Source organism: Paenibacillus sp. FSL L8-0340 (assembly GCF_038593145.1).
Classification (GTDB): domain Bacteria; phylum Bacillota; class Bacilli; order Paenibacillales; family Paenibacillaceae; genus Paenibacillus_AQ.
The window spans coordinates 4,835,509-4,893,179 of record NZ_CP151967.1; the positions used below are offsets into that span (position 1 = coordinate 4,835,509).

50 protein-coding genes (1 of these 50 running past the window's edge) are annotated in these 57,671 nt (G+C 50.2%); 10 read left to right on the top strand and 40 right to left on the bottom strand.

Annotation, left to right across the window (positions count from 1 at the left end):
- On the bottom strand, nucleotides 1-285 hold the 5' portion of the coding sequence (locus NST07_RS22045; protein WP_342480177.1) for an ABC transporter permease subunit. 675 nt of this gene lie to the left of the window's left edge; only the first 285 of its 960 coding nucleotides appear in the window; it begins with the start codon at nucleotides 283-285; its stop codon lies off the left edge, out of view.
- Nucleotides 286-582: 297 nt separating this feature from the next.
- Here NST07_RS22045 and NST07_RS22050 point away from each other — a divergent pair, with 297 nt between their 5' ends.
- A complete protein-coding gene (locus NST07_RS22050; RefSeq protein ID WP_342480178.1) occupies nucleotides 583-1,119 on the top strand; it encodes a CDP-alcohol phosphatidyltransferase family protein in 537 nt (178 codons plus the stop codon).
- 40 nt (nucleotides 1,120-1,159) lie between these two features.
- Here the strand turns inward: NST07_RS22050 and NST07_RS22055 are convergent, their stop codons facing one another.
- Nucleotides 1,160-1,840: an SDR family NAD(P)-dependent oxidoreductase gene (locus tag NST07_RS22055; protein ID WP_342480179.1), complete on the bottom strand. Its 681-nt coding sequence runs from the start codon at nucleotides 1,838-1,840 to the stop codon at nucleotides 1,160-1,162.
- A 155-nt stretch (nucleotides 1,841-1,995) separates the two neighbouring features.
- Here NST07_RS22055 and NST07_RS22060 point away from each other — a divergent pair, with 155 nt between their 5' ends.
- Together NST07_RS22060 and NST07_RS22065 are read left to right on the top strand one after the other, a co-directional pair.
- Nucleotides 1,996-2,574, top strand: a complete 579-nt coding sequence (locus NST07_RS22060; RefSeq protein WP_342480180.1) for a TetR/AcrR family transcriptional regulator — start codon at nucleotides 1,996-1,998, stop codon at nucleotides 2,572-2,574.
- A gap of 117 nt (nucleotides 2,575-2,691) precedes the next feature.
- Entirely contained in the window at nucleotides 2,692-4,236 is a 1,545-nt protein-coding gene (locus NST07_RS22065) for a right-handed parallel beta-helix repeat-containing protein (RefSeq protein WP_342480181.1), read from the top strand.
- A gap of 493 nt (nucleotides 4,237-4,729) precedes the next feature.
- Here the strand turns inward: NST07_RS22065 and NST07_RS22070 are convergent, their stop codons facing one another.
- The 11 genes from NST07_RS22070 to NST07_RS22120 all read right to left on the bottom strand — a co-directional run bounded on the left by NST07_RS22070 (nucleotide 4,730) and on the right by NST07_RS22120 (nucleotide 15,614).
- Nucleotides 4,730-5,614 carry an SMP-30/gluconolactonase/LRE family protein gene (locus NST07_RS22070; RefSeq protein WP_342480182.1) on the bottom strand — a complete coding sequence of 295 codons (885 nt, stop codon included), beginning with the start codon at nucleotides 5,612-5,614 and terminating at the stop codon, nucleotides 4,730-4,732.
- A 116-nt stretch (nucleotides 5,615-5,730) separates the two neighbouring features.
- Nucleotides 5,731-6,405, bottom strand: a complete 675-nt coding sequence (locus NST07_RS22075; protein WP_342480183.1) for a hypothetical protein — start codon at nucleotides 6,403-6,405, stop codon at nucleotides 5,731-5,733.
- Nucleotides 6,398-7,087 carry a hypothetical protein gene (locus NST07_RS22080; protein WP_342480184.1) on the bottom strand — a complete coding sequence of 230 codons (690 nt, stop codon included), beginning with the start codon at nucleotides 7,085-7,087 and terminating at the stop codon, nucleotides 6,398-6,400. Before NST07_RS22080 ends, NST07_RS22075 begins: the two co-directional genes overlap by 8 nt.
- Nucleotides 7,088-7,101: 14 nt before the next feature.
- The gene (locus tag NST07_RS22085) at nucleotides 7,102-7,734 is read right to left on the bottom strand and encodes a YhbD family protein (RefSeq protein WP_342480185.1); all 633 of its coding nucleotides are present in this window, start codon (nucleotides 7,732-7,734) and stop codon (nucleotides 7,102-7,104) included.
- A gap of 185 nt (nucleotides 7,735-7,919) precedes the next feature.
- Nucleotides 7,920-8,531 (bottom strand): 50S ribosomal protein L25, encoded by a 612-nt coding sequence (locus NST07_RS22090; RefSeq protein ID WP_341094375.1) that lies wholly within the window; start codon nucleotides 8,529-8,531, stop codon nucleotides 7,920-7,922.
- Between the two features lie 275 nt (nucleotides 8,532-8,806).
- Complete coding sequence (locus NST07_RS22095; protein ID WP_342480186.1) at nucleotides 8,807-9,772, bottom strand: oligopeptide/dipeptide ABC transporter ATP-binding protein; 966 nt, start codon at nucleotides 9,770-9,772, stop codon at nucleotides 8,807-8,809.
- Complete coding sequence (locus NST07_RS22100; protein ID WP_038594270.1) at nucleotides 9,765-10,748, bottom strand: ABC transporter ATP-binding protein; 984 nt, start codon at nucleotides 10,746-10,748, stop codon at nucleotides 9,765-9,767. Before NST07_RS22100 ends, NST07_RS22095 begins: the two co-directional genes overlap by 8 nt.
- Before the next feature lie 14 nt (nucleotides 10,749-10,762).
- Nucleotides 10,763-11,686, bottom strand: coding sequence for an oligopeptide ABC transporter permease (gene opp4C, locus NST07_RS22105; RefSeq protein ID WP_038594273.1), 924 nt, complete (start codon nucleotides 11,684-11,686; stop codon nucleotides 10,763-10,765).
- A gap of 15 nt (nucleotides 11,687-11,701) precedes the next feature.
- Complete coding sequence (locus tag NST07_RS22110; protein ID WP_038594276.1) at nucleotides 11,702-12,655, bottom strand: ABC transporter permease; 954 nt, start codon at nucleotides 12,653-12,655, stop codon at nucleotides 11,702-11,704.
- A 61-nt stretch (nucleotides 12,656-12,716) separates the two neighbouring features.
- Nucleotides 12,717-14,477, bottom strand: a complete 1,761-nt coding sequence (locus NST07_RS22115) for an ABC transporter substrate-binding protein (protein ID WP_342480187.1) — start codon at nucleotides 14,475-14,477, stop codon at nucleotides 12,717-12,719.
- Nucleotides 14,478-14,711: 234 nt separating this feature from the next.
- Nucleotides 14,712-15,614 carry a helix-turn-helix transcriptional regulator gene (locus NST07_RS22120; RefSeq protein WP_342480188.1) on the bottom strand — a complete coding sequence of 301 codons (903 nt, stop codon included), beginning with the start codon at nucleotides 15,612-15,614 and terminating at the stop codon, nucleotides 14,712-14,714.
- Between the two features lie 201 nt (nucleotides 15,615-15,815).
- On the opposite strand from NST07_RS22120, the gene NST07_RS22125 reads away from it, so the two are divergent.
- From NST07_RS22125 to NST07_RS22135, 3 genes are all read left to right on the top strand, one after another.
- Entirely contained in the window at nucleotides 15,816-16,118 is a 303-nt protein-coding gene (locus tag NST07_RS22125; protein ID WP_231578304.1) for a GNAT family N-acetyltransferase, read from the top strand.
- 85 nt (nucleotides 16,119-16,203) lie between these two features.
- Nucleotides 16,204-17,055, top strand: a complete 852-nt coding sequence (locus NST07_RS22130; RefSeq protein WP_341094384.1) for a GNAT family N-acetyltransferase — start codon at nucleotides 16,204-16,206, stop codon at nucleotides 17,053-17,055.
- A gap of 220 nt (nucleotides 17,056-17,275) precedes the next feature.
- Nucleotides 17,276-18,346 (top strand): SDR family oxidoreductase, encoded by a 1,071-nt coding sequence (locus tag NST07_RS22135; RefSeq protein ID WP_342480189.1) that lies wholly within the window; start codon nucleotides 17,276-17,278, stop codon nucleotides 18,344-18,346.
- Nucleotides 18,347-18,402: 56 nt separating this feature from the next.
- Here NST07_RS22135 and NST07_RS22140 read toward each other — a convergent pair whose 3' ends face one another.
- From NST07_RS22140 to NST07_RS22160, 5 genes are all read right to left on the bottom strand, one after another.
- Nucleotides 18,403-18,786, bottom strand: coding sequence for a helix-turn-helix domain-containing protein (locus tag NST07_RS22140; protein WP_342480190.1), 384 nt, complete (start codon nucleotides 18,784-18,786; stop codon nucleotides 18,403-18,405).
- Between the two features lie 99 nt (nucleotides 18,787-18,885).
- Nucleotides 18,886-19,665, bottom strand: a complete 780-nt coding sequence (locus NST07_RS22145; protein WP_342480191.1) for a hypothetical protein — start codon at nucleotides 19,663-19,665, stop codon at nucleotides 18,886-18,888.
- Nucleotides 19,666-19,667: 2 nt separating this feature from the next.
- Entirely contained in the window at nucleotides 19,668-20,120 is a 453-nt protein-coding gene (locus NST07_RS22150; RefSeq protein WP_342480192.1) for a flavodoxin, read from the bottom strand.
- 169 nt (nucleotides 20,121-20,289) lie between these two features.
- Nucleotides 20,290-20,655 (bottom strand): VOC family protein, encoded by a 366-nt coding sequence (locus NST07_RS22155; protein WP_038594299.1) that lies wholly within the window; start codon nucleotides 20,653-20,655, stop codon nucleotides 20,290-20,292.
- Between the two features lie 102 nt (nucleotides 20,656-20,757).
- Entirely contained in the window at nucleotides 20,758-21,621 is an 864-nt protein-coding gene (locus NST07_RS22160; protein WP_342480193.1) for a helix-turn-helix domain-containing protein, read from the bottom strand.
- Between the two features lie 293 nt (nucleotides 21,622-21,914).
- Here NST07_RS22160 and NST07_RS22165 point away from each other — a divergent pair, with 293 nt between their 5' ends.
- Entirely contained in the window at nucleotides 21,915-22,778 is an 864-nt protein-coding gene (locus NST07_RS22165) for a class I SAM-dependent methyltransferase (protein WP_342481967.1), read from the top strand.
- Nucleotides 22,779-22,781: 3 nt separating this feature from the next.
- Nucleotides 22,782-23,528, top strand: a complete 747-nt coding sequence (locus NST07_RS22170) for an RluA family pseudouridine synthase (RefSeq protein ID WP_342480194.1) — start codon at nucleotides 22,782-22,784, stop codon at nucleotides 23,526-23,528.
- Nucleotides 23,529-23,582: 54 nt separating this feature from the next.
- On the opposite strand, the gene NST07_RS22175 is transcribed toward NST07_RS22170, so the two are convergent.
- The 16 genes from NST07_RS22175 to NST07_RS22250 all read right to left on the bottom strand — a co-directional run bounded on the left by NST07_RS22175 (nucleotide 23,583) and on the right by NST07_RS22250 (nucleotide 47,863).
- Entirely contained in the window at nucleotides 23,583-24,014 is a 432-nt protein-coding gene (locus NST07_RS22175) for a MarR family transcriptional regulator (RefSeq protein WP_038594308.1), read from the bottom strand.
- Nucleotides 24,015-24,217: 203 nt separating this feature from the next.
- The gene (gene gyrA / locus NST07_RS22180; protein ID WP_341094395.1) at nucleotides 24,218-26,659 is read right to left on the bottom strand and encodes a DNA gyrase subunit A; all 2,442 of its coding nucleotides are present in this window, start codon (nucleotides 26,657-26,659) and stop codon (nucleotides 24,218-24,220) included.
- A gap of 239 nt (nucleotides 26,660-26,898) precedes the next feature.
- Nucleotides 26,899-28,881, bottom strand: coding sequence for a DNA topoisomerase IV subunit B (gene parE / locus NST07_RS22185; protein ID WP_038594314.1), 1,983 nt, complete (start codon nucleotides 28,879-28,881; stop codon nucleotides 26,899-26,901).
- A 68-nt stretch (nucleotides 28,882-28,949) separates the two neighbouring features.
- On the bottom strand, nucleotides 28,950-29,939 hold the full coding sequence (locus NST07_RS22190; RefSeq protein ID WP_341094398.1) for an ABC transporter permease: 990 nt from the start codon (nucleotides 29,937-29,939) through the stop codon (nucleotides 28,950-28,952).
- A complete protein-coding gene (locus tag NST07_RS22195; RefSeq protein ID WP_342480195.1) occupies nucleotides 29,932-30,912 on the bottom strand; it encodes an ABC transporter ATP-binding protein in 981 nt (326 codons plus the stop codon). The genes NST07_RS22190 and NST07_RS22195 overlap by 8 nt, the downstream gene beginning before the upstream one ends.
- A gap of 52 nt (nucleotides 30,913-30,964) precedes the next feature.
- Entirely contained in the window at nucleotides 30,965-31,906 is a 942-nt protein-coding gene (locus tag NST07_RS22200; RefSeq protein WP_341379119.1) for a GDSL-type esterase/lipase family protein, read from the bottom strand.
- A 317-nt stretch (nucleotides 31,907-32,223) separates the two neighbouring features.
- Nucleotides 32,224-33,114, bottom strand: a complete 891-nt coding sequence (locus tag NST07_RS22205; RefSeq protein WP_341094403.1) for a phosphotransferase — start codon at nucleotides 33,112-33,114, stop codon at nucleotides 32,224-32,226.
- Nucleotides 33,115-33,320: 206 nt separating this feature from the next.
- Nucleotides 33,321-34,085, bottom strand: a complete 765-nt coding sequence (locus NST07_RS22210; protein ID WP_341094405.1) for a CAP domain-containing protein — start codon at nucleotides 34,083-34,085, stop codon at nucleotides 33,321-33,323.
- Between the two features lie 290 nt (nucleotides 34,086-34,375).
- Nucleotides 34,376-36,337, bottom strand: a complete 1,962-nt coding sequence (locus NST07_RS22215) for a WG repeat-containing protein (protein ID WP_341094407.1) — start codon at nucleotides 36,335-36,337, stop codon at nucleotides 34,376-34,378.
- Nucleotides 36,338-36,428: 91 nt separating this feature from the next.
- A complete protein-coding gene (locus NST07_RS22220; protein WP_341379123.1) occupies nucleotides 36,429-37,478 on the bottom strand; it encodes a galactose ABC transporter substrate-binding protein in 1,050 nt (349 codons plus the stop codon).
- Between the two features lie 134 nt (nucleotides 37,479-37,612).
- Complete coding sequence (locus NST07_RS22225; protein WP_341094410.1) at nucleotides 37,613-38,638, bottom strand: substrate-binding domain-containing protein; 1,026 nt, start codon at nucleotides 38,636-38,638, stop codon at nucleotides 37,613-37,615.
- On the bottom strand, nucleotides 38,635-40,464 hold the full coding sequence (locus NST07_RS22230; RefSeq protein WP_341379124.1) for a sensor histidine kinase: 1,830 nt from the start codon (nucleotides 40,462-40,464) through the stop codon (nucleotides 38,635-38,637). The genes NST07_RS22225 and NST07_RS22230 overlap by 4 nt, the downstream gene beginning before the upstream one ends.
- A gap of 2 nt (nucleotides 40,465-40,466) precedes the next feature.
- A complete protein-coding gene (locus NST07_RS22235; protein WP_342480196.1) occupies nucleotides 40,467-42,116 on the bottom strand; it encodes a response regulator in 1,650 nt (549 codons plus the stop codon).
- 274 nt (nucleotides 42,117-42,390) lie between these two features.
- Complete coding sequence (locus NST07_RS22240) at nucleotides 42,391-42,855, bottom strand: GNAT family N-acetyltransferase (RefSeq protein WP_144024272.1); 465 nt, start codon at nucleotides 42,853-42,855, stop codon at nucleotides 42,391-42,393.
- On the bottom strand, nucleotides 42,845-44,035 hold the full coding sequence (gene purT, locus NST07_RS22245; protein WP_342481968.1) for a formate-dependent phosphoribosylglycinamide formyltransferase: 1,191 nt from the start codon (nucleotides 44,033-44,035) through the stop codon (nucleotides 42,845-42,847). Before purT ends, NST07_RS22240 begins: the two co-directional genes overlap by 11 nt.
- A 147-nt stretch (nucleotides 44,036-44,182) precedes the next feature.
- Entirely contained in the window at nucleotides 44,183-47,863 is a 3,681-nt protein-coding gene (locus NST07_RS22250; RefSeq protein WP_342480197.1) for a dynamin family protein, read from the bottom strand.
- Nucleotides 47,864-48,198: 335 nt separating this feature from the next.
- Here NST07_RS22250 and NST07_RS22255 point away from each other — a divergent pair, with 335 nt between their 5' ends.
- Nucleotides 48,199-48,534, top strand: a complete 336-nt coding sequence (locus NST07_RS22255; protein ID WP_341094416.1) for a PadR family transcriptional regulator — start codon at nucleotides 48,199-48,201, stop codon at nucleotides 48,532-48,534.
- Between the two features lie 4 nt (nucleotides 48,535-48,538).
- On the top strand, nucleotides 48,539-49,090 hold the full coding sequence (locus NST07_RS22260; RefSeq protein WP_342480198.1) for a DUF2812 domain-containing protein: 552 nt from the start codon (nucleotides 48,539-48,541) through the stop codon (nucleotides 49,088-49,090).
- 89 nt (nucleotides 49,091-49,179) lie between these two features.
- Here the strand turns inward: NST07_RS22260 and NST07_RS22265 are convergent, their stop codons facing one another.
- From NST07_RS22265 to NST07_RS22290, 6 genes are all read right to left on the bottom strand, one after another.
- Complete coding sequence (locus tag NST07_RS22265) at nucleotides 49,180-49,446, bottom strand: hypothetical protein (protein ID WP_038594340.1); 267 nt, start codon at nucleotides 49,444-49,446, stop codon at nucleotides 49,180-49,182.
- A 2-nt stretch (nucleotides 49,447-49,448) separates the two neighbouring features.
- A complete protein-coding gene (gene nth, locus NST07_RS22270; protein ID WP_341094420.1) occupies nucleotides 49,449-50,159 on the bottom strand; it encodes an endonuclease III in 711 nt (236 codons plus the stop codon).
- A 168-nt stretch (nucleotides 50,160-50,327) separates the two neighbouring features.
- Nucleotides 50,328-53,435 (bottom strand): S-layer homology domain-containing protein, encoded by a 3,108-nt coding sequence (locus NST07_RS22275; RefSeq protein WP_342480199.1) that lies wholly within the window; start codon nucleotides 53,433-53,435, stop codon nucleotides 50,328-50,330.
- An 80-nt stretch (nucleotides 53,436-53,515) separates the two neighbouring features.
- Nucleotides 53,516-54,187, bottom strand: a complete 672-nt coding sequence (locus tag NST07_RS22280; RefSeq protein WP_341379128.1) for a GerMN domain-containing protein — start codon at nucleotides 54,185-54,187, stop codon at nucleotides 53,516-53,518.
- Nucleotides 54,188-54,300: 113 nt separating this feature from the next.
- Nucleotides 54,301-55,737, bottom strand: coding sequence for an N-acetylmuramoyl-L-alanine amidase family protein (locus NST07_RS22285; protein ID WP_341094426.1), 1,437 nt, complete (start codon nucleotides 55,735-55,737; stop codon nucleotides 54,301-54,303).
- 163 nt (nucleotides 55,738-55,900) lie between these two features.
- Nucleotides 55,901-57,475 carry an N-acetylmuramoyl-L-alanine amidase gene (locus NST07_RS22290; protein ID WP_341094428.1) on the bottom strand — a complete coding sequence of 525 codons (1,575 nt, stop codon included), beginning with the start codon at nucleotides 57,473-57,475 and terminating at the stop codon, nucleotides 55,901-55,903.
- Between the last annotated feature and the right edge of the window lie 196 nt (nucleotides 57,476-57,671).

Here is a 57,671-nt window from a genome sequence, read left to right on the forward strand (position 1 = left end):
CACCGTATTCTTCAGCACGCGCAGCACTTCAGCAGTCTGCGTCGGATTCGAAACCATAGTCTGGAACCATTTCAGCCCGACATACGGCGTGTCCGACAGCGGAATGCCGGGGATGAAATCATAGAACGCGTAGATCCATCCGCTGATCGGCAAATAGTAGAAAATAAAGGTCACAACAAGAAACGGAAGCGCCATGAGAAACAGCTTGTGTTTGTTTTGCAGCTTCCTGCGGGATGGACGGACCGGCTCCACTCCGCGAAGCAGCTCTTCGGAAGGTACCCCCATATCGGAATCTCCTATATCCAGATTTTTGTTTACGCTTTCATCCTAACAGACCTAAGCACACCGCCGGGAGAGAGGACAGATCGCCTTTCCGTGAGAGCTGTAGCACGGTTTCGGACCATTTTCGCAGGGGATTGGACCATTTTCACAGGGTGATGCCAAAAGAAACAGACCGCCGGGAACCGGTGGCCTGTTTAGAGTTCTATTGTGAAATTATGAATTGCACATGAAGACGGTAACTGGGATGATTATCGCATCAATCAAATGAAGGGGACGCATTCTTCATAGGAGGTTATGCCGTTGTTAAAAAATACCGCAAATATCCTCTCAATCAGCCGGATCATGCTCTTGCCTGCCTTATTTTTCACTTACGGCAATGCCCTGCTCTTTACGTTAATCTATCTGGCTTGCGGGCTTAGTGATGTCTTGGACGGGTATATAGCCCGTAAGACCAAAAGTGAAAGTACCTTGGGCGCGAAGCTGGACTCCATTGCCGACCTCGGTTTTTTTGCTGTAGTTATGGTGTCGATCATTTTCAAGAATGGGGATGAAATATTAAAATACCTGCCATGGATCGCTGCCACCGTGCTCATTCGCCTAACCAACCTGTTCATTGCGGCGTATAAATATCATTCATTTGCCATCCTGCATACCTGGGGAAACAAACTTGCCGGTTTTTTGCTGTTTGCAACTCCGCTCATCCTTCACCTGGATCAAGCAGCATGGCTTTTGCCGGTATGTTTCATCGCCGTTCTGTCGGCAGCGGAAGAGAGCATTATTCACCTTACCTCCACCGAACTTGATTTGAACAGAAGCAGCCTTTTTTACAAAAAATGAATGAATAATAGCTATAGATCAAATGTTGCCTTTGATACTATTAATTAGGAATTTCCGTCGGATCAAACCCTGGCGGGAATATTTCTTCAAAGCGGTCCTTTTTCTCGTATAGGTCATACCAAGTATCTGCAATGACATCCGGATCTCCTGCTGTACCGGCTTGTATTAAGGTTCCGATGGAAAGATGTCCGACAAATATACCTTTTTCTTTCAACTCATTGTGCAAGTTTGTAGCGTAATTACGAATACCCGACATAACGATTCCACCATTCCCGACAAAAGGTAACGAGAACATAGCAGATATGCCTGTTGTAAATAGAATGGCACCCGAACGGTTATCTATCATATCCGGCAATACCTCATTGACCAAAAGTACGGCAGGCAACAAATAGCTGTTTACTTGTTCTAATACACTCTCTGGCGTTGTTTCCAGCACATTTGTGAATTTATCCCACCCTGCATAAGGGCTAAACTCTAGCACATCGATTGAACCAAAATCCTTTTTAACATCCTGAATGGTTTGTTTTAAAGCAGCCAAGTTCGTGACATCCGCTACATAAGACTGTGCTTCGATATTTAATTCTTTAAGTTCGCTCATGATCATTGATAATTTCTCTGGATTACGTGAAATGGCAGCCACCCTAAATCCGTTCTCTCCGAATTTTTTGGCTAGCGACAAACCTAATCCAGGACCTGCACCCACTATTGCAATAGTTTTCATTTTTCGCAAGCTCCTTTTCTGTGTTATATTAAAGTAACAGGTGTTGCTTTAATCGATAATATACAACCTATGATTTAATGTAACAACCAACAATCGATGCACAAATGTTGCTATAGCGACAATCTTGTTAATATGTCGGGTTAGGGGTGACGCAAATGGCGACAAAAGTAATGAATGTGCGAATGACACAAACGAAGCAGTCTTTGATTAACGCATTTTTTCATTTAGTTTCCAAAAAGGATTTCGAAAAAATAACAATAGCGGATATAACAAAAGGAGCACAAGTCAACCGGGCTACATTCTATACGCACTTTACTGACAAATACGAATTATTGGACTACGTTATGGGAGATTCTGCATCAGCTGCCATTGTAGAACGCACTGCAGGCGTAGTGAAATTCGATCAAGACAGCATCCATCAACTCGTTTTAGCGGTATGCGATTTTTATCAACCACCTAACATCCAATGCCGCAGCAGCTATGTAGGTTTAGTCGTACCGCAATTGAAAGAAAAAATAGTAAATGAGTTGAAGGAATATTTGTCGAAAAGTCTGGAAGATATTTATACAGATGACGAGAAAAATATTTATGTGCCTATTTTTGCACAAGTCATCCATGAAGCTGCCTTTCAATGGGCTACCGGGAACGTAACTGCTCATAAAGAGGAAGTCGCCATGAGAGTTTCATTATTAGTAATAGGTGGATTTCATTCTTCCGAGCTGACGTTACGCTAACGGGGCACTATTGGAGGTCGTTTCTTGTAACTACATTACTAGATAGCGCATAAGAGCCGCTTCCGGAAGGCTGTAGTATAATTACAAGAAACATTCAGGAAAGGCAGATCCAGCACAATGCAAACAAAGCGTAAATTTTTCATACTGGGTTTGGCAGTTGCAACCGTAATGATTATGCTGTTGCAATTGCGTACCACTTCTATTTCAGCAGCTGCTCCTACTTATTTTGTAGACTCCAAAGGCAACGATGATAACGCAGGCACCAAAAAATCCCCCTGGAGAACGCTCCAGCATGCAGCAGACTCCGCAAAACCGGGCAGCACGGTGTATGTAAGAGGGGGCGTCTATAAGCAAAAGCTTAAAATAAGCCGTTCAGGCTCAGCCCGGGAGGGTTCGATCACGTTCGCTAGTTTCCCGCAGGAAAGAGCAATCCTTGATGGCAGCGGACTTTCTGTCACAGAACAACAAGGCCTCATTGAGATTGAAAATGCCAGCTATATTACGATAAAGGGGTTTGAAATCCGTAATTTCAGCACAGCAAAAACAGATCAGCTGCCAATAGGTATATTTGTCCACGGTTCTGGTAGCTATATTAAGATACTGAATAACAAAGTTCATGATATCAAAAATACCGCAACACCCGCCGGCAGTGACCTGCTTGGCCGGGATGCTCACGGTATCGCTGTGTATGGCACTGATGCTCCCGCCTCCATTCATCATGTAACGATAGAAGGTAATGAGCTTTATAAGCTGGTACTGGGTTCAAGCGAGTCCCTTGTTGTCAACGGAAATGTCGATACTTTTGCCGTGACGAACAATCTCATTCATGATAATGACAATATCGGTATCGACCTCATCGGCTTCGAAGGAAAGGCGCCGCATCCGTTCTACGATCAAGTGAGAAATGGAGTAGTCAGTGGCAATAGAGTATATAACATCACCTCCAACTTTAACCCTTCTTACGGTACATCACTTCCTAACCATAGCAACGCGGCTGGCGGTATTTACATCGATGGGGGAAAAGACAGCGTTATTGAACGAAATTACAGTTACAACAACGATATTGGCATTGAAATTGCCAGTGAACATGCAGGGAAATCCACAAGCGAGGTTACCGTGCGGAGCAACATAGTCTACAGTAACCGTTATACGGGAATAGCATTGGGCGGTTACGATACGGAACGAGGTTCAACAGTAAATTGCAAGATCATCAACAATACCCTATATCACAATAATTCGCTAAATGATGGCAGTGGTGAAATTTTGCTACAGTACGATACCAAAAATAATATGATCACCAATAATATCATCTTTGCGAATTCATCGAATGTCTTCATCTATAACGAACAGAAGAAAAACTCGGGAAATGTAGTGGACTACAATCTTTATTACGCTCCCGGAGACGTATCGACAGCAAGTTGGATTTGGAAAAACCAGGAGTATATCGGTTTCTCCACCTATAAGGCCCGCACCGGAAATGATAGCCACTCTGTATTTGCCGATCCTAAATTTGTGGATCAAGACTCACATGATTTTCACCTTAGAGCTGCTTCCGCCGCAATCGATGCGGGTAAATCTTACAGTTTCATCATCAAAACCTTGGACATCGACGGTCAAGCAAGACAACGGGGAGCATCAGTTAACATAGGGGCCGATGAGTAACGGCTCACGTGCGTCCGATAGTCTTTTCTCAACTATTAGGGAAAAAAGTTCAACCTACTGGAGACGGGATAAGTAATTATGTAAATATTCTTAGCTATACGGATTGGTTAGCAACCGGTCGTGATTGCATTGTTAGTTCAAATTGACGGGTATTTTCACAGATCTTACATTTCGGGTGCCAAGTGTACTAAGCAGGAGTTAAAACAAAAATATCTAAAAGTAAAAGTGCAAATTACTGATTTAAGAGATTTACCCGAAGTCTTTTACAAGCTCTACAATTTCGAACAGTTACCTCTTAAAGGAGAGGTAGAGGTGGATTTTGTAATCGATACTGACACGGATAGGATTTATAAACCGAGTTATTGAGATAACGGGACACCTCAGTACTATAGAACAACGGCAGTCTGGAACGATATTTCGTTCAAGACTCCGTTGTTTCTTATATGTGGGTCAGTCTAACAATTTGTTTGCTTTGAACACCAGATAGCCTCTACTACCGCACTTTACCTGCAAAAACATTGGCCAGCACTCCCTGCACCCCGGCTTTAAACTTAAACAGTCCTCCAGCCAGCGGCCAGTGCTGCAAGTCTTCCTCGCTCATCCCGCTTCTCGCAGTAGTAATGTATAGCTCGTCCAGCGCCTCGCCCCCGAAAGTGCAGGAGGTTACATTTTTGGCCGGCACTTCAACCTTGCCGATCTGCTTCCCGGTGTGCGGATTCCAGCGCGAGACACAGCTCCCGCCCCACTGGGCCACCCAGAGCATGCCCTCACGGTCAATCGTCATCCCGTCAGGACCGCCTGCACCTTCCGGCAAAGTAAAAATTGTCCTGCGTCCGCTGACTGTCCCGCTCTGCAGATCATAATCCATTACATCCACGCCCCGGGTCGGCGTATCAATGTAATACATCAAGCTGCGGCTGTCATCCCAGGCCAGTCCATTTGAGATGCCGATGTCCGACAAAACATGGCGCACCTCTCCATGAGGCTCTATAACATACAGATTGCCCGCTCCCGGCGTGGAATCCATACTCATGGTGCCGAACCATAGCCGGCCTGCACTGTCGCATTTGGCATCGTTCAGCCGGTTGCGGGGCAGCTCGGGCTCCACTGCAGCGATAAGCTGCGGCTGCCCGTTCTTCTTGAAGCTGTAGATTCCGTCCTGCAGCGCAAGTATCCAGCCGCCGTCTGCGGCCGGCACTGCCGCACTGACCATGCTATCGAAGGAATAGCTCTCCTCGCCTTGTCCCATAGGTTCATAAATTCTCAGCTGTCTGCCCTCGATATCAACCCAATGAAGTTTACTTTCCTGTCCGTCCCAATGGGCGCCTTCCCCAAGCAGTGCTTTCGCGTCAATTACCAATTCAGCTTGTCCAATCATTGAAGCTCCTCCTAATTCATGCCAGTATATTACACTTCTCTTTATTTTACACACATCCACTTGTCTAATCTACACCGGTCGAAATCGACTGCTTTATACCTTGATGATCCGGCGGCTTACTTCGTAACCTTCACCTGCTGCTTCACGGTGGCGCTTTTGTGAATTTCCAGCTTGCTGCGGTATTCCACGATCCCGATTTCGCAGTCTGCACCAATGATGACGTTTCCCCCCCGCACCACTTCCGCTCGGGTAGTTTGAATGTCCACCTGGTCTCCTTCAATCACCCGTGCAGTGAACAGAATCCCCTTCGACTGAACCTGTTTCAGCAGAGCCCCAGCCTTGCTGCGCTTGATGGTAATACTGCCTCCCCCGACTTCCGACGATCGGCTGGGTCCAAACAGCACAAGCTCCAGAATGTCTGCATTCAGCAGCCTGCCTACCCTGAGCGCACCGGTCATTTGCAGCTTCTCCGCTTCGCAATCCCCGGACACCTCCAGATCGCCGCTCAGCTTGAAACGTTCAGCGCTTAAGCTGCCACACTTTATCTCCCCCTGTCCGTGCAGGGCTCCTGCCGTAAGCCGCTCTTTGACTTCAATTTCACCGGTGAGCTTCAATTTCTCCGTCCGCAGACTGCCAGAGATCCCGCTGTTCCCGGTCAAAGAAAAGCTCAGGCAATCTACATCTCCGGCAAACTTGCCTTCACCGGTCACCTTAACATCGAGAAAGCATCCGCCCATAGACGATGAAGTTCCAAGAATTTTCAGATTATTGCGCTCGGCATCATTACTCACCGTACTTCTCCACCTTTCCCACACTTGAACCAGGATGCACTTTCAGTTCTGAGCGGTATTCCAACCGCCCGATCCTGCAGCCTATTCCGATTATGACCTTGTCGCCCCGCACAATATCCGCTGTCGTATTTTCCAGTTCAAGATAGTCACCTTCAATGACCTTGGCAAGCAGCTCTGTTCTTAACCGGGGGATCAACCCGCCCAGCAGTTTGTTCACAAGATGTGGATCCCTCTGCCGGACAATCAGGCTCTCCACACCGATCTCATCCGCCTTGCTTTGCCCCTCAAGAGTGAAATCTATATACCCTGCACTAAGCAAGCCGATTACTGTAAAACTTCCCTCACCCTCAAAACGCTCCAGCTCGCAGCTTCCTGTTACACGGATCATCCCGTTCAAGATACAGTTCTCGCCGCGTAGGGGACCGTCTATCGTGACCATTCCGTCCAGCTGCATTCTCGCGGACTCCAGGCTGCCGTTGATTTTGAGCTTTCCATTCACGTCCATTTCTTCTGCTGAAAGATTCCCGTTCATCTGAATAACCCCGTTGCCCTTGAAACTGCGCGCCAGAACCGGCCCGTTCACCCGGCTTACTCCGTCCAAATTAACGTTGTTATAGGTCCCGCCTGCGGCGCCGCTCACTCCGGCCATCTGCAAATCCGGCAGTTGTTTATCAGTAAGCATTAACTATTCCTCCCTTAATTCACTTTGCCCTTCAGCTGTTCCAGCAAATCCGTGAAAGCGAGTCTGCTGACAAGCCTTACGCCCTCATCAAAAACCAGATCGGCTGGAGATGCAGCGAGCAGGAACATGCTGACGCCCATTTTGCGGACAAAAAACAGCTCCCAGCTTTTCCCCTCGAACCTCTGCGTATTCACCGTCAGTGTATAGAACAGCCTGTCGGCTTCATCCAGATTCACCTCGCCTTTGCTAAGCAAGAGGTCAACGGCAAATAGATGTACAATCTGCTCAAAGGCATATTCCTGAACTCCGCCTCCGTCCAACCCGCCGAATCTGTCCAAAGTCAAGTTCGAAACAATGTTACGTTCTAACAATTGCTTCGCCGTCAACGACAGCTTGTAGAGGGTTGAAGTATCACCTAACCTGTCTGCCAGCTCATCCAGTGAAAGATCATCCTTCATGTGGATAATATTATGGATCCGACCCAGAATTCTGTCTTTCGGAAAAAAGGTTTCCTGCCCGGTAAACGTAGATTTGCGGATAAACCACTCCTCGGGAATCAGCTGTTTCCGTTTCCAGCGGTACAACTGCCCATAAGAAATGCCGGTCAGCTCCAGCAGATCCTTCTTGGAGATCAAATCTTCTTCCATCTTGATCACTCCTTGAAACGATCGTAACATAACACTGTTACGTTGTAAATTATGAAACAACAAATTTCCCAGCTCCTTAACAAGTCACATCAGCCAAATCATTGTCACGCAAAAAGAGCAGACAGCTCCTTGTCAAGGAAATGTCTGCTCCTATTTAAACTAAATCTTCAAGTCCGCTAAGTAGTTTATTCTTCCGTCTTGCCTTCGGAAGCCACGGCTGCTGCCGGTTCGGCAGTATCCGTATCCGTCGGCTCTTCAGCAGCGACAGGAGGCGAAATTCGTACGATCAGTGTATCCTCTGGTGTCAATACTTCCCAGCCTTCATGCTTCGGCAGATCGGAGACCAGCAATTGATCGCCAATATCAAGGCCGCTGATATCTACTTCAAAGGACGCAGTCAGCTTGTCCGGCAAGGTACGGATATCCAGCTCATAGAGCTCCACCTGCTGACTGCCGCCGCTCTTAACGCCGACAGGATCACCTGTGAAGTGGAAAGCAACCTTGGTGTCCAGCTCAGCCTTCATATCAATCTGATGCAGGTCCACATGCAGCAGCTTGCGTGAAAGCGGCTGACGCTGCACTTCCTGGATCACCACATTCTTGGAGCCGGAATCCGGCAGTTCTACCTTAAGAATCGCCCGCGGGTTCTTGCCGAGAATTTCGTTCAATGTCTTCGCATCCGCTGTAAAGGATTGGCTATCTGAACCTGCACCGTAGACGACAACCGGTACAAAGCCTTTGCTCCGCTGTGAAGAGGTCGAGCCGGATCTTTCAGTCAAACGTACTGTGGTATTCATGATATTTCCTCCTAAAAGTTTTGTCAGCTTGGGCTGCAATGAATTCCTACGAACAAAACTGGCTTCGAAAGCATATGCTTAGTTTTGTCAGCTTGGGCTGCAATGAGTTACTACGAACAACTGACTTAAGTATTAAAAAAACAAGTCCAATTAGATGTATAGGTCTAATCAGTCTATTATTAACCATATTTACCTGCTGTGGAAACAGTATAGCACTGCCAATACATCAAGTCAAAATCGGTAAATATTCAATTATAATACATATTTATAAGTAGTTACGCCAAATGACACGCCACATAATGGCCTCCGCCGGCATCGCGGAACACCGGAATCTGCGACTTGCAGACCTCCACGGCAAACGGACAGCGGGTATGGAATTTGCAGCCGGAAGGCGGGTTTGCCGGGCTCGGAATATCGCCTTGCAGTACGATCCGCTCCCGCTTCAGCTTCGGAATCGGAACAGGAACCGCCGAAAGCAGCGCCTTGGTATACGGATGCAGCGGATGGCGGAACAATTCGTCCCTAGTCGCTGTCTCCACCATGGAGCCCAGATACATCACACCGATCCGGGAGCATAAATGCTCCACTACGCTGAGATCGTGGGAAATAAACAAATAGGCCAGTCCCTTACTCTGCTGCAGCTTGCTGAACAAATTGATGATCTGGGCCTGAATGGACACATCCAGTGCAGAGACCGGCTCATCGGCTATGATGAGGTCAGGATTCAGGATCAGCGCCCGCGCTATTCCAATCCGCTGGCGCTGGCCGCCGGAGAACTCATGCGGGAAGCGGTCGATATGATAGGAGGACAAGCCGCAGGCTTCAAGCGCATCCAGCACCAGCCCCCGGACCTCCGCTTTGGAGCAGAGTCCGTGATCCAGCAGAGCTTCGCCGATGGCGTCACCAACCCGGACTCTAGGATTAAGCGCGCTATAGGGGTCTTGAAAAATCAGCTGCATCCGGGGCCGAAGCTGGCGCATCTCAGCGGGTGAAAGGCTGTGAATGTCCACACCCTTAAACTTAACCTCTCCGGCTGTTTTTTCGGTCAGCCGCAGAATGGTCCGGCCTACAGTACTTTTTCCGCTGCCGGATTCTCCGACAAGCCCGAAGGTCTCGCCCGGCTGAAGCCGGATGCTGATATCGTCCACAGCTTTAACATGTCCGACCGTACGGCTCAGCAGACCTTGCGTGACCGGAAAATACTTCTTCAAATGATTAACTTCAAGCAGTGCATCAGACATGGACTTCCGCCTCCTCATACAGCCAGCAGGATACTTTTTGCCCGCTGCCCGTCTCCTGAAGCTGCGGCTGGCGGCTGCGGCAGACCGGCATGCAGTGCTCACAGCGGTCATGGAAATAACAAGACGGGGTCAGCGTAAGCGGATTAGGCACCTGCCCCGGGATTGAATACAGCTCCTCTTGACGTTGGCCCATCACAGGCTTTGACTTCAGCAGACCTCGTGTGTAGGGATGTTTGGGATTCTTAAACAGTTCGACAACCTCGCCCTCCTCGACGATTTTGCCGGAATACATCACAATCACGTAGTCAGCCATCTCTGCCACGACCCCAAGGTCATGGGTGATTAGCAGGATCGACATTTTGGAGCTTTCCTTGAACCCGCGCAGCATATCCAGAATTTGCGCCTGGATCGTAACATCCAGCGCCGTTGTCGGCTCATCGGCTATCAGCAGCTTTGGATTGCAGGAAATAGCGATGGCGATCATGATCCGCTGCAGCATTCCCCCGCTCAGTTCATGCGGGTAACTGTCGGCAATCTGCTCAGGCCGGGAGATCCCCACTTGCTGGATCAGCTCAATCGCCCGCAGCCGGGCTTCTTTTTTCTTCATTTTCAAATGAACGGTCAGCGGCTCCATAATCTGCTCCCCGATCTTCATTACCGGATTGAGTGATGACATCGGTTCCTGAAAGATCATGGCAATCTCGTTGCCGCGGATCGCCCGCAATGTATTTTGATCGAGCTGCAATAAATCTTCTCCCTGAAAATCTATACTTCCTCCGGCAACCCGCCCTCCGGGCTTCTCCACCAGTCCCATAATCGACATGGCAGTTACGCTTTTGCCGCAGCCGGATTCCCCGACAATGCAGACCGTTTCCCCTTCGCGTACCTGGAAGCTTACATTATCAACGGCTGTTACATTCCCTTCTTCTGTGAAGAACTTGGTGCTGAGACCGTCTATCGTCATTAAATCCTTCATCGGATGTTGGACACCTACCTCTTCTGTTTAGGATCAAGCACGTCTCTGAGGCCGTCACCGAATATATTAATGGCAATGACCGTGGCGAATATCGACAGACCCGGCGGAATCCACAGCCAAGGGCGATTCTGGAAATCAATCATATTATTCGCAGCATCAATCATGTTCCCCCATGTCGGCGTCGGCGGCATAACCCCCAAGCCGAAAAAGCTGAGTACGGATTCGCTGAGGATCGCTCCGCCGATGTTAAGCGTCGCCATCACGATCAGCAGTGGAACGATGTTCGGAAGCAGATGGTTGAACAGCTTTCGGCGGTCGCTAAGCCCCAGCACTACCGCAGCCTGCATGAATTCACGTTCCCGCAGGCTGAGCATTTGGCCTCTCACCATCCGTGCCAGACCCGGCCAGTTCACGATACTCAGCATAAGCATAACAATATACATCCGGTAGTCCGTCGGAATCTTCCATTCCGACAGCAGCGCACCGAAGATGAACAGCAGCGGCAGACTGGGAATCGTCATCAGCAGATCCGCAATGCGCATAATGATCTGATCAGCAATTCCGCGGTAATAACCGGCTATTGCCCCCAGAAGGGCCCCGAGAAATACGGACAATACCATCGAAGCAAGTCCGACCGTAAGCGAGATGCGTCCGGCCTGCATCACCCGCGTCAGTATATCGCGGCCCAGCGCATCCGTTCCCAGCCAATGCTTGAGATTCGGTGCTTTATTCATCATGGCCATATTGATTTTGTTATCTGTATACGGCGAGAACAAAGGACCGATAAAACAAAGAACAAACATAAATACAACGACTACAAAACCGGATACCGCCAGCTTGTTATGAAGCAGTCTCCGTATGGATTGCCGGAACAGTGAAGATTTCTGGACCTTGGCTGCAGGCCTGTGAAGCTCGTTTAAAGTGCTGTTAGCTGCCACAATGTCATCCCCCCTCTATAACCGGACACGCGGATCGGCAACCCGGTACAAAATATCCGAGAGCAGCGTTCCAATCACGGTCAGAATGGCAAGCAGCATCGTAAAGCCCATCAGCAGAGGATAATCCCTCAGCCCAAAGGACTTCATATACAGTTGGCCGATGCCCGGCCAGTTGAAGATCTGCTCGATAATAATCGACCCGCCGAACAGCGCCGGAAGCTCGAAGCCAACGAGCGTAATGGCCGGCAGCAGCGCATTTCTCAGCGCATGGGTGAACAGCACCTTCCGCTCCTTTAAGCCCTTGGCCCGGGCTGTGCGGATATAATCCTGTTTCAGCACATCTATCATATTGCTGCGGAAATACCGGGTTAGTGAGCCCAGCCCAAGCAAGGTCATCACTATAACCGGCAGCGTCATATGACGCACAACATCTTTGAGATATGCCATGCCGGCAGCATTGCTGCCTGTAGTCGTCATTCCGCCAGGCGGCAGCCATTTGAAGTCAACCGCCAATATTTTAATCAGGAATAGGCCGATAAAAAAAGACGGAAGCGACATCGCCGCGAATATGGCAATCATCACCAGCGTATCAAACCAGGAGTACTGCTTATAGGCAGAAATCACTCCGATAATAACTGCGATAACCCAGGTCAGAAAGGTTGATACCGCCGCCAGCAAAAAAGAATTCCAGATATAGTCGTTGAACAGCTGAAGCACCGGCTTCTGCTGGGCGAGCGAATATCCGAAATCCCCGTGCAGTGCATTTTTCATCCATATGCCGTAACGTTCAAGCACCGGTTTGTTCAGGCCGTAGATCTCCCGCAGCTCCGCCTTGCGTTCTGCTGTCAGCTTGATATTCCCGGTGATAAAGTCCCCCGGCGTAGTAGCATAAAGACAAAAAATGAGCAGTGATGCCGCAAACAGAATGATGAATATATACAGCAGTCTTTTTGTCAGATAAGTACTCATGATTGGCTCCTTATGGATTCGTCCCCTGCCGTTGCATACCCGGCAGGGAACGAACAGTTAATTATTGCAGAGTCCAGTCCGGCAGGCTGCCGGCAAGCCCGATGAATGGGCTGACCGTAAGATTCTGGATGCGGCCGTTATAGGCGTACACTGTCTTTTTGTAGCTGGTGAAAATGATCGGAAGTTCATCATTTAACAGCTGGTAGAGCTCTTTGTAGACTGCTTTACGCTTTTCGATATCGGTAGTGGCCAGTGCTTTATTGTACAGCTCCAGGAATTTCGGATTTTCGTAATCGGTAATTTCACCGTCGAAGAATTGCATGAATCCGTCAGCCGGATCGGTTAGCATAGGTGTGGAGAAGGATACGAGATCATAATCCCCGCCTTCCACCTTCGAAACCAGCGAGTTAAAGTCCGCGAAAATTTCCGGTTGGAACTCAATGCCCAGCGCTTCAAAGTTCTCTTTGGCTACAGCAATAAAGATGTCGGTGTTTTTACTCTTGGAGCCCAGATAGTGAATGCTGAGCGGTTTGCCGGCTTTTTCGCGGATGCCGTTCGAACCTACAGTCCAACCGGCCTCATCCAGCAGCTGTTTGGCTTTTTCCGGATCATATTTATAAGGATTGATGCCCTCTTCCGTATAGGACCAGGAGATCGGTGATGCCGGAATATTGGCAATGGAGCCTGCACCCTGGGCGGCGTCCACGTAAATACTCTGACGATCAAGGCCGTAGACTATCGCCTGTCTCACCAGCTTATCCTTGAGCTGCTCGTGCTTCAGGTTAACCTGCATGTAGCCGTAATTGCTCGGTGTATAAGGAATGATATTCACATACCCGAGTCCCTTCAGCTTTTCGATATTTTCTTCTGTGGCACTGAAGGAAGCATAGTCGACTTCTCCTGTCTCCAGGAACTGCCAAACGTCGCCCTCAGAGGTTTTGTAAATGAAATGTTCGGTCTTTGGTTTGCCTTTGAAGTAGTTCTCGTTAGCCACCAGCCGAACTTCTTGCCCGGGGATGAATTTCTCCAGCTTGTAAGGACCGTCACCAAGCGGTTTCTCATGCAGCTTCTTGATGTACTCCAGCTCGCCGAATTTGTAGTCCTTGCCATAATAGGCTTTCGACAACACATTGGAGCCTAGTACCACAAGTGCCGTAGCATTTGGCTGCTCCAGCGTTACCGAGATCGTCTGCGGGTCAATGACCTTAATACCTTCGATGCTCTTGGCAGTACCTTCTTTGTAAGCCTTGCCGCCCTTCACATTAAGTGAAGGCAGCGAGGACCCGCCGTCATAGCTCTTGTCATATTGAATCGTCCAGGTAAAAGCCACATCCTCCGCAGTGAGCGGCGAGCCGTCGCTGAATTTCAGGTCTTTGTGCAAATGGAAGGTGTATGTAAGCTGATCCTCCGACACATCCCAGCTTTCGGCAAGCTCCGGAGCAGGAACACCTTTGTCATCTACAGTTACCAGTGAAGCATAAAGTAGAGAAGAAACGTTGCCGTCATAACCACTTTCCTGGAAATAAGGTGTAAACGCGCCGCTGGGGTCGGTGAGTCCGACGATTATCGTATCCTTACGGTTCTGGGCAACTGCAGGCAGCTTCGACAAGTCAGTTGCCGTGAAAGGCTCGCTGAGTGCGCCACCCGGCACTGGTGCCGGTGAAGTTGAAGCTGCCGCTTCGGTTCCGCCAGTATCTGCGGTGGCCGTTGCCGGGGTAACTACACCTTCAGAGTTGTTCGCACTGCCGTTGTCCGAGCAGGCTGACAGCAGCAGTGAACCTGCTATCAGTAAGGCGGACAATAAAATCGTACTTTTTCTCACAAAATCATCTCTTTTCTCTCCATTTTATAAAGACTGATAATTCCTACCTACTAAGTATGATTAATGACCGATAGTTCACATTATAGAAAGTAAATTCTGTTCTGTAAAGAGAGAACTTAAAAATAATTCTCCAAAAACAGAATTCACTGGTGTTTTTTCCGGTACAAAAAAAGCCAAAGCTTCTCTTCAGCAGAGAATACCTTGGCTTTGTAAGGATTATAGGGTGTTCCGGGTTCAACTCAAATATTTAAAAAGCTGCTCATTCATCCGGTGAATCCCCTCCAGACGAAGACTGTATGCGGTGACATTCTCCCCTTCGACGTAGGCATGTAGCAGGCCGGCACACCGGAGACTGAAAATATGATCATGTACGATCCCTTTGGAGATTCCCGCTTGCTTTACGATTTCCGTGAACGTTTTGCGTTCTCCGCCGACCGATTGAAGAATCTTCAGCCGGCTTTTTTCACCCAGACTGCGTAGAGTCCTGTACATGAAGGGTGATATTTCCTCATCTGTGAGCATAATTCTCGCTGCATAATGACAAATGGTCAAAGTGCCGAAGTTGTAAATAATGTTGACAGGCTGAAAATGAAACTGCGGGATTAGCACCAGTCTGCGCAGTCCGTCCCCCGGCAAGAAATAGAAACCATTGGTTGTCTTGTTGACAAAATCGGAAGTATTGTTTGTCTTGAGTTCCCGGTTCCGTTCCATCGTATGCTCCTGCAGCTTGGCGAGGATAGCGGGATCACTGGTGCTGAAGTATTGCCGGTTCCATTCGGTTAACAGGTAGGTCATCCGGCTGCGGAACTGCTCCATCTGGACAGGAAACACACTAACATGCCCGGCAAGGGTTTCGTATATTTCACCGACCGACAGACTTTCCAGCCAGTTCAGCGCACTCTCCACATTTTGCTTGGCCGGACATAAATAGATCAGCAGGTTCAGCAGCTTCCAGTCATTCCCGAGATCTGTTTCCTCCAGCGCACTAAGAAGCCCTGGACTAAGCTTGCCTGCCACTTCGGCAGCCCACGGGGTACCCAGATCAATTTTTTTATTGGATTTCTTGCAGATAAACGTATGTATGCTGTTTACTAACTCATAAATCGGCTCAAACTGAACCTCTATCTCGTATTCCATGGGCTTTCCTCCTGATGCAACTTCTATTCGTTACAGCGTTAGTGTCTTAATCTTAGGGCATGAAGCAGCGTAAGTGCAAGTCATTCCACATCCCCTTCCAGCTGGTGTTAAGTTCTTCCATGAAAACAGTAATTCATTGTGTACAGTTCTCGCTTTTTCCAAATCAGGGTAGTAAAATAAAGGCATTACATTTAGGCAGGAGTGAAGAATATGGAACTGATTGAACAAGGAGAAGGACGTTTCTATATTGCAGGCGACGGTAAGGACCTTGCCGAGATTACATACAGACTGGAAGAGGCTACAGGAACACTGGTCATTGACCATACCTACGTCTCTGAAGATCTGCGCGGTCAAGGTGCCGGTGAAAAACTTGTACGGGCAGTTGTGGACAAGGCCCGTGAAGAGGATTTGAAGATTGTCCCCGTGTGCTCTTATGCTGCGCATCAATTCAAAAAACATGAAGAGTACTCGGATGTACTCAGCGGAGACGGAAACCGGTCTTAAGACCATGCCCGTTTCCTTAAATACTATGAATCTATGGGAGCTAAGTCTTCATCGCTGAGCGCCCACAACCTTAGGAGGAAACGGTTTGACTACAGCTGACACTTTAAAAGATATAGAAGAATTGCAGCAGCGCTGCGAGCAATACGAGGGAATCTCCCTCAAATTGAATTGGGATATGCTGCGGCTGCCTTCAGCGGCCGGCGGAACGGAATGGCTGGTAACCTACGAAGAGGAGCTGCTGGTCGGCTTCATCGGACTATACAGTTTCGGCAGCGAAATGGAAATATGCGGCATGGTCCGCCCGGGCTACCGCCGCCGCGGAATCTTCACCTCCCTTTGGATGCGGGCCCAGAGCATTAGTAAGCAGAAAAAGGTTACCACCCTGCTGCTGAATGCTCCCGCCAATTCAGCTTCGGGTTCGGCATTCCTGCAGACATTGCCGCTGGTCTTCAATCATGCCGAATACCAGATGAAATGGGATGGAAGCACTTTGCCGCAAGGCTCCGGAGAAGCCAGTTCTGCTGCCGGTACCGTGGTGCTGCGGCCCGCACGCGAGGAAGAGGAATCCATCCTCATTAAGCTGGACAGCGGCGGCTTTGACATGTCGGAAGAGGACGCGGCCGAAGCTTATGAAATGTATAAACATGAAGGGCTGCAGGAGCATATCATCATTGAAATGAATGGACAGCCTGCCGGTAAGATGCGGCTGTCCACGGAGGATAACGAAACCTGGATTTACGGATTTACAGTCGACCAGAAGCTGCGCGGACTCGGTATCGGACGCAGTGCACTGCTGCAGACCATCGAGCGGGAGCGGCGCAATTATAACAGTGTAAATCTGGAGGTTTCACTGGACAATCCCAATGCGCTCAAGTTATACGAGAGCTGCGGATTCGTAATTCTTAACAAGCAGGATTACTACCGGTATACCGGCTGAATTCTCTGCCTCTCTAGAGCAGCACAATAGTACAACATACAGCAGCCCCTTGTCGCTTGGCACCCTTCGCCAGCAGCAAGGGGCTTTCTTGATTGCCGGTGAGTCCAGCTCCTTATGTTACCTGCAGGTTCCTATATGACTTCAAAGTGCGTACTATTCATCCCTCTTCCCGCGATCCATACTTGGGGTGTATCCAATACACAGAGAGAGGACAATGAATATGAATTCAAAAGAACATACACCGCAAAAAACAGCCCTCGTTGTTGGAGCAGGCGGCGTGATTGGACGCAATCTGATCGAACATCTCATTACGCTGCCCGAATGGGACATTATCGGCGTATCACGCCGGGGTGGAGAGAATACTAAGCGCATCCGCTACATTTCCGCCGATTTGCTCGATCCCTTGGACGTCCGCCAAAAGTTAGGCAGCCTTTCGGAAGTGACACATATTTTTTACGCAGCCTATCAGGATAAGCCCACCTGGGCGGAGCTTGTCCCCCCAAACCTCGCCATGCTGGTTAACGTAGTAGATGTCATTGAGCCGGTGGCCCATGCTCTGCAGCATATCAGTCTTATGCAGGGCTATAAAGTATATGGCGCTCACCTTGGACCCTTTAAAACGCCTGCCAGGGAAACCGATCCCAATCATATGCCGCCGGAATTCAATATTGACCAGCAGAACTTTCTTGAAGAGCGGCAGCAAGGGAAAAGATGGACCTGGTCGGCACTGCGGCCTTCCGTCGTCGGCGGATTCGCACTTGGCAATCCTATGAATCTTGCCCTCGTTATTGCCATATATGCCTCCATGTCGAAGGAGCTTGGGTTGCCTTTGCGTTTTCCCGGTAAACCCGGGGCCTATCATAGCTTGCTCGAAATGACTGACGCAGGGCTGCTGGCGAAAGCGACCGTATGGGCGGCAACCGATACGCGCTGTGCTAATCAGGCTTTTAATATTACGAACGGCGACCTGTTCCGCTGGAGTGAGATGTGGCCCAAAATCGCCGCGTATTTTAATCTTGAAACGGCTCCGCCTCTTCAGATGTCGCTGTCTGTAGTCATGGAGGACAAGGAGACACTGTGGAATAACATGGTTGAGAAGTACGGCTTGGAAAAAAACAGCTATCAGAGTGTATCATCGTGGGCATTCGGGGACTTTGTCTTCTCCTGGGATTACGATTTTTTTGCAGACGGTACTAAAGCACGCCGCTTGGGCTTCCATGAGTTCGTAGAAACGGAGAGTATGTTCATGAATATTTTTGACGGGCTCCGAAGAGCCAAGGTTATCCCTTAAGCAATACATTTGTATATATGCTTCCTTTTTTTTAAGAGAAACGACCGGTCCCTGTTTCAGAGGCCGGCCGTTTTATCATTCCACTCACGTTCAGACAATACAATGGCCCGATCACCGTACACCCGTTCAATGTGCGTATCGCCCCATTTGCACAGAAGGTGAAGAATTGCTTTTAGACTCCAGCCATATTCCGTCAGCTCATACTCTACTCTCGGTGGAACCACATTATAAGAAGTCCGTTTTATGACTCCGTCCTCTTCCAATTCCCGCAGCTGCTGCGTTAGCACCTTCTGTGTAATAGCAGGCATCAGGCCCATCAGTTCCCCATTGCGTTTCTTGCCAAACGTAAGAAAGAACAGAATCACCGGCTTCCACTTGCCTCCGATCACTTCAAGCGTCGCCTCCACTGCGGTGTTATAGGTTTTAATTGTTTCCGGCATTGGCTGGAACACCTCCTGCCCTTAACCATATCTTCATGTCCCCTGCTTGGCAAGCCTATCGCGCTCCGGGAAGGGATAGATAGTCCACTTGGTTACGGATTACATTAATCCGTATCTTCCGAAGGATTCCTCACTTTTCTCGTTCCTGCGCTCGCCGTATTTTAATGCAGGATGTGCCATGGCTTCGCCCTCCAGGAATACAGACAACAATCGCACATAATCAAGTGATTCGCCAAGCGGTATACCTGCTCCGTCAAAGATATGCCGGCGGCCGTCAAGCAAAGTATATATTTCAATGGTTTCAGCTGGTTCTCCATAAGCCTTATGGCAGAACACATTAGCCATGTGCAGAAATCCGGTGATCACATCCTCATTTCCGTTCACCATAAATTTCTGGATATTCAAGCAGCGTCCATTCATTGCGGAATTCCAGGCCAGTTGAAAAATCATCGCCAGGTCGATCTCCAGCTCCGGTACCGGAACATGCCACTGCTCATAGAGCATCACCGGCACCTCGCGGGTATGATTCCCGGAGACAATGCGCATCAGCTCATCAGCCACCGCCGTTTTGATATCCCAATAGTGCATTAGCGAAGGAAAAGCTGTTCCTTTGGGCGGCCAGCGCCGCTCCAGCAGAAATTGGATAGGCGTCTCCCTGCGCACCTCTGGCTGCAGACTGTAGAAATCGTTAAGGGTATGCCCTACTGCATACTGGACTTGCTGCCTCCAGCGCGGAAGCCTTGTGGCCGCAGCCCCTCCGGTAGGATCCCCGGCTCCGCCCAGCATGATATGCTCCATGCGGAAATCGTTAAGCCGGTTGTAGCCTGCGTCCGGCACTTCCCTTCTTCCCGCCACCTGAACTCCTGCCGCGCCGCCCATTCTTAAGAAACCGCCGCGCAGGTTTCCATAAATTGACGACCGAAATTCCGGCAGGCCTCTTTCTCGGCAGCGTTCGGACCGTATTCAATCTTCAAGCTTTCTTGAACAATCTCTGCGCCGCGTTCCTTGAGTTTCTCCTCAATCTGATTCACGGCCCCGCAATAGATTTCATATCCGGTGTCCCCGCTTCCGAAGACAGCTGCCTTATAAGCCGTCAGATCCAGAGCATCCATCTCCTCATAAAAATCTAAAAATTCATCAGGCAACTCACCGTCACCCCAGGTATAGGCACCAAGCAGCACGCCCTCATAAGCTTTTATCTCATCCGCATTGCAGTCAGTGACCGATTTCAGAACGGCCTCTCCGCCTGCCTGGCGTATTCCTTCCACAATCAGCTCAGCAATCTCTTCCGTATTGCCGGTCAAGCTGGCATATGCCACGAGCACCTTAGCCATGAATCTGATCCTCCCCAAGGTAAACATTAAATTTAAACCAACTTTTACTAACCTCATTCTATTTGATAATGATTATCATTGTCAATATATAAAAACACGAACACTGACCGGGAGTCCGGTCGATGTTCGCGTTCATCGTCGATTCTGTATTATCGAGGCTTGCTATAACTTAATATGCTCCTTCAAGCAAGGTAATGCTATTGCCGTCTGGATCGCGGAAATTCATTTCCTTACCCCCGTATTCCATTGTAACCGGCGGTTGGCAATCCAATCCTCTTGCCTTGAGCGTTTCATAGGTCTCATCCAGATTGCTGCAGGAGAACACCAGATTGACTGCTCCTGTCGTCAGCTTATCCCATTTATTCTCATCCCAGATAATGATGCCCGGCTGACTCTTGTCAAAGCCAATCTTCGCCCCGTCAGAGTTGCCATAGCCTTCAAACGGTACGGGAATCCCCAGCACCTCTGCATAAAATGCCGCCAAGGCTGCAGTATCCTTGCTGTACAAATTGATGCCTTCAAAAGCAGAAATCATAGTATATCCCTCTCATTCTCATCATTTGGTTAGCGGCGCATTGGCCATCTGACAACAGTATAACTGGTGACGGCCGCCGCTGTATTGCAAAAAAACGACATGTTAATTCCGTGCATAGGCCAGAGCTTCAAGCGGCGTTCTGCCGGCAAATTTCTTGAAATTATTATTCAGATGGGACTGATGGCTGTAGCCGTAGCTATATACAACATCCTGAATATTTCTATTCTGCGGGGGTGTACGGTATAGATCCAGCCATACATTCTGAAAGCGCACAAGATCGGCTGTTTTTTTGGGCGAAATTCCGATATATTCACGAAAAAGCCTTTCCAGCTGCCGGCTGCTAAACCCCGAATTCCCTTCCAGTGCAGCGACGGATATGACGCCTTTGGACTTCACGATGGCATACACAGCATTCAGCATGCCGTCATTGCTGTACCGGATCTTCTCCAGCTGACGCAGCAGATAAGCTTCCACCAAGGCGATCCGTTCTGCTACAGTACGGGTCCCCGGCAGCTTGTCCCCCAGTTCGCTGCGGAAGGAACCGAAATATTGGTCCACTCCGGTATGAATATTCAGGACCTCCCTGAGATGGTCATCGGCGAACAAGTGCACGGCCCAGAAGTGGAAGCGGATGGCGAAGCGGATTTTCCCCGTATCATCGTGAGCTTGTCCGGCTTCAAAAGGCGTATCGTTAATCCCGCAAAAAATCCCGCCTGACTCTCCCGTCTGCTCATCCCACTCCCAAATGATGTCCATGCAGCTGTCCGGTATAATAATTTCTCCCCCAAGGGAGGGGGCCGAGGGATCATTAAGCTGTTTCTCCGGCTCTCCCCTGTATGTTTCCTCCAGAAACGAAGAACCCCAGAAACAGCGGATATAAGGACGCAGCGCCTTGCAGGGCAGAATCTCCCCTGCTCCTTTCGGATTCGCCGTAATCGGATAATACAGCTCCGACAGATTGTACATGAAGCTGCTGCCCCCTTCTGTGCTTGTTCAACTTCCGATAAACATACTTAACCTGATCATACACAATCACTATCAGAAACGCTACAATAACGGCCGTCAGCACCCCTCCGGGAAGCAGATAGTTTCTTGTCATTTGTTGGCCTAACCCGCTGTTATATTTGGAATTATTATACGCACATCCCCAAATGGGCAAAATGAGAAGAGTCGCAGCTTTGTTACCTTTTTGTTTGTAGGGCCCGGGCTAAATGTTGTACAATAAAGGCTAAATGAATTTTTTGAAGGATGGATTAAATATGTATATAGCAGGCGATTGGAAAGACTACGAAGTTATTGATACCGGAGGCGGAGAAAAGCTGGAACGCTGGGGCGATATTATTCTGCGCCGCCCGGACCCGCAAATCATTTGGCCGCTCGCCAGCGAGACGGCGAAGTGGCGGGATGTGCACGGACATTATCACCGCAGCTCGGCAGGCGGCGGACAATGGGAAATGAAGAAAACCATTCCGGACGACTGGAAAATCAGCTACGGCAAGCTGAAATTCCACCTGCGTCCGACAAACTTCAAGCATACTGGCCTGTTCCCTGAGCAAGCGGCCAACTGGCGCTGGATGATGGACAAGATCGCTGAGGCGAACCGTCCGATCTCTGTGCTCAACCTGTTCGCTTACACCGGTGGGGCTACAGTGGCTGCAGCGAGCGCCGGAGCTTCGGTAGTCCATGTGGATGCGGCCAAAGGCATGGTCCAATGGGCGAAAGAAAATGTGGCCCTGTCCGGCCTTGCCGAACGTCCGGTCCGCTATATTACCGATGATGTCTTCAAATTTGTACAGCGCGAACAGCGCCGCGGCAGCAAATACGATGCAATCATTATGGACCCGCCTTCCTATGGCCGGGGACCCGGCGGTGAAATGTGGAAGCTTGAAGCGAGTCTGTACCCGTTCCTGGAGAGCTGCATGCAAATCATGAGCGACAGACCTTTGTTCATGCTCATTAACTCCTATACGACAGGCATTTCTCCAACCGTTCTGCGCAACATGCTCTCGATGACGATGGGCAAACGGTACGGCGGCAAGCTGACCTCCGGCGAAATCGGACTGCCGATTACCTCCTCCGGGATGAACCTGCCTTGCGGAATTTTGGGCCGCTGGGAGGCGTAAGCCATGACTGCACACAATTCCGGTACAGCCGGAGTGGGCGGGGAGGGAAATTCCCGTTTTGAAGTTCTGTACGAGGACAACCACCTTCTCGGCATCGTGAAGCCCGTAAATATCCCCGTACAGGAGGATGCTACTGGGGATGCAGACCTGCTCAACCTGCTTAAGGAAGATGTGAAGGAACGCTTTAACAAGCCTGGTAATGTGTACATGGGGCTCGTTCACCGGCTGGATCGTCCAGTCGGTGGTGCGATGATCTTCGCCAAGACATCCAAAGCCGCTTCGCGGCTGTCCGAAAGCGTCCGTACCCACAGCTTCCATAAAGTCTACCTGACCGTGGTGCACGGCCAGCCTCCGGCCTCCCAGGGCCGTCTGATCAATACCTTGCTCAAGGATGCCAAGAGCAATACAGTTACCATTGTCCGCAAAGGAACACCGGGCGGCAAAGAGGCCATTCTGGATTATACGGTGCTGGGCAGCGCGGAGGGGTATACTCTGCTGAAGATAGACCTGCTTACCGGACGTTCGCATCAGATCCGAGTGCAGCTTGCCGGAATCGGCTGTCCCTTGTTCGGGGATCAGAAATACGGTTCGGCGGTGAACAGACCGGGGCAGCAAATTGCCCTCTGGTCCGCGCTGGTCGGCTTTCCGCATCCGGTTACCAAAGAAGAAATCGAGCTTATCTCGCTGCCGCCGCAGACTTTCCCCTGGAATCTGTGGCCCCGGCATTTGCAAAAACAGGCCATCCGTTAACGGATGGCCTGTTTTTTGAGCTTATATAAGTATTCATAAGATCCAAGTTTAGGTTCAGGGTGTAGAGCCTTCCGGCGTTGGAGCAACCGCCATCTTGCCCATCAGATAAAGCAGCAGCTGCTGATTATGTGAAGAAATCGGATCAAGCGCTTCGGCAAAAAAATCACTGCGGATCTGGAGTCCGCGCTCGGTCTCTTTCTGTCCGTTCTCCGTGATGCTCACCCAGACAATCCGCCGGTCCGCTGCATCGCGTTCACGCACAATCAAATTATGCTTCTCCATCCGGTCAAGCAGCATCGTCACCGCCGCCGGGCTGGTCGCGAGATGGGGGGCCAGATCAGAAGGCTTCATTGCGTCACGTTCCTGAAGCAATTCAAGCACGGTGAGTTGGGCATCTGTCAGCGTAGGCGCAAGCTTGCTATCCATATGTAGCTTATAGTCCTTCAATATTTTATGCCAAATCTTACTGAATTCTGAGGAATGCACAGTTACTCCTTCCTTTCCCTGCGGATTTCAATCCGGTATATCTACATTTTCGAGAAAGAAATTCCATTTCCTGCAAAACGAAAAAATAAATAACCAAAACCCTTGTTATCCGTTACTTTACCTATACAAAAAGGCGTTGTGGCCAGCCCGTGAGGAGCCGTCAAACGCCTTTTGTATGTTAGCCCTGTTGCAGTGCATACGAATTACTTAATTGCAGGTAAAAGAGTGATGATCTCATCCTTCTTCTCAACCGGAACAAGCTGTTTGCCTGTAGAACGGCGATCACCCAGCGGAGCAGCCTCAGAAGAGAACTGATGATGCAAGCCATCACGGGTAAAGGCGACTAACTCCAAGGGCTCCTTACAGTGAAATGCCCCTGCCAGCCTGCTGCCGTTCGGTTTGACCCGTTTGCCTTCCTTGAACTCGAAGGTCGGCATCCCTTTGCCGCCACGGCTCTGCGACGGATAATCCACTAATAGTGTCCGTTTCGCATATCCAAGGTCGGAGACAACCAGTATTTCGCCTTCGTCTTCGCTTACCCAGAAGCAGGAAACCACTTCGTCACCTTCACGAAGCTGAATACCGCGGACCCCGCTGGCCACACGGCCCATCGGATTGACTTCGTTCTCGCGGAACCGGATGCTCATCCCTTCGCGGGTCACCAGCACGATGTCCTTGTCTCCGCTGCTCAGCGCCACTGTAATGATCTCGTCGCCATCAGCCACCTTGCAGGCAGCCACGGCTCCGGAACGGCTCGTAGAGTACTCCTTGAGCTCCGTACGTTTGACCTGGCCCTTACGCGTGACGAAAACCAGACTCGCCTTAGGCTCCTCCAGATTGCCCACCGGCAGCACGCTGACAATGCCATCCCCTTTTGCCAGGCTGATGACGTTCACGATTGCCGTGCCGGGCTCTTTCCACTTGAATTCCGGTATCTGATGAACCGGAAGCAGGAAATATTGGCCTTTGCGGGTAAATACAAGCAGGCTGTCCCTTGTATTGAGATCCAGCAGCTTGACGATATGGTCGCCTTCCTTAACACCGGAGGCTTGGCGTTCACTGCCCGAACGCGTGAACGAAGGCATTCCGGTCCGTTTGATGTAACCATCGGCCGAAAGTGCGACAAGCACATCCTCGGCGTTCACCAGTACTTCAAGGCTGACCTTCAGCTCTTCAACCTCGCCCTGAATAAGCGAGCGGCGGTCTATCCCGTATTTATCACGGATCTCCAGCAGTTCCTTGCGGATGACGGCGATCAGTTTTTTGTCGCTGTCCAAGATGCCGCGCAACATAGCAATCCGCGCCTGCATTTCGTCCAGTTCCTTCTGGAGCGAGTTTATCTCCAGATTGGTCAGACGGTACAGCTGCAAGGTAAGGATGGAATCGGCTTGGCGTTCGCTGAAGCCGAACATCCATACCAGATTGTTCTGGGCATCCTGGCGGTTCTTCGATGCCTTGATCGCAGCGATAACCTCATCCAGAATGTTCAATGCCTTTACAAGCCCTTCCAGGACGTGGGCGCGGTCCTCTGCTTTTTCCAGGTCGAACTGGGTGCGGTGGGTAACCACATCACGCTGATGGGCGATATAGGCTTGCAGGATAGCCTTGAGGCCAAGCTGCTGCGGAGCCTTGTTGACAATCGCCACCATATTGAAGTTATAAGTGACCTGCAGGTCGGTTTTCTTTAGCAGATAAGCCAACACGCCCTGGGCGTCGGCTTCCTTCTTCAGCTCCACCACAATGCGCAGGCCTTCCCGTCCGCTTTCGTCGCGGACTTCGGCGATGCCTTCGATCTTCTTCTCCAGACGGATGTTCTCCATGGAGGTGACCAATCGTGATTTCACGATCTGGAACGGCACTTCCGTAATAACGATCTGCTGTTTGCCGCCGCGCAGATTCTCAATCTCTGTCTTGGAGCGCAGGTAAATGCGGCCTTTGCCGGTACGGTAGGCGTCCATAATTCCTTCGCCGCCCATAATCGTACCGCCTGTCGGGAAATCCGGACCTTTGATAAATGTCATGATGTCCTCGAGCTCAATCTCCGGCTTTTGCATCACCGCGATACAGGCATCAATGACCTCACGCAAATTATGGGGCGGGATCTCCGTGGCGAATCCGGCAGAAATTCCGCTCGTTCCGTTGACCAGCAGATTCGGATAACGTGAAGGAACCACCACTGGCTCCTTGGCTGTGTTGTCAAAGTTATCTTTGAACAGCACGGTGCGCTTCTCGATGTCGCGCATCATCTCCATGGCAATCGGCGACAGGCGGGCTTCCGTGTACCGCATCGCGGCTGCCGGATCATCATCCATTGAGCCCCAGTTGCCATGTCCGTCCACAAGCACATGGCCCATCTTCCAAGGCTGCGCCATCCGCACCATTCCGTCATAAATCGACGAATCCCCGTGGGGATGATAATTACCCATGACATCCCCGACGGTTTTGGCGGATTTACGGTACGGCTTGTCCGGGGTATTCCCGGAATCGTACATGGCGTATAGAATCCGGCGCTGTACAGGCTTCAGCCCGTCACGCACGTCCGGAATCGCCCGGTCCTGAATGATATATTTGGAATACCGGCCAAAGCGGTCACCGACGACCTCTTCCAGAAAAGCCGGTGAAAATTGTTCTGATAAACTGCTCACTTGGCTCACCTTCTGTTCCTCAAACTGCCCGCCTAAAAAAAGTGTGGTGATCCCTTGTCACTGCGGGGAATGTTTGGACTTCCGATCGCTGTTATTCCCGAATTTCTTCAATTTGACCCGCTTTACGGGTGAAATTCGAGAATAAAGGCGAACGCTGACGCTTCTGCAGTTCCAAACTTCCCTTCGTTCCTCAGATCACCAATCTCTTTTTAACAATCGGGATAATCGTCACTTGCACACTACTCTACAAATTCGGTAAAGTCGACGTTTTCGACAATCCAGCGCTTACGGGGATCGACCTTGTCGCCCATCAGCGTGGATACGCGGCGCTCCGCCTTTGCGGCGTCCTCAATCTGCACCTGAAGCAGCGTGCGTGATTCCGGGTTCATCGTCGTCTCCCACAGCTGGTCGGGATTCATCTCGCCGAGTCCTTTGTACCGCTGCAGCTCGAAGTTTTTGCCGAATTCCTTGAGGTAATTCTGCAGTTCCTCATCGCTCCAGGAGTAACGTACCGTCTCCAGCTTACCTGATTTGCGGGTCAGCTTATACAGCGGCGGCTGGGCGATAAACACCTTGCCGGCGTCAATCAACGGCTTCATGTACCGGTAGAAAAAGGTCAGCAGCAGCACTTGAATATGCGCACCGTCCGTATCAGCATCGGTCATAATGATAATTTTGGAATAATTGCTGTCTTCTACGGCAAAATCCGGACCGATTCCCGCACCGATTGCGGAAATAATCGCCTTGTACTCATCATTCTTAAGAATGTCCAGCAGCTTGGCCTTCTCCGGATTCATCGGCTTGCCCTTAAGCGGCAGAATAGCCTGAATCTTGGAGTCACGCCCCTGCTTGGCTGATCCTCCGGCGGAATCGCCTTCGACGATAAACAGCTCTGTACGCGTAACGTCCTTGGACTGCGCAGGTGAGAGCTTGCCGCCCAGGTTGGAGCTTTCACTGCGTTTCTTGCCGCTGCGGATTTCATCGCGGGCCTTACGCGCCGCTTCACGGGCTCTGGAGGCCTGGATGGATTTCTTCAGCAGGCTTTGCGCCACCTGCGGATTCTCCTCCAGGAAACGGGCCATGTTCTCGGACACGATAAAGTCGACGGCACTGCGGGCAGAAGCGCTTCCGAGCTGATCCTTCGTCTGGCCGACGAATTCTACCTCGGACATCTTGACGCTGATTACCGCCATCATGCCTTCGCGCAGATCATTGCCCTCTAGGTTCTTGTCCTTCTCCTTAAGCAGCTGTGTCCGGCGGGCATAATCATTCAGCACGCGGGTATAAGCTGTCTTGAAGCCGGTCTCATGTGTTCCCCCGCTGCGCGTAGGAATCGAATTGACGAAGGAGGCCAGCGTTTCGGTATAACCTGCGTTATACTGCAATGCCACCTCTACCTCAATATCATCCTTCTCCGAACTGAAATGGATGACGTCATGCAGCACATCCTTGCCCTCATTGAGAAACTGCACGAACTGGCTTGCTCCGCCTTCATAGAAAAATTCATCCTGGCGGCCGCTGCGCTCGTCACTTAGATTAATCCGCAGCCCGGAGTTCAGAAAGGCGATCTCCTGCACCCGTTCTGCAAGGGTATCATAGTTCAGGGCAATGCCATTCGGGAAGACGCGAATATCCGGCTTGAAGGTAATCTTCGAACCGGTCTTATTCGTATTTCCCAGCACCTCAAGACCGGTAACAGGCTCACCGACATGCTCTTTCCCCTTTGCATCTACCCAATATTCGAAGCGCTGGCGGTGGATTTTGCCGTCACGATAAATTTCGACTTCCAGCCACTCGGACAGCGCATTGGTAACTGAAGCCCCTACGCCATGCAAACCGCCCGATTTCTTGTACCCGGAGCCGCCGAATTTACCACCGGCATGCAGGATCGTGAAAACAACCTGCGGTGTAGGCACTCCGGTCTTATGCATCCCGGTCGGGATTCCCCGGCCGTTATCAATGACGGTAACCGAACCGTCCTTGCGCAGTGTAATATCAATCTTCGAGCAAAACTTGGCTAAATGCTCATCTACGGCGTTATCCACTATTTCCCATACGAGATGGTGCAGTCCCGAGGAACTCGTACTGCCGATATACATGCCGGGCCGTTTGCGGACCGCAACCAGACCTTCGAGCACTTGAATGTCGTCAGCATCGTATCCAGTCCGGCCTGTTTCGGCGTTCTTAGAGACTTTTGCAAACATATCGATCTGTTCGAGCATTCATGCTCCTCCTTCTTTTCTCTCTATCTATGAAATGCAAACAAACGTTTTGGTTCACTTTGTACATTCTAATTCAAAATATCCCGTTTCGTAAAGACGGCGAATGAAATGATTACTGCAGAAATCCCCCAAACGGCCAGTACAGCCATGGAAAAAGGCAGTGTCATCCCCTCAATCGGTGCCGGTGTTCCGGCCAAATACCCGGTTAATCCCAGATTAACCATGAATAAATATTTAGCCGTCGTCCAGGCCGAAGCCATATTGGTCAGAATCGTTCCGGCGATCAGTGCGGCCATCATCACCACGATGCTTGCCGCTGTGCTGCGCACCAGCACCGACACCATAAATGCCAGCAGGGCGACGACTACGCTCACGAACCAGATTAATCCGCCCTGCATCAGCAGGTATTTCCACTGCGGTACGGAATGGACAGCCGACATATCCACAGCATCTCCGCTGATTTGGAACCCGGTAAATACAGGAAGATTAAAGCCCTTGTACCCAAAAACAAGCCCCGAAATCAGATAGCTGATTGCAAACACCGACAGTACAATCAAGGAGACGAACATCAGCAGCGCCGCCAGCTTGCTGAACAGCACCTTCCAGCGTTTAACCGGCCGGGTCAGCAGCATCTTAATTGTACCGGTCGTCCTTTCCCCGGATACAAGATCTGAGGCTACTGCCATAATCAGCAGCGGAATGAACAAGGAGACCGAGTTGTCCAGGAACTCGCGGGTAAAGGTAACCCCGCTGGGCTCATTCGGATTGACATCATGGTCCAGATAATACTGCAGCTGCTGGACGAATATCCGCCGGTAGGACTTCCATTCCTCGGGAATCCGGTCGCTGCCTAGTGAATTTTGATTATCGGTAATCTGCTGCTGTACCTCCAGTCTCCAGTCCGAATTAAACTTGTCCCGGCTGCGCTCGGCTATACGCATCTGTGCATAGGTAAACATAGGCACAAGTACGACCAGAATTAGCAGTATAACATAAAACCGTTTCTTTTTTATAATCTTCAGGCACTCATTACGGATGAGCGGAAGCAAATTAATCAATAGTTTCACCTTCCGTTAGCTTCAAGAATAGCTGTTCCAGTGTGGGATTTATTTTATGCACGGCGCTAACTTCCACTTCCGCTGTGACGAGCACGGCAACAATCTCCGGAATCAGGTCTTCATCCATGACCGTGATGAGGGAATTCGCGCCCATTCCGGCAATGACAGAGTCGTCAAGTGTAACCTCATCCAGTTCGAGAAGCTTGATGTCAGGACGTCCGGCCAGTATCGTTCTTGCCCTGTCCAAAGGCTCCAGATCCCATAGCACATAAGGGGAATTACGCGCAACCAGTTCATTTACCCCGCCAACCGCCAGCACGCGGCCTTTGCTGATAATCGCAACCCGGTCGCACAGCAGCTGAATTTCGCTCAGCAAATGGCTCGATACAAATACCGCAAGACCTTCCCCAGCAAGCTCGCGGATAAATTCGCGCAATTCTTTGATCCCTTTAGGGTCCAGACCGTTTGTCGGCTCATCCAGAATCAGCAGCCGGGGACGGCCCAGCAGCGCCTGGGCAATTCCAAGCCGCTGCCTCATCCCCAGAGAATAGGTGCTCACCTTGTCATGAATACGCTGGTCCAGCCGGACAATGTCCACTACCTCAGCAATTCGCGCCTTGTCCACGCCTGGCTGCATGCGGGCGAAATGCTGCAGATTCTCCCAGCCTGTCAGATAGGTATACACTTCCGGATTCTCTACGATCGAGCCAACATATTGCAGCGCTTTTTCCGGTTCACGGTTAACGTTATAGCCGCAGACGGTTATCTTTCCTTCACTTGGGCGAATCAGGTCCACAAGCATACGGATTGTAGTTGTTTTGCCGGCCCCGTTGGGTCCAAGGAAACCGAAGATTTCCCCTTGCTTCACGTTGAAGGTAACATCATCAATGATCCATTTCCGGCCGATTTTTTTGCGGACACCTTCCACTGACAGAATAACTGTCCCGGCTTCTCCGCTTATGTCTTTATCCATGTTCTCACAACTCCTTGCTACGATCATTTCTGACTTGCGGTGAAGTACATCCTTAGCGCACAGCCTGTATGATTCGTTCACTCATCCGCTGATAGCCGTCGCCGTTCGGGTGAAAATGATCGTTTGAAAGATACTTATCCAGATGGCGGTTGAACAAATCAAAGGTTGGAACGAGTGTCATATTGCTGTGTGTGTTAATGATATCCATTGCCGCGTTATTCCAGGTGGTAACCGCTTGATTGCCGGGCACCAGCAGATCCTCTATATCTCCAAACGGATTATATAATCCGACATAATAAATTTGCGCCTGCGGATTGATCTCGGCAATGCTCTCCAGAATCCCGCCAAGCCGTTTCGAAGCGTCTGGCAGCGCGGCCAGCAGCGACTCCGGCGTCACCTCATCTTCAGTTGCCGAAGGAACGGTTGTCCCGGATGAGCCGGTCTTCCCGCTCGCAGTCCCTGTTTCAGAAGGATCTGCTCCAGGCATTGAAGCAATGTCCGTAGGGCTCCCTGTCTCCGTCGAGGTTGTCCCCTGTTCTGCACTGCCCGTTCCCATTATATCCGAGTCCCTGAACAAATCATTGCCCCCAATCGAGACCAGCACGACGTTGGCCTGCCGCAAGGCATACCGAACACCTTCTTCTTTGAGCTTGCTTTGCAGGCCTGCGGTTGTCAGCCCGTTGATGCCCATATTGCCAAGCAGCTCCGCCTTGCCTCCGCCAGCAGACAGACCGTCCAGTGTCCGCTTTACAAAACCGTTTCCGGTGTTGTCACCAGTGCCTTTGGCCAAAGAGTCGCCAAGTGCCAATATTTTCACTTCATCGCTGCTTGCCGCCGTGGGAACCGGTGTTTCCTGCGGCAAAGAGGTTGAAAGAACTTCACCCTTCGGGTATATAATATCGTTCACCGCATATCCAAACCCAACGATCAAAACTAACGTTGCTGCTATGGAAATCAGGCTCACAGTGCGCCAGGTCCATTTTGAGTCGTTCAAAGCCATCCCTCCGTATGCCAGTTCTTATCTCCAGTGTTCCACATTTTACAAACTTCTTAACTATGTAGATAAACATAATTCTTCTATACTTAATTTGCAAATATCCACCGCTCAAGCGAAATTTGGCGGTTTTTGTCCTTAATAGTCTATTATATCAATTGAAAGCATATTTTTCTCAAAAAAAATATGGTCTTTTCCTTTGAGCCAGCTCTTAATCGGCAAGCTGCGGGCTGCCCCTATATCAATCAGATCACAGCATAAAGAAGCAAGGAGAGTGTCCTTGCTTCTTTATTTCGGTTCCGGGAAAAGAAGTTAAATCAATAATGAATATCTTTTGCCGTCATGAGATGCGTCAAATGCCAGAATATATCGCCGGTATCATTCCCTCGTAAATGCCAGCCGGCACTGCAAAGTCCCACTCTAGCACGTGATAGAACTATATCCAAATCGGGGTAAACAGGACACATTAGCGACGTAAAGCGTTCACCCAGTCCATCCAGTAATACGCCCATATCATGCGCCGGATTGCCGGTTCCTGCAACACCAAAATCCAAAATACCTGTGATATTCTTATAATCCTCATCAAGAATAAAATGCTCCAGAGCCAAGTCACCGTGGATTAAGCATGGCGTATAGTCAAACCACTCGGAACCATTTTCTAGTCCTTTGTAGGCCGCATCCACACAAGATCTCGTATAGGGTCTCATGTGGGGGTATAATTCCCTTTTAATGCGTTCATAACCATTCATGATATTCTGATAGTGTTCAGATGGATCGTCTGTGGATGCCAGGGAAACTGCAATGCCTGCCCTCCTCACTTCCGCCAAAGGTATTGTGTGAATTTGTTTCATATAATCCGCGATCTGCTCCATGATTGATTGTTGCTCCGCGGCATCGAGCTGAAAGAGGCGATGACGGAATAATGGCTGACCGTGGATATAAGGGTAACACACGACGCCGTAATCAACACAGCTCATGTCGGGTACAGGCACGTTTGTCTTGTCCTTTAAGAGGCGAATACACCTGTATTCATTCTCTAGCAGCTTTTTTGCAGCATCATCTTTTGCGAACCTCACCACTAATTCGTCGTTCACAAGAATCAAATCATTATGCAATCCATGGTCAAAGCCGGATTTTATTGAGGTAATATTCATCTGAGGAAAATACTCGGCAATTTTCTGCTTGAAATCAATTAATTTTTTATCCATTGCTGCTCCTCTCAAGCTAAACAAGGGGGGGAAGTGTTCATTCGAAACGTATAACTGATCACTTTAAGCCTCACAACACATTTCGCAAACCTCCATAACTAAGATTCTTCTAACATATCAATATCAGTAAACTTTTCAAGATCTTAAACAATACAAAACCCGCCCCCGGCAATGCCGGAGAACGGGTTTTGTACTTTTCATAAGGTTTATTTTCCGATGAATTCCTGAACCCAGTAATTGTTGTCGAAACCTACGCCGATGTAGTTAAAGTTCGCACTCAGAATATTGGCACGGTGTCCCTCACTGTTCATCCAGGCCGTCATTACTTCTTGCGGAGTTCTCTGGCCCATTGCAATGTTCTCCCCGGCAGCCCGATAAGTAACGCCAAAAGTGGCCATCATATCAAAAGGCGATCCGTACGTCGGGGATGTATGCGAAAAGTAGTTATTCGTACGCATATCGGTTGCTTTAGCTGCGGCCACTTTGTTCAGGCTTTCCAAAGCGCTGACCGGAGACAGCCCTGCTGTCGCACGTTCCTTATTCACAAGCGTAACGATTTGCTGGATATAGGACTCTTGAGTGCTGACTGCTGCTGGTGTTGCCGTTGGTTTTGGTGTCGCTACTGGCGTTGCCGTTGGTTTAGCTGTCGCTACAGGCGTTGCTACTGGTGTTGCCGTTGGTGCAGCTGTCGCTACAGGTGTCGCTGTTGGTTTAGCTGTAGCAACGGGTGCAGGTGTGTTTGTCGGAACAACAACCGGTTGAGATTTGTAAACTGTCACTGTCGTATTGGAAAAAGGAAATCCCTTAAGGCTATATTGGTTAAAATATTGCATGAATTGTGCGAAATTAGTTGGTGCTCCAGTTGCAGTATTGCCTGCCTCTGCATTTGCCTGTATTGGAAGAGAAATGCTAAGCGCCATCACTGCCGCCACACTTCCACCTATCATTGCTCTTAAAGTTTTGCTCTTCATTCTGCCATCTCCTTGTTCATGATGTATTTGTTATGTTGCTGTCGGCCGAAGTAATAGGCTCCAAATATTACAAAGTTGTAATCTGTTCCTCAGTCATTGTAGCATAAATCTCTCAGCTGTGCGCTTCTAAATTTTTACATTAATAGATTGCCAGATAGGCAAGCAGACGGCTTGTACATTTCTACTCCAATACCAACAAAAAAGCCGCCATCCTAATCAGGACAGCAGCCTCCTATTGACTTCGCTGTACATTCTGTACAGGTTAAGACGTTATCTTTGTTGCTGGAAGCTTAATGGAAAGACTGCCAGAACTCGCCTTCGGTCGAGATCAGACCCATGATTTCTGCATAAGGAATGCGGAATGTCGGGAAACCAGCAGCATACGGGGCGATCTCGTAAGGAGCGAAATACAGATACAGTGCTTCTTCATCAACAAAAAAGGGCTGATCCGCCGTAATCCCCTTGTAGGTGTCCGGAAAAACGTAGGAGTACTGGGGATCGTTCGTAATCTGTTTGCCGACAATTGCGCTGAGCTTCGCCACATATTTGCTGCCCGGCTTGAACAGGTCACGAAGAGCATAAAACTTGCCGTTGCGCAAATTGATATGAACATAAATCCGGGTAGGCATGCCATGGGCAGCGCCAAAAGGGTACTTGTAGCCGCTCAATTCCAGGACTAGCAGATTTTTGCGGAAGAAGGAGACGGCAAAATCCCCGGTATAGCTGTAATCCTGCGTGCCTTCACCGGTCCCCGCTCCTTCGGCAAGGGACAGGCTGCGCAGCTTGTCATTTACTTCTCTGGAGACCTCGGAGTTTGCGATCCCTTCGATAACCGGATAATACACTAAATAGTCTCTATTCGGTTTGTATTTCTTCTCCAGCACTGAATAAGGCGGCCGGAGCGTTATGACTCCATTTTGCTTCCATACCTGATTGCCCCGCCGGTCGTAATAGGCTGTCCGCTGATCCACGTCAGCCCTGATCAGACTTCCGCTGAAGGAAAGTGTGCCTGAACCGGCAATTACAGGCGGCTGAGCTGCTTTTTTTCCGCTTTTGTCGATGAAATAGGTATCTGTGGCGTCAAACACTGAGGCGAGTCCATTCTGATAATTGTTCACACCCAGCAAGGGGTGAGTACTGAGGATTCTGCCGGTTACCGCATCAGCGATAGCATAACGGGAACCGCGGTAAGGCTCGTCTGGATACACTGGTGTACCCAATGCCACCCGGTCTTCACCCAGCTGTTGAACTTCATAATACTGGGCCGGGACTACGAGCTTACCCTGCTTGTCAATCAGGCCATAGGCGTTGCCATAATTCTCTGCCGTATTGATCACCGCTCTTCCCGCAGAAAATGGCAGGGCAGCTGTATACTGCGGCTCTATTGCGATGCTTCCGTCTATCCGCAGATATCCGTATTTACCGTTCTCGGTAGCCTGGTATGCCAGCAGGCCATCCCCCGGATAACCTACAAATGGATATTTATACGTATGCAGCACGGTGCCTTGCGGGTCTATCAGCGCAAACTCCCTTTCGCCCAGCTTGACCAGTGCCGTTCCGTTCATGAAATCACTGGCGTCCTCGTAAACCGCAGGCAGTACTTCCTTTCCCTGGGCATCCAGATATCCGTAGTGGGAAGTACCCGTTGTACTTTGTTTGGAGAACATCGCACGCCCTTCATGCAGCGAATTTAAGTAATCATAACGCGCTGCTGTAACCTGCTTGCCTCTTTCGTCAATCAACGTATAGCCTTTGGCATCGGAAACCACAGCACGGCCTTCTGAAAAAGGGGCAATAAAGGAATAGGCCGGTCTCACTTTCTCCCGCCCGGAGCTGTCAATCAGGCCGCTCTTGTCGTTGCGCTGCACAATCGCCAGGCCGTTCTCCTGAAAATCCTCAGCATATTCATACCTTGGTTCAATAACCGTCCGTCCTTCATTGTTGATGTACCCCCAACGAGTCCCCTCTTTAAGCTTAAAAGGAGCGGGGTGCAGCAAATCCGCCCGCAGCTCGCTGTCATCCACCTCAGGCAGGAAATAAAGCGCCTCTACAGGCTTTTTGGAGTAATCTACCCGATACAAACCCGCTTCTGCAGGAATCGTTACGAACAGATCATCATCCGCACGGATGAAATCCTCTTCCTGCTGAGGAATACATTCATTCCAGCCAATCCCGTCCCATCTCCACACTTCCGTCTGCAGCAGGCTGTTATCCGTTCCTTTCGCCAGCTCATTCAGCTTAATCCTCAGCATCCCGTCGCTCTCCTTTACAAGGGCTTTTGCCTATAGGATATGTGGTCAAGGGAGAAATGGTGTGTGGTTGTAAGGTCTGACGCTTTCCTAATTATTCGACATCGGCGACATTGTCTCTGGTAATCTTCTTATAGGGAATCCATACATACTGGTTATCGGTAATATCGAAACCAATATTTTGTTTGGTTGGCGCTTCGCCTCTAGAGAGAACCGCCGCAAGTTGGATTGCTGCTTTGCCTTGAATATGGGCATCATTTAACACAGTACCCAGCATGGTTCCCTCTTTCAGTGCTTTAACGGCCGGAGCTGTCGCATCTACACCAACTACCGGCATGTATTTCCCGCCGGAAAAATATCCGTCAGCTTTTAGAGCTTTAATTGCACCGAGGGCCATATCGTCGTTGTTGGCAAGCACAGCTTCTATCCTGTCTCCGCAGGTCTTCAGAAAGCCCGCCATTTTCTCCTGGCCCTTCACCCGGTCGAACATTCCGCTGTCTTCCGCCAGTTTCTCGACCTTGATACCTTCATCTTCAATCGCCTGAATGGAATAATTGGTGCGCAGCTCGGCATCCTGGTGTCCCGGCTCGCCCTTCAGCATGACATATTGAAGCACTCCGTCGCCGTTCTTATCGGCTTCTGGATGGGATTTCCAGTATTCCGCGATAATCTGGCCGGACATGGTGCCCGATTCTTCCGCTTTGGCGCCTACATAATACACCTTGTCCCATTTCTTCATATCTTCCGGAAACGGTTCACGATTAAGGAAGACAACCGGAATGTCGGCTGTTTTTGCTTTGTCGATGATGACGCCTGCGGCAGTGCGGTCAACCGGATTAATCAGCATGCCTTTATATCCCTTGGTAATGAAAACGTCAACCTTATCATTTTGCGTAAGCTGGGAGTTTTTGCTGTCTACAATGTCCACAGCTGCGATGCCTTTAGCTGCCGCCACAACCGATTTGCGGACACCGGCCATAAACGTATCGCTGAATTTATAAATGGCTACACCAATTTTTGGAGCTGAGCCGGTACCACCAGGGATTGCCTCAGCGCTGCCGCCGGTATTCGCAGGGCTGCCCCCGCAGCCGGACATAGCAGCACCCAGCAACACGGCGAATAAAACGGAAGACTTTTTTTTCATCACTAATTGACCTCCCGAGGGTAAATCTTTCTCATGCCGGATCTGTCCCAGGTACATCATTATGCCTGAAAAAAGCACAGTTGCGAATATAAAATCCTACTGTATTCAATAAATATTCTAATGAGTTCCCTATGCTACCGGACAAAAGGAAACAGCAGCTTTTGATTCTCGGGCCATAGCATGTTTTCCAGGTCAATCAGCTTGGTGCCAGTATCCGCACGCTCCGGAATGTCGATGCCTTCCAGGGCTTGGGCTGCATATTTCACGGCCAGATAACCGTTGCTGAACGGATTCTGGATCACAGTTGCCTGGACGGTTCCGTCCTGAAGCATTTCCATCATCGAGGGAGAGCTGTCGAAGGCCACCATTTTAACCTTATGCTGCTTCAGATTCTGCAGTACTTTGCCCGCACCCTGCGACGCCGTTTCATTCAATGTGGCGATTCCGCGCAAATCGGGATGGTTCTGGAGCATGTCCCGGGTCAATGATTCCGCATTGGCTGTATTCGAGGAGGTGTAGGAAATCTGCACGACCTTAACATTCGGATAACGGGCCGCATAGTTCAGGAAACCCTTTTCCCTTTCTTCTGCGTCCCGGGCTCCATAATCAATCGGTCCGCTGGATTCCGGCTGCACGTTCTGAGAGGAGTTGGTGAAATTGATGATTCCAATCTCACCATATCCGTTCAACAGCTGTATCAGTCTTTCCGCTGATTTCTGTCCGGCTTCATAGCCATTTGAACCCACGTAGGCTTTGACTCTGGCCGAACCAACCTCGGCATCGACGGAAATAACAGGGATTTTGTAATAGGCGGCCTGATCCACTACCTGGGCCAATCCCATATAGCTGCTGGCTGCCAAAATAATCGCCTCTGCCTTTTGATTAATAGAATCCTCAACCATGGTAATCTGCTTATCAATCTCACTCTCAGAATCAGGTGCCTTGAACGTCAGCTTGACATTAAATTCCTTGGCGGCGGCTTCAGCACCGAGCTTAACCGTGTTCCAGTAATCCCCTTTGTTCATCTTGACAATCATATCAATATTATGCGTTTTATTGGTGCTGATATAAGCGGCGGGAGACGTATTGAAGCAGGAAGTGACCGTCAGCCACAGCACCGGACATAGCAGCAGGATCAGCCACAATCGTTTGCTTCTCATGGAGATGATTCATCCTCCTTCTGCGGCTCCGGCCCCTCTGCGGTTTGGATTGCCGGGAATGTAATAGTGACCGTTGTGCCTTCCTCAAGCTCGCTTTCAAATGCAAGACCGAATTCGCGTCCGTAATAAAGTCTGATCCGTTCATTCACATTCCGCACGCCTACACCAGAGCCGCTGCCGCTTTTGGTCCCGCCGCTCAAGATCATATTCAGCATTTCCCTCGGCATTCCTAGACCGTTGTCGCTGATTGTGATGACAATTAAGCCATGCTGAAGCTCGGCACTAATGGAGATCAGACCTTCGTCCGGCAGCATTTCAATCCCGTGATACAGTGCATTTTCTACAATCGGCTGCAGAATCAGCTTGATCGTCTGGTACTGGAGCACCTCATCCTGCGCCTTGATTTCAAAGCGGAATTTATTCTTGAAGCGGAAGCTCTGGATGACAAGATAATGGCGGATATGGTCCAGCTCTTCCTGCACGGTAATAATATTATTCCCCTTGCTCAGGCTGATCCGGAAAAACTTCGACAACGATTGGATCATCGTGACCACTTCCTCGTTTTTGCCCCGTTCGGCAAGCCGGATGACAGAGTTCAGCGTGTTGTACAAAAAGTGCGGGTTGATCTGCGACTGCAGTACTTCAAGCTCACCTTTGCGCTTGGTCTCCTGCTCATAAATAATCTGGTCCATCAGCTGGCGGATCCGCTGGAGCATCAGGTTAAAGCGCCGCGACAGCTGTTCAACCTCATAAGCGCCGCTGACATTGATCGGAGTATTCAGGTCACCCTCACCTACCTGCTTGACGGTCCGCTCCAGCTTGCGGATCGGACTGGCAATGAGCCAGGACAGGAAGACGGAGACAGCAATGACGCCAAGAATAACAGCGGCCAGAAACCAGACCAGAAATTGATTCAGATCCCGTTTCGTAGTCACAATTTCATCGTAATAAGCGACACCAACGATTTTCCAGCCGGTTTCGGCCAGCGTGCGTACGGTGATAAAACGTTTCTCTCCTGTTGATTCATCCAGATAGCTGCGGTAAGCATACTCCAGCACCGGTTCCACGTTCTCATACTTTAGACCGGCATAAATCAGCTGCTGCTGCGGGTGATAAACGATATTGCCCAGCGAGTCCAAAATGTATGCGTATCCTCTTTTGCCAAGCTTGACCTGCCGGCTCAGCTCATCAATCGTCCGGAAGTTGAAGTCGATCAGCAGGATGCCGGTTTTCAATTCTCCGTTTTCTCTGTATTGAATCATTTTGCTGATGGAGACAACCCAGGTATAGCGCCCCTTGAATAAATTTTGGATATGCGGTGCGGAATAGGAAATCTCCGAGCTTTTTTTGGCGGTGGTGAACCAGCTCTGACTTTCCAGCTGTGTATTCAGGCGCATGTTCTGGCCCGGGGTCCCAACCACATATTTCCCCTGCAGCGTAAACACGGCGACCGACACCAAGTCTTCTCTGCTGTTCATCAGCGTATCCATCCGTTCGTACAGCAGCGGGGAATCAATAGAGGCACTGGTCGTGACCTGTTCCTCCGCCGTCTCAAAAATATTGCTCATTCCTTTGACATACAGCTCCAGATTATAATTCACCTGCTCTATGATCTGCTGCATATTCAGATTGGCATTCTCCTCGGCTGTCTTCGCAAACTTGTTGTACAGCATGAAGCTGACGATCACCGCAACCAGCACCGTAATCGCCGTGAACGACACCGTAATGATAAGCTGAATACTCCGCAGTTTGGAGGATATCCTTGTTTTGCCGCGTCTGTCTTGCTGCGGGCGAAGCGGAAAAAAATAAGCCTTCGGCCTGTTCATGGCTATCCTCCCCGGGAGCTGTTCTTATACTCTTTGGGAGATTGTCCATACTTCTTGCGGAAGCAGAAGCTGAAATAATTCGGGTCGGCAAAACCGATTTTTTCGGCAATTTCAAAAGCCTTCAGCTCTGTTGAGCGCAGCAGTTCCTTGGCAGCTTCCAGACGGATCTGCAGTAGATAGCTGACAAAGGTCATCTTCATCTCTTTCTTAAAAATGCTGCTGAAATATCCCGTACTGATATGCAAATGCTGGCAAACTTTGCCGATCGAGATGTCGGACTCCTCATAATGACCCCTGATGTATTCCTTGGCTTGGTCAATCAGCTGTTTGTAGCTCGACTGCCGCTCCGAAGCAATAGAATCCATCAGCCGGCTGCACACATGGATAATCCACTGCTTAGCTTCGCCCATATTGTTGAATTTATGGATTTCCGTAAGCGAAGACAGCCCTGATCCGATGTAATCGGTGGTCTCACTGCCTGACTCCTTGGCCACCCGTAGAATCGAGGTGATGATCTCCAGCAGAAACACCTGATAGTCCTGGGTCGAAACCTGCGCGGTGTCCAGTCCCCCGAACAATTCGTCGACAACCTCTTTCAGCTCCTGTAGCGTGCCCAGTTTGATCGTGCGGATCAGCGATTGTTGGGTCAGCTCGTCATAAGCCAGCATTTGATTGGATCTTGACTCCACATCTTCGATCCAGATCACTCTGTTGTTGCCGAGAATGAGGCGGTAATCAAGTGCCTGCAGCGCATCGCCGAATGAATTGAACAGCATAGACGCTGTATGGTATACTGTTCCGGCTCCTGAGGTCACCGTCAGCTTTAGAAAACGCTGTACATTTTGCCTGATCTCCTCCAAAATCGCAAAGGTTTTTCCGGTAATCTCCGCCTCATCCTTCTCCATGCTGACCGAGAGCAGCACGACATCATCCCGGTGTATAAATACTTTGCCGAAACCATACTTCAGACAAATTTCCTCGGCAATATTAAGCACCGCGAACAGCTGCAAATTGCGGTCGCCGGTGTCACGCAGGGATACGGGCAGACTCTGGATAACTCCTGCATTCTTCTCCGAACGGATATAATCTATGCTGATTACCGAAGACTGAAAGCTCTCACCAGAGAGGTTGATGCCGTATTCCGCACTTTTCTCGGCGATTTCCACGGGCCGCAGCCTACGGGAAACAAGCGAGGAGAGGAATTGTTCACGAAGCACAGGCAGACTCTTCCGGTAATGCTCGCTCAGCACAAACACATTTTCTTTCTCAGCGATTTCCGCCTCTATGGTTTTTCTAACCTTGAGCAGTGTGTCGATCAGCTCCTGAGAAGAAAACGGTTTCAGAATATATTCGTCAATTTGCAGTTTAATCGCTTTCTGGGCGTACTCAAATTCATCGTAGCCGGTGAGAATTATGATCTTCGTATTGGGGTGACGGCTGCGGATCCATTCGGACAGCTGCAGTCCGTTCATAAATGGCATCTGGATGTCGGTCACGACCACATCCGGCAGCAGGCGGTCGATTGATTCCGCAGCCTCACGGCCATTCTCCGCCTGATCTACAACCTCAAAACCATAGCTGCCCCAGTCGATCTGTGCGATAATCCCTTCTCTTACATCCTCTTCGTCTTCGGCAAGAATCAATTTATACATGCTTCATCCCTCTTATAATTTCTGTTTAGGTAATTATAAAACTATTCTAGCTGATTCGATTAACTCTATCTATGTTTAACTTAAGTAAGGGGTAAAAGATACTGAATGGCTATTCCGCCGGTTCAGCAAATTCATTATACAGTGGCAATGGACGGGTATACATAAGCAAATTGAGGGAATGATATTCTTCAGCTCAGAACGGTGGGGTTTACCTCTACGACGGAAAAAAAAACCATCCCGGTTGCCGGGATGGGGATGATTGTACGTATTAGATTTACAGCAATGCTTTATTGAAGCGGTAGCCGGTAGTCTGCTCGAAACCCATATGACGGTAAAAAGCATGCGCAGGCGCACGTTCCACACGGTTACCGCTTCTAAGGAACAGCTGGCAGCAACCCTGCCCGCGGGCCCATTCTTCCGCTGCAGCTACCAATCTTTTGCCGAGGCCGTTGCCTCTAAGCTCCTCTGATACAATCAACGCGTTGATTTCCGTAATACAATCCGCATGTTTGTAATAGGATTTCACCTGCCGAAGTCCAATCATTCCCACAACTTCATTGTCCAGTTCAGCGACCAGTGTGCAATGGAACGGATCATTCTCCATGCCTTCCATTCTCTCTTTCATCACGCTAAGTGTTGTCGGATAGCCGAATTCCCGCAGAAGGGCTGTTACTCTCTCCAGATCATTCATGCCGCATTTGCGAATTTGCAGTACTTGCTCCTGAGTACTACTGTTCATTCTCATATACCTCCACTTTTAGCATAGACGCCGCCTGTTTGGCGGTAGTCCGCGCGATTTCTACATCTTCCGCTGCACTGAGGGCTACTGCCATCCGCCGTCCAGGACGGATTTCAGGTTTGCCGAATACCCTAACCTGCGTACGGGGAAGCGCCAGCGCTTCGCCGATTCCGGATATGGCAAAAGCCTGTCCGGTTTTTTGTGCTTTCAGGGTAGCCGAAGCGCCCGGTGTTACAAGCGCAACCGAGTCCAGCGGAAATCCAAGAATGGCTCTGACATGCAGAGCGAATTCCGATAAATCCTGCGTAATCATTGTAACCATGCCGGTATCATGCGGTCTGGGCGATACTTCACTGAACAATACTCCCTGCTCTGTAAGAAACAGCTCCACTCCAAAAATACCAAGGCCTCCAAGCTGATCAGTTACCGTTTTGGCGATATTCTGAGCTTCTGCCAGCGTGCGCTCACTCATCTGATGCGGCTGCCAGGACTCTACATAGTCGCCGTCCTTCTGGATATGGCCGATCGGCGGACAGAATACAGTTCCGCTTGCCGATCGGACCGTAAGCAAGGTAATCTCACTTTCAAACGTAACGAAAGCCTCCACGATGACCCGTGTCCCTTTGGCCCGCGCTCCTTCCAGAGCCGTATTCCAGCAGTCCTCCACATCACCTGGTTTCTTGCAGACGCTCTGTCCTTTGCCGGAGGAGCTCATAATCGGCTTGATCACACAGGGTGTGCCAAGCTCTTCCACTGCCTGGCGTAATTCGTCCAGACTGTCCGCGAAGCGGTATGCCGCGGTCGGCAGGTCAAGCTCTTCAGCCGCTAAACGCCGGATACCCTCCCGGTCCATGGTCAGCCGGGCTGCACGTGCAGTCGGGACTACGAAGAATCCTTCCGCCTCCAGCTCCAGCAGCGCATGAGTGGCAATAGCCTCAATCTCAGGCACAATCAAGTCAGGCTTCTCGGCACGGATGAGCGTCTTAAGCGCGTCCGCGTCCAGCATATCAATTACATAGGAGCGATGGGCTACACCCATCGCCGGGGCATCTTGATAACGATCCACAGCTACGGTCTCTACGCCAAGGCGCTGAGCTTCGATAATGACTTCCTTACCCAATTCCCCGCTGCCCAAGAGCAGCAGCTTACGGCTTTGAGCTGAAAAAGGAGCTCCCCACATTGTCGACTCCAACCTCTTTCGGCTAATTTGACTGCTGACTCTCTTTTTCTGTAAATGTCGCAGTTTTCATTGTAAATTTTCAGGCTTCTTTATTTTCTTCCATCAACGACCAGATTGCAAGCCTTCTTCGACATTTTCCTACAATCTTCACAGATCTCCGTCTACGAGATCGTCGAAATTTCTCTCCAGAACATTTAATTGATGGCCTATTTGGCCCCAATGTTCCGCAGAATCACCCCCTTTCAAGAGACCGGACATCACTTCCTCCCGCTCAGCCAGAGCTGCTCGGAGTATGTCTGCCGAACGTTTCAACGCCTGCTCCGCTACACCCGTATAAAAATCCAATAATAAACCTTCCTGCGTCCCGGCGGCTCCGGCAACTGCTTCCTTCAGCCAAGGGTCCGCTGAGGCTCTGACTTCATTGCGCCCCGGGCCCTCAAAGAAATGACGCGGCGATTTGAAGCGGCCCCATAATGCTGCCCAGTCCAGAGGGGATAACCGGCACTCCAGCTTATCCGGAGAAGGCCAGTGTTCTTCGGAATTGTCCATGAGCTGAAGCTCCTGAGCCGAAATCGACAGTTCCGATGCGGCTGATGAAGCTGCCGTCCGCACGAGTTTTTGACCTGCCGCTTCCAGGCGCAGGGTAGTCGCCCACAATTCCTGTTCCAGTTCACGCTCAAGGGTGCGTTCCAGCTCTCTGCCACAGGCTGTAAAGATATCTTTCAGATTACCGCTATCCTCACGCAGCACGGAAGGGTGGAAGGATTCCTGGAAGAAACGGCCGAAGGCAAAGCCAATCCGCTGCCGCACATGATAGAGCAGTTCTTCACCTTCCCGGCGAAGGTCGCGCAGCGGACGTTCCTCGGCGGAAAGCGCCGTGAGCCGTGCTTCTGCGGTGCGGCGGCGTTCCTGCAGCTCCAGCAGCCCGGCTTCCCGCCGGCCTGCCTCCATCTCAGCCAGCTTCTGCCATTCTTCCGCCCGTCTGCGCACGGAGGCAATGTTCTCTTGCGCGGCTGCAAGCGACAACCGCGGCAGTTCTCCGCCCGCGAATTCCGCAAGCGCCTCTTCAAAGGTCTGGAAACGGGAGCTTTCATAAGCTTCCCGGTTGTGGTCTGCTTTGCCTTGCAGCGCCAGCAGGCTGGACAAGGTATATATCCGCGGCGAGGTAAGGCCGCCGGCACGCAGGTTCTGCGCGACATGCCCCTTCACCTCTTCCAGCTCCGCTTCGTCTGCGGCCAAATCAGAAGCGTTGATGATAAAGAACATTTTATCCAGCGCGAAGCTGTCTTTAATTCTTCCCAATTGGGCCAGCAGACCACGGTCCGCTTTGGAAAAGGCATGATTATAATAGGTCACAAAACATATCGCGTCCGCATTCTTCATGTAACCGAAGGTTACACCGGTATGACGGGCATGCAGGGAATCCGCGCCAGGGGTATCCACCAGCACAATGCCGCTCGCGGTCAAGGGACAGTCATAATACAGGTCAATCCCCTGCACAAAACAGGCCCGGGTCTCCTCGGCGACCAGTCCACGGTATTCCTGCAGATCAACAGTCCGCACCGTTCCGAGCAGTCCCTCCGCTTCTGACCAGCCCGCAGCGGCCGCCCGCAGGAATCCGGCATGCGGCAGGGCGGAAGGATGCAGGCCGCTGACCTTCAGCCCTGCCACCTCAGCGGTCCAGCTCTGCCGCTGCGGGGGCGCAAGCTGCAGTACGCTGAAGGAATGGAGGATGTCTTCCCAGAAATCCTCCGCGGTCTTCATCGTTACCACCGCGCTGGCATGGCGGAACTCCCCTTCCGGTGACAGGATGCGGTTCACCGCTGCTGTCGCGGGGTGGGGAGACACAGGCAGCACTTCTTCACCCAGCAGCGCATTGGCGAAGGAGGATTTACCGGCGCTGAACGCTCCGAACAGCGCCATCGTAAAGCGGCCGGCGGCGATGCTCTCCGCCCGTGCCGCGAGACTGCGCACCGCCGAGGCCATGGCCGGCTCGCCGCGCAGCAGCTCTGCCGCAGCGCTCAGCGCCGCTGCGGCCTTCGTGAGCCGGCGGCGTCCGCCCGCCGGCGAGACCGGCCCTGCCGCCCAGGCTGCGGCGGCAGGCCTTCCGGCCGCTGCGCCCGGCAGCGGCTGGACCACTCGCGGTGCGGCGCTGCTGGCGCCTGCCCGCGGGGCAACCCTCACCTCCGGCAGAGTGCCGGGGGTGAGGGTCCGGCGCGGCGGCAATAGCGCCGCGAGCTCTGCCGCGCGGGCATCCGCCGCGCGGTCAAGGGCAGCAAGCGCGGCGAGTGCGCGCGCCTGCCGCTGCAGGGCTTCTTCGCGGCGCGACAGCTCGGTGCGCCGCTCTTCCAGCAGCGGCGGCAGCTTCGCCAGCAGCTCATCGCCAAGAGACAGGGCAGCCCGGCGGAACTGGGCTTTAATTTCAGCCGCAAGCGTGCGGGTGAAATTAAGCAACGCCTCGCCCGAGGCCCCGGTTCCCGGCTTCACCGCAGCCGCCAGCCACTCCTGGCTCACCGCCGGTAAACTTTGCTTGAGCAGATTCTCGGCCCCCTCCTCCCATACTCCAAGGTCTTCAGCCCATTCCCGGATCAACTGAAGAATATGCCATTCCAGTTGGGCGGTGATTTCCCGCGTTTGCAGTCCGTGCCAGGCTTTTAGCCGTTCTGCTTGCACCTTCTCCCGTTTCGCAGCCGTGAACAGCAGGCCCTGCCGGAAGCCGGGAGCCATGCTTTCAGCATAAGCACCCGCAGCTTCTCTTACATCGGCAGGCATCAGATTGCTGTTGCCCAGCAGCGCATCAAGTACGTTGCGCAACGTTAGGATTGACTGATCAGGCAGTTCTGCAAGCTCCTTACGTTCTTCGTTGCAAGCCTGAAACGCTCTTTCCACGGAGTACTCATCCGCACCGCCCGATGTTTCCAGCAGCGCCTCGCGCTCCTCCTGCTGCTGCTCGCGGTATTCTGTCACAACCGCATCGGCCACATGATGCACTGAGCGGGACAAGCTGTAGCCAAGCAGCTCCTCCCGCTGATCCAGCAGCTGGCGAATCAGCATAAGCAGACCGTCCCATTGATTTAGCGGATGCTCCATGTTCTTAAGGGAAGTGAACAAAATACCTGCGGATTGAATTCCCCATTCGTGGAAAGCGCTTTCCAATTGCTGCCGGTAGGCTTCAATGGCAATTTCCTGTTCACGGTGCTTGTCAATCTGATTGATAATAAGATACAGCGGTTTGCCCCAATCACTGAGGTTTTTGGCAAAAGCCAGATTATTCTCCGACTGCACATGATTGTAATCCATCACATAAAACACCACATCGGCTAAATGCAGTGCGGAGCGCGTCGCGGCTTGATGCCCGTCATCCGTGGAATCAACCCCCGGGGTGTCCATCAGAACACCATGTGCTCCAAGCAAAGGCACATCCTCCCAGACTTCAATCGCTGAATAATCACCGCCCTTACGGCAATATTCCTGCAATTTCTCCGGTGTGGTCTCCCATGCGGAATTTGTCTCATTCTGTCCTTCCACCTTGGGATAGAGCCGTACACGGGGCGCTCCGCTGCGTATAGACACGACATTGGCACTGGTCGGAACGGGTCCGGAAGGCAGTACATTGCTGCCGCATAACCTGTTAATCATACTCGACTTCCCTGCCGAAAAATGTCCGCAAAAGGCGAGTGTCAGCTCACGGGCACACTCTTTACTCTCCAAATCGGAGAGTACCCGCTGCGTTTCTGTCGCTCCCCACCGTTCCATCAGCGCTCCCAGCAGAGTAAGCGGCGAATCCGTCACATTCTCTGTTTTAATCTTGGTTTGTTCTGCTGCCACTATATCCACCTCCGCTGCATCCTAGAAAAAATCGACTTTATTTGAAGTCTATGTACTTAGCCTTCATAAAGCGATATCTAAAATAAATATATCTTAACGTAAAAATAAATGGCATAACTAGAATAATTACATTTTATCACCAGTTTGCCACAAATCAAATATTCACGAATTACAAAATCCCCTATAAACCTTTACAAAATTCAGTTGACTAAAAATTATGCATCCCTGACTTGACAATGCAATATTATGGAATTATTATATCCATATCAGATATATCGCTAATGGATATATCCATATCAGATATACCTTTTATTATAGAAAATGGAGGTGTGCCAATGTCCAGAGCTAATTCACTGCAGACCGAACAGTTGACTGATTCGGCTTACTACATCCTGCTTGCCTTACTCACTCCGAAACACGGCTATGCGATCATGAAATATATTGAAGAATTGACAGACGGGGAAGTTAAAATCGGGCCTGCAACACTTTACACCTTAATCAAGAAAATGCAGAAATCAGGCTATATCCTATTGAATGAGGACGACGATGACCGGCGGAAGACTTATCAGATTACCCAGAGTGGAGAGCTAATTATTACAGCTGAAATCGAACGGAGACTTAGAATGGTTGCACACGGGAATGCCGCATTACAAGCTGCGAAGGAGGAATAATCTCATGAAGAAGGATAAACAAACGCGTTATGTAATATCGAAGGGTCTGGCCTTTGCCGAGGATGCAGATATGAACAAATTGAGCACACTGTCAGAAAAAGGCTGGTTTCTGGATCATTTCTCTTTGTTTGGTTACGTAATCCGCAGGGGAACGCCGCATAAGCAAATTTACTGTCTGGATATACGTGAATTGCCGAAGGAGGAGGAAGCTGAGTACCATAATATTTTTGCAGACAGCGGCTGGACTTATGTATGCTCCGCTGGAGATCTCCATATCTTCTCGGCAGAACCGGGAACTGTTCCTATCCATACCGACCGTGCGACTGTTTATGATAAATATACCAAGGTTGCCCGAATCAGCAAAATAGCTGCTTTTGTAACACTGATGCTGACCTTAGGAAGTATTGCTTTAAGGTTCCTGTCTACAAAGGTATGGAACAATTTACTTCTGGAAAACACATCTTTCGTAGTCTTAACGTTGTGCGTCATGGCATTCGTACCTTCCACCATGGTCTATATTGCATACTCCTTGCGTTTAAGGAAGTTCTCAGCTTAAGCTCATTCCCCTAAAGATACCCGCGTTTTCAATAACGTATGACGAACAAAGAGCCGGCCCCAAGGCCGGCTCTTTGTTCGTAAATCCTATTACGCTGTTTCCAGTACCGGAAGCAGAATTTCGAATACTTTACCGTGCTGCAGAATGGTCAGACCACGGGATTTGTCTCTCATAACAACCACTTCAGGCTTCTGGGACATCCGCTCCAGGTAATGCTCAGGCACATCGCCGGAATGGCTGATCGTGATGCCTTCTACTTCCTGCTCTTCATTTTCTTCCAACGGACTTTCCACTACACGGTCAAAAATATCGGAAAAAGCTTCAAAATTATTGGTATATACAGAAATGCATTTCATCTCTATCCCATCCTCTTCTTCATCTCTAACTTTTTGCTTGCCTTTAATACATCATTATCTTTCCTGATTACAGCTGTTTTCATACGTTTCTTGCCCTCACGGCATACATCCAAGAGCGGGCAAACCTGACAACTTGGATTCTGGGCTTTGCAGTGATAGCGGCCAAAAAAGATCAGCCGATGATGTGTAAGTGTCCATTCCTCACGCGGCACCGCCTTCATCAGCTTCTTCTCCACTTCCAGTACGGAATCCTTCCAGCCCGCAAGTGCGAGCCGCTTGGCTACCCGTTCCACATGGGTATCCACAGCAATCGCAGGTACGCCAAAAGCGTTGGACACAACGACATTCGCAGTCTTGCGGCCGACCCCCGGCAATGTTACCAGCAAGTCATGAGCCTGTGGCACTTCTCCGCCATATTGCTCTATAAGAATAGAACACAGGCTTTGAATATGCTTAGCCTTATTGCGATACAAGCCGATACGCCGGATATCCCTCTCCAGTTCCTCCAGCGGCACGGAAATATAGTCAAGAGGGGTTTTGTACTTTTGGAACAGGTCCTCGGTCACTTTGTTCACTGTTGCGTCCGTACATTGGGCTGACAGCAGCACCGCAATGGTTAGCTCAAAAGCGTTGCTGTGATTCAGCTCGCAATGCGCATCAGGAAACATGTCTCGAATCGTATCCAGAATGTGGCGGACCTCTGCAACTTTCACCGGCGTCCCCTCCACGGAGTATTTACACTCAACAAACCAGACGAGCGTATCTTCTCTGATGTAATGAAATATTAACAAGTATAACTGCTTATATTTCAAAAAAAACGTCTTGATCCAGACAATCTCCTGGATCAAGACGGTGTTTCTCACGGAAAATCACCATTGCCACTATTGTTTCACGACTTCAACTAAGACATCGTTTTTGAAATACAATATAATATTATCATTTTCTTTGAGAGATTGCACGGATAAAGTCGTGTCACCCTGGTGAATATATACACTCGAAGTGATCGCAAACTGATAATTCGTATCGCTCAGAGAAGAGCGTTTGGTTACGATCTGGTTATTTAGGCTGTCGTAACGCGAAACCGAGCGGGTAAGCTGCTTCAGTACAGTGACGATCACTGACCCGTCAGCATCTTTGCGGACATCTACCCGGTCAGCTGTAGTCAGACTGCCGAGACCTGTCGTAGTAACACCGTCACGGATAATTTTTACGCCACCGCTGACTGCAATCGTCTGGGAGGTGCCTGCATAATCCTTAAGCACGAATGAACCCGCAGCTGCATCTACTGACGACACAACACCAGTATTCTGCTTGATGTACTGAAGTGATACTGGAGTGCTGCCGCTTACGGCCAGATTCACGTAATCACCGACCTTCAAGTCGCCAATTTTAAGGGTTTGTCCTGCTTCATTGGTCATCGTTAAAGTCAAAGTATTCAGTTCAAGCGTTCCTCCGGACCATTTCACACCCAGCTTATTCATTGGTGCATTAAGAGTAGTGATTTCAACCTGCACTGATGAGTTCACTTTAAGCACTGAGATGACATCCTGATTGCTCGTAAGCACTGCGGTTACCGAAGAGTTAAGAGGTATATCTGTGATGGCAGAAGATGTACGTCCGAGAATATCAATTACCTGTGGATAACCCAGGGTAAGAGTTTGCCCTCCTGCGAGCTTCAGAACAATCGTTCTGGTTGTTGTATTAATCTCGGACAGGGTTCCTGTATATTTGGTGCTGGTTTCTACCGAAAGGGCCCGCTGGCCGACAGCTTTTACGTCCACCCTGCGCCCTTCGTAGAGATAAATCCCCATAGTAGTCAATGATGTGGTAATGCCCTCGTCAAAAGCAAGTTTTGTCTTGTCATCAATCTGTACCAGATGTGCTTTACTTTTGCCGTCCATAACTGTCAGCAGCTTTGTCTTGCTATTAAAAGCAATTACAGTCGCACCGATAAATTCATCCATCTGGCGGTTCAGCACTTCAATCTTTGTCACCTGATCAGAGCTGTTGAGGGTAATCCGAACATTGTCTCCACTGTTCGCATCGGCAAGCAGATCACCGATTACCGGGTTAGTAACGTTAGGTATCACAATTGTCGGCGCCGGCGATGTAGCCAGCAGCTTCACTTCGCGAGCACCGTCAGACTTTTTATAAATAATGCTTGAGCTTGTAAGCTCATAAATCGATCCCTCTACCGTTCGCTCCGTGCCTGAAGTCACTTCCACCGAACGGATGACATTGCTATTTATCGTATATTTCACAGCAGTTCCGGTCTTCAGGTCGGCTGGCAGCAAAACTGCGTTTTGCGAACTGAACAGTGTAACCCCGTCTTCCCACTTGAACGTTTCTGCAATTCCGGAAGCATTTTTGAACGTGATGCTTTTTGCTGCCTGATCCACACTTTGAATTGTCCCTGTAGTCGTTTTGTTCACAACGCCCGAGGTCACCTGAACCTTTACCACCTTATTAGTTCCTGTGAAAGTTTCACGCAGCAAGGTAACTTTACTGTTTGCCGTAATGGCTCCGGAACTAATCGTGCTTCCATTTACATCTACAAAAGAAGTATCAGTATCATAGCTGTACTGGTCATATCCCGTAGCAGAATCAAGCCAAATCGTACTTGGAGTGATCTTGGCAAAGTTCCCTTCGACACTTACCACCTGCTGGGCAGGATCTGTCACCTCAACATAAGCTGCATTATAGGTTGCACCAATAACGGTTACTTTGGTATATGGCTGAACATCATTCAGATTGATTCTTGTGTCTGCCGTACTAGTGTAGTATGCAGTTACGGGAGTCAAATTGAAGACAGACGGTGAACCGTTGCTGTAAACGGTCATTTTCCCGTCCTTCAGGGCACTGATGCTCCCTTTGACTGTGTTGTCATACCCTATAGTGTTAAATGCTTCTGCGCGGCTGAAGAAAGTTGCCACTTGTGCACGGGTTACCGCTCCTTGTGGATCAAATCGGTTGCCGTCAAGACCATTGGCCAGTCCCAATTCTACGGCAGTGTTCACGTAACCTCGTTTATTCGCCGAAACCTTGGCATCATCAGCGAAGCTAGTCGGCTTGCCTGATACTGCGCCCGCTTCGGAGTTTTTGCCGAGAGCACGGACCAGCAATTCGGCAATCCATTCACGTGATGCCTTGCGGTCGCCCCAGGATGTCTTTAGATTATCCGCCGACATTTCAACCGTCTTGTTCAGAAGGCCCTGCTGGAATGCCAGCACAACAAACGGCTTAAAATAATTGGACACCTGGAAATTAGTCGGAAGCACCACGTCAGTGCCGGTATTTACTTTGTCCTCAAGCTTCATGAAGCGAAGTGCGATCAGCACAGCTTCCTGCTGGGTAACAGAGTCACCCGCACGGAATAATCCGTTATTTCCGACAACAAGACCTTGCGCTGCCAGCTTATAGATATGTTTTTCTGCCCAGAAGCCTGTTTTTACATCGCTGAACAATCCTGGTGCAGCTGCAGGCGGCGTAGCTGTAGGTGCAGTTGTAGCTGCAGGCGTAGCTGTTGCTGCAGGCGTAGCTGTTGCTGTAGGCGTTGCTGTAGCTTTTGGAGTTGCTGTTGCTGCAGGCGTTGCCGTAGCTTTCGGTGTAGCTGTTGCTGCAGGCGTTGCCGTAGCTTTCGGTGTAGCTGTTGCTGCAGGCGTTGCCGTAGCTTTCGGTGTAGCTGTTGCTGCAGGTGTTGCCGTAGCTTTTGGTGTAGCTGTTGCTGCAGGTGTTGCCGTAGCTTTTGGTGTAGCTGTTGCTGCAGGTGTTGCCGTAGCTTTTGGTGTAGCTGTTGCTGCAGGCGTTGCCGTAGCTTTTGGTGTAGCTGTTGCTGCAGGCGCAGCAGTAGCTTTAGGGGCAGCAGTTGCTGCGCTCTCAGCGAATGCAGCCCCCGCACTGCCAAGCACCATAGCGCCGGCCAGAACAGCAGATGCCGCTTTGGTGGAATAAGCTTTAATAGAGTGATTGGATCTTTTATGACCGGACAATAGGTTATTCCCCTCTCTATGCTTCATGTAAATGGTATATTAGTAATTCGGCAAACATTCCCAAAAATCCTGTGCGACGTTTATAATGCGCTGTTCTCCCGGGTAATTGGATGTTCTAAATCCACATGCCCCATTAAACTTTCCACTTGCTCACCGTCTACCAGAAGCTCAACGCTTTTCACTTCTTCGAACTGGAAGAAGAGTTGAGCCAGCGCACTGATGGCCATGGATTCACCGCCTGCACCCAGTTGAGCCTCAGCAGGTTTATGAATGTCCATCACAATCTGTCCATCTGTAAATTTAAGTGATTTAAGCTCAATACCGCTCCATAACGGGATCATATCTGCCTTATCGCTGTTTTGAAGCGTTTTGAAGGCTTCAGTATATTTCTCCGTATCATTTGCGAAGCTTATCTTTGCTGCAGCCTTCACAAGTTCCATCTGCTGCGAATCCGTATAGTACGCGGAAATGCTCTGGCTTTGTTTGTCGACTTCAACGGGCTTGTCTGTTGCAGCAGGAGCATCGGTGCTAACCGGCTCGGCAGTGGCGGGTGTATTGAGTCCTCCTGCATTGCTGTTATTGCTATTGCTGTTGCTGTCTCCATTTCCGTTATTTCCTTCGGCTCCGCTAACGACTGCAGGAGAATTTTGCCCCGCTTCATCAGCCGGTGCTGCAGCCGGCTTGTCTCCGCAGCCTGAGATCACCAGTAGAAGAAGTGCTGCAACCCCTGCATATGTCAGTTTTTTGTTCATCAACATTTACCCCCTCTAGATGAATACGGGCAGACAGAACTGCAAAGCCTCTTTCGCCTGCAAATCAGGCCGAAAGCTGGCTTTGCAGCTCTCATCTGCCGCTAAGTTTGCTGTTACATTCCCAGATATTCCTTAATCCCACTGACCATGGATGCTGCCACATTGTTCTGCAATGTTTCCGAGAACAACAGCGATTCATCGCCTTTATTGCTTAAGTAACCTACTTCAAGTAGTACGGCAGGCATTGTCGTCTCACGAATGACGTGGAAATTGCCATACCTCACACCACGGTCGCTAAGCCCGGTCGCCTTGACAAGATACTTATGCATCACTTTCGCCAGTGCCTTGCTTGCTTCCCGCTGATAATATGTTTCTGTTCCACTTGCAGCCGATGAACCACTGCTGTTCGCATGGACGGAAATAAACAGATCGGCCTTAAGCTTATTGGCCATACCCGCACGGTCTTTTAATTCCAGGAACGTATCATCGCTGCGAGTAAGAACTACATCGATTTTATTCTCCTGTTTCAGCAGTTCTGCTGCTTTAAGAACAACGGCCAAATTAAAATTCTTCTCATATTTACCGGTAACCCCTACAGCTCCGGAATCCTTGGCCCCATGGCCGGCATCCAGCACCACCAGCTTCCGGCCGTTATTGCCGGGCTGTGTCGTCGTATCTTCTGTGCTTTGCGCATTCAGATCAACCACAACCAGCTTGGAGGCATCACCTGATACTTCAAGACTATAGTTCTTGGAAGTGTTCAAATCAATTACAAAGCGGACGGTATAAGGGCTTGTACTGTACAAAGAATAACGTACACCTGATACATCCGGGTAATCCGTTACAGCAAGTTTACCATTCAGGTTAGGGTCAAGTTCTTGTCCACTTCCGAACACATCCGAGAACGTGGCATTTGGCAGATCGATAATAATCCGGTCCGGCCCTGTCATCTTTGTTATATTCGGCGCGGAGCTACCATCCATTGCAATGGTTAGACGGTTCTCGCTGAAGCTGATGCCATTCACCATTGTCAGGCCGCTTGTCGACTCTGCCGGAGGAACAACGACGGTTGATCCACCGTCACCAGAACTTCCCTCTGAACCGGTGTTATTACCGCCAGTTTCCGGGGTAATAATGTTTACAGTCTTCTGGGCGTTATCCCAGGTGACAGTAAGGCCAAACTGCTCGCTGACAAACCGGATCGGAACGAGTGTAGTACCTCCGCGCGCTACTGGCGCCGCCGTGAGAATCACGGTTTTGTCATCAACGAAAGCTGCCGTTTGATCCACGATCAGTTTGATCGTCTTGCCCTGCTGTTCAATTGTAACCGTCTTGCTCTTCTGATCCCAATCCACCTTATAGCCAAGGTTTTCGGCGATCATTCTTAGCGGCACCATAACTGAGTTCTTTACATTTTCGACCGGCGCATCCTGCCCTGCTGTCAGCTCCTGGCCATCCAGATAGATCTTATTCCCGGCAGCAGCATGTCCATGCTCCGGCAATACCAGTACAAAGAGCAGCAGCAACAGCGTAAAAGCAAATTTCTTCATTCTTCACCTCTAAGAATCTAGTATTCCGCCAGAGAACGGCGTTCATGATGATCTCGCCATTGACAACCCTCGACATTGATTAGACGCTGGTATCCGATAAAAGTTGCGAATAAATCCCATTAAAAAGCTAGTAATTCCGCGCTCTATTAACAAGATTCTATATCTATAATCCCAAATATTCCTTAATTCCGGCTACGATTTCCCTAGCCAGCCTGTCTTGAAGCTGGCTATCATACATGCCCGCCTCATTCCCCTGATTGGTAAGATAACCTACCTCCAGCAGCACTGCCGGCATTGTAGTTTCTCTTGTAACATGCAGACTTTTGCTCCTGATCCCGTTGTCCTTGAAGCCTGTTCCCGCGACCAGATGCTTATGGAGGACCTGGGCGAGCGGCAGACTTTCAGTACGGGAATAGTAGGTCTCACTGCCATTGATCTTTTCCCTGTTGGGATATTTAAGGTCCAGCGAGTTTCCATGCACTGAAATAAACAGGTTCGCTTGTTTTGCTTCAGCAATTACGACCCGGTCCTGCAGACCGAGTGTACTGTCATCTGTGCGGGTAAACACCACGTCGACCAGACCTTCCTGCAGAAGCAGTGCCCCAACCTTATTCACAACTGAGAGATTGAAGTTTTTCTCCAGCTTCCCTGTCAGGCTAACGGCTCCAGATTGTTTACCGCCGTGTCCTGCGTCGAGAACGACAACCGGCTTGCCTGTAATTCCCGGTCCTACGGTAGTACTGCCTCCATTAGCCACTACATTTAAATCAATTGTAACCAGCCCGGTGCTGTCGTCAGTACTTACCTGATATGGCTGTGTTCCGATCGTTTGAATAACGAACCTTACGGTAGAGGGATTGGAACTGAACAGCGCATAACGGACTTCCGAAATCAATGGGTAACCGGTAACATCCAGCTTGCCTTGCGGACTGCCGTTAGGGGCTGTGCCAGGCAGACTGCCAACGAAATCCGCCGCGAACGAGGTATTGGGGAAATCAACCACAATCCGGTCAGGGCCGCTCATCTTGGTAACAGTAGGCTTGGCTCCACCCGTGGCGGAAACGATCAAACGATTTTCGCTGAACACCGCCCCCATGATCTGAGGAGACGTAACTATCGTACCGCCGCTGCCGGGGATCGGCGTTGGTGTTGGGCCTGCGGTTCCTGTCACGATCTCTCCCTCTGATCCAGTTTCATTCGGGACAGGGGTTGGACTTGGACTCAAAACAGGCGCCGGTGTTGAGCTGGCGGACGGCGCTGGAGTTGCAGAAATGTCCGTACCGCTTGTAGAACCGCCGCTTAAATAGACAGTTTTGTCGCTGTTGTCCCAGCCCACTATAAGCCCAAATTGCTCACTTACAAATCGGATAGGCACTAGTACAGTTCCATTATTCTGCTTGGGTGCCGCATTTAGAGCTAGTGTAGTTCCATCGGCTTCAGCCGTTTTGCTTCCTACGGCCAGCAGCACGCTTCTGCCATCCTGTTGAACGGTTACTTTACGCGACTTCGGCTCCCAGTCGACTTTGAACCCCAGATTCTCCACAACAACCCGAATAGGAATCATAACGCTTCCATCGACATATTCAATTTTGGCGCCTTTGGGCATTGTCAGCTCCTGATTATCCATAATAATCTTGCCTGTCCCGCTTCCGGCGGCGGCAGCTTCATGGCCGGCGAATGATAGCAGTAACAGTGGCAGCAGCAGCAAAAATAACACCCGTTGTCCGGCTCTTCTCATCCTTTCTTTTCCTCTCCTTCTGGTAAATGATAGATACATAGATAAGATTAAGACGACAGAAATCTCCAAAAGTTGCCTTCTGCGGCAATGAATATATCGATTATAGCAAAAAAACTTCTATTTCCGACACCCGGAAATAGAAGTTTTGTGTAAAATTTGTAAAGATTACGTATTCTTCAGGAATAAAACTCCGTTT

Excerpts from the sequence above, each read along its gene's own strand:
- NST07_RS22055 (WP_342480179.1), bottom strand. The coding sequence starts at position 1,840 with ATGAAAACTATTGCAATAGTGGGTGCAGGTCCTGGATTAGGTTTGTCG.
- NST07_RS22060 (WP_342480180.1), top strand. The coding sequence starts at position 1,996 with ATGGCGACAAAAGTAATGAATGTGCGAATGACACAAACGAAGCAGTCT.
- NST07_RS22065 (WP_342480181.1), top strand. The coding sequence starts at position 2,692 with ATGCAAACAAAGCGTAAATTTTTCATACTGGGTTTGGCAGTTGCAACC.
- NST07_RS22070 (WP_342480182.1), bottom strand. The coding sequence starts at position 5,614 with ATGATTGGACAAGCTGAATTGGTAATTGACGCGAAAGCACTGCTTGGG.
- NST07_RS22080 (WP_342480184.1), bottom strand. The coding sequence starts at position 7,087 with ATGCTTACTGATAAACAACTGCCGGATTTGCAGATGGCCGGAGTGAGC.
- NST07_RS22085 (WP_342480185.1), bottom strand. The coding sequence starts at position 7,734 with ATGGAAGAAGATTTGATCTCCAAGAAGGATCTGCTGGAGCTGACCGGC.
- NST07_RS22090 (WP_341094375.1), bottom strand. The coding sequence starts at position 8,531 with ATGAATACCACAGTACGTTTGACTGAAAGATCCGGCTCGACCTCTTCA.
- NST07_RS22095 (WP_342480186.1), bottom strand. The coding sequence starts at position 9,772 with ATGTCTGATGCACTGCTTGAAGTTAATCATTTGAAGAAGTATTTTCCG.
- NST07_RS22100 (WP_038594270.1), bottom strand. The coding sequence starts at position 10,748 with ATGAAGGATTTAATGACGATAGACGGTCTCAGCACCAAGTTCTTCACA.
- NST07_RS22110 (WP_038594276.1), bottom strand. The coding sequence starts at position 12,655 with ATGAGTACTTATCTGACAAAAAGACTGCTGTATATATTCATCATTCTG.
- NST07_RS22120 (WP_342480188.1), bottom strand. The coding sequence starts at position 15,614 with ATGGAATACGAGATAGAGGTTCAGTTTGAGCCGATTTATGAGTTAGTA.
- NST07_RS22135 (WP_342480189.1), top strand. The coding sequence starts at position 17,276 with ATGAATTCAAAAGAACATACACCGCAAAAAACAGCCCTCGTTGTTGGA.
- NST07_RS22140 (WP_342480190.1), bottom strand. The coding sequence starts at position 18,786 with ATGCCGGAAACAATTAAAACCTATAACACCGCAGTGGAGGCGACGCTT.
- NST07_RS22145 (WP_342480191.1), bottom strand. The coding sequence starts at position 19,665 with ATGGGCGGCGCGGCAGGAGTTCAGGTGGCGGGAAGAAGGGAAGTGCCG.
- NST07_RS22150 (WP_342480192.1), bottom strand. The coding sequence starts at position 20,120 with ATGGCTAAGGTGCTCGTGGCATATGCCAGCTTGACCGGCAATACGGAA.
- NST07_RS22155 (WP_038594299.1), bottom strand. The coding sequence starts at position 20,655 with ATGATTTCTGCTTTTGAAGGCATCAATTTGTACAGCAAGGATACTGCA.
- NST07_RS22160 (WP_342480193.1), bottom strand. The coding sequence starts at position 21,621 with ATGTACAATCTGTCGGAGCTGTATTATCCGATTACGGCGAATCCGAAA.
- NST07_RS22165 (WP_342481967.1), top strand. The coding sequence starts at position 21,915 with ATGTATATAGCAGGCGATTGGAAAGACTACGAAGTTATTGATACCGGA.
- NST07_RS22170 (WP_342480194.1), top strand. The coding sequence starts at position 22,782 with ATGACTGCACACAATTCCGGTACAGCCGGAGTGGGCGGGGAGGGAAAT.
- parE (WP_038594314.1), bottom strand. The coding sequence starts at position 28,881 with ATGCTCGAACAGATCGATATGTTTGCAAAAGTCTCTAAGAACGCCGAA.
- NST07_RS22195 (WP_342480195.1), bottom strand. The coding sequence starts at position 30,912 with ATGGATAAAGACATAAGCGGAGAAGCCGGGACAGTTATTCTGTCAGTG.
- NST07_RS22205 (WP_341094403.1), bottom strand. The coding sequence starts at position 33,114 with ATGGATAAAAAATTAATTGATTTCAAGCAGAAAATTGCCGAGTATTTT.
- NST07_RS22210 (WP_341094405.1), bottom strand. The coding sequence starts at position 34,085 with ATGAAGAGCAAAACTTTAAGAGCAATGATAGGTGGAAGTGTGGCGGCA.
- NST07_RS22215 (WP_341094407.1), bottom strand. The coding sequence starts at position 36,337 with ATGCTGAGGATTAAGCTGAATGAGCTGGCGAAAGGAACGGATAACAGC.
- NST07_RS22220 (WP_341379123.1), bottom strand. The coding sequence starts at position 37,478 with ATGAAAAAAAAGTCTTCCGTTTTATTCGCCGTGTTGCTGGGTGCTGCT.
- NST07_RS22225 (WP_341094410.1), bottom strand. The coding sequence starts at position 38,638 with ATGAGAAGCAAACGATTGTGGCTGATCCTGCTGCTATGTCCGGTGCTG.
- NST07_RS22230 (WP_341379124.1), bottom strand. The coding sequence starts at position 40,464 with ATGAACAGGCCGAAGGCTTATTTTTTTCCGCTTCGCCCGCAGCAAGAC.
- NST07_RS22235 (WP_342480196.1), bottom strand. The coding sequence starts at position 42,116 with ATGTATAAATTGATTCTTGCCGAAGACGAAGAGGATGTAAGAGAAGGG.
- NST07_RS22240 (WP_144024272.1), bottom strand. The coding sequence starts at position 42,855 with ATGAACAGTAGTACTCAGGAGCAAGTACTGCAAATTCGCAAATGCGGC.
- purT (WP_342481968.1), bottom strand. The coding sequence starts at position 44,035 with ATGTGGGGAGCTCCTTTTTCAGCTCAAAGCCGTAAGCTGCTGCTCTTG.
- NST07_RS22255 (WP_341094416.1), top strand. The coding sequence starts at position 48,199 with ATGTCCAGAGCTAATTCACTGCAGACCGAACAGTTGACTGATTCGGCT.
- NST07_RS22260 (WP_342480198.1), top strand. The coding sequence starts at position 48,539 with ATGAAGAAGGATAAACAAACGCGTTATGTAATATCGAAGGGTCTGGCC.
- NST07_RS22265 (WP_038594340.1), bottom strand. The coding sequence starts at position 49,446 with ATGAAATGCATTTCTGTATATACCAATAATTTTGAAGCTTTTTCCGAT.
- NST07_RS22280 (WP_341379128.1), bottom strand. The coding sequence starts at position 54,187 with ATGAACAAAAAACTGACATATGCAGGGGTTGCAGCACTTCTTCTACTG.
- NST07_RS22285 (WP_341094426.1), bottom strand. The coding sequence starts at position 55,737 with ATGAAGAAATTTGCTTTTACGCTGTTGCTGCTGCTCTTTGTACTGGTA.
- NST07_RS22290 (WP_341094428.1), bottom strand. The coding sequence starts at position 57,475 with ATGAGAAGAGCCGGACAACGGGTGTTATTTTTGCTGCTGCTGCCACTG.